General features: G+C 32.3%; 47 protein-coding genes and 5 tRNA genes (1 of these 52 running past the window's edge). 5 read left to right on the top strand and 47 right to left on the bottom strand.

Translation table 11 applies throughout. The features are described from left to right. Positions 1 to 270, bottom strand: partial view of a PorP/SprF family type IX secretion system membrane protein gene (locus Z053_RS0115710; RefSeq protein WP_025665951.1) — the start only. 687 nt of this gene lie to the left of the window's left edge; 270 of the gene's 957 nt are visible here — the first part of the coding sequence; it begins with the start codon at positions 268 to 270; the stop codon falls past the left edge of the window. Between the two features lie 52 nt (positions 271 to 322). After that, a complete protein-coding gene (locus tag Z053_RS0115705; RefSeq protein ID WP_025665950.1) occupies positions 323 to 2,212 on the bottom strand; it encodes a T9SS type B sorting domain-containing protein in 1,890 nt (629 codons plus the stop codon). Between the two features lie 724 nt (positions 2,213 to 2,936). On the opposite strand from Z053_RS0115705, the gene Z053_RS0115700 reads away from it, so the two are divergent. Then, on the top strand, positions 2,937 to 4,523 hold the full coding sequence (locus Z053_RS0115700; protein WP_025665949.1) for a peptide chain release factor 3: 1,587 nt from the start codon (positions 2,937 to 2,939) through the stop codon (positions 4,521 to 4,523). Positions 4,524 to 4,602: 79 nt separating this feature from the next. On the opposite strand, the gene Z053_RS0115695 is transcribed toward Z053_RS0115700, so the two are convergent. The 41 genes from Z053_RS0115695 to Z053_RS0115495 all read right to left on the bottom strand — a co-directional run bounded on the left by Z053_RS0115695 (position 4,603) and on the right by Z053_RS0115495 (position 47,829). Next, entirely contained in the window at positions 4,603 to 5,301 is a 699-nt protein-coding gene (locus tag Z053_RS0115695; protein ID WP_025665948.1) for a class I SAM-dependent methyltransferase, read from the bottom strand. Between the two features lie 343 nt (positions 5,302 to 5,644). Continuing rightward, on the bottom strand, positions 5,645 to 8,005 hold the full coding sequence (locus Z053_RS0115690) for a GumC family protein (RefSeq protein ID WP_025665947.1): 2,361 nt from the start codon (positions 8,003 to 8,005) through the stop codon (positions 5,645 to 5,647). A 142-nt stretch (positions 8,006 to 8,147) separates the two neighbouring features. Beyond that, positions 8,148 to 9,308: a sugar transferase gene (locus Z053_RS28720; RefSeq protein WP_025665946.1), complete on the bottom strand. Its 1,161-nt coding sequence runs from the start codon at positions 9,306 to 9,308 to the stop codon at positions 8,148 to 8,150. Between the two features lie 463 nt (positions 9,309 to 9,771). Next, positions 9,772 to 10,551: a polysaccharide deacetylase family protein gene (locus tag Z053_RS0115680; protein ID WP_035096293.1), complete on the bottom strand. Its 780-nt coding sequence runs from the start codon at positions 10,549 to 10,551 to the stop codon at positions 9,772 to 9,774. Beyond that, on the bottom strand, positions 10,548 to 11,615 hold the full coding sequence (locus Z053_RS0115675) for a DUF354 domain-containing protein (RefSeq protein ID WP_025665944.1): 1,068 nt from the start codon (positions 11,613 to 11,615) through the stop codon (positions 10,548 to 10,550). The genes Z053_RS0115680 and Z053_RS0115675 overlap by 4 nt, the downstream gene beginning before the upstream one ends. Before the next feature lie 21 nt (positions 11,616 to 11,636). After that, positions 11,637 to 12,638 carry a lipid II:glycine glycyltransferase FemX gene (locus Z053_RS0115670; RefSeq protein WP_025665943.1) on the bottom strand — a complete coding sequence of 334 codons (1,002 nt, stop codon included), beginning with the start codon at positions 12,636 to 12,638 and terminating at the stop codon, positions 11,637 to 11,639. Next, positions 12,638 to 13,561 carry a glycosyltransferase family 4 protein gene (locus tag Z053_RS0115665; RefSeq protein ID WP_051476073.1) on the bottom strand — a complete coding sequence of 308 codons (924 nt, stop codon included), beginning with the start codon at positions 13,559 to 13,561 and terminating at the stop codon, positions 12,638 to 12,640. Before Z053_RS0115665 ends, Z053_RS0115670 begins: the two co-directional genes overlap by 1 nt. Before the next feature lie 22 nt (positions 13,562 to 13,583). Further along, a complete protein-coding gene (locus Z053_RS0115660; protein ID WP_025665941.1) occupies positions 13,584 to 14,642 on the bottom strand; it encodes an ATP-grasp domain-containing protein in 1,059 nt (352 codons plus the stop codon). Then, positions 14,611 to 16,380, bottom strand: a complete 1,770-nt coding sequence (locus Z053_RS30240) for an asparagine synthetase B family protein (protein ID WP_025665940.1) — start codon at positions 16,378 to 16,380, stop codon at positions 14,611 to 14,613. The genes Z053_RS0115660 and Z053_RS30240 overlap by 32 nt, the downstream gene beginning before the upstream one ends. A gap of 12 nt (positions 16,381 to 16,392) precedes the next feature. After that, positions 16,393 to 17,802, bottom strand: coding sequence for a glycosyltransferase family 39 protein (locus Z053_RS0115650; protein WP_025665939.1), 1,410 nt, complete (start codon positions 17,800 to 17,802; stop codon positions 16,393 to 16,395). After that, positions 17,802 to 18,893, bottom strand: a complete 1,092-nt coding sequence (locus tag Z053_RS0115645) for a glycosyltransferase (protein WP_025665938.1) — start codon at positions 18,891 to 18,893, stop codon at positions 17,802 to 17,804. The genes Z053_RS0115650 and Z053_RS0115645 overlap by 1 nt, the downstream gene beginning before the upstream one ends. Then, the gene (locus Z053_RS0115640; protein ID WP_025665937.1) at positions 18,894 to 19,724 is read right to left on the bottom strand and encodes an FkbM family methyltransferase; all 831 of its coding nucleotides are present in this window, start codon (positions 19,722 to 19,724) and stop codon (positions 18,894 to 18,896) included. Between the two features lie 19 nt (positions 19,725 to 19,743). Further along, positions 19,744 to 21,186 carry a lipopolysaccharide biosynthesis protein gene (locus Z053_RS0115635; protein ID WP_025665936.1) on the bottom strand — a complete coding sequence of 481 codons (1,443 nt, stop codon included), beginning with the start codon at positions 21,184 to 21,186 and terminating at the stop codon, positions 19,744 to 19,746. Positions 21,187 to 21,244: 58 nt separating this feature from the next. Beyond that, complete coding sequence (locus tag Z053_RS0115630) at positions 21,245 to 22,210, bottom strand: Gfo/Idh/MocA family protein (protein WP_025665935.1); 966 nt, start codon at positions 22,208 to 22,210, stop codon at positions 21,245 to 21,247. 78 nt (positions 22,211 to 22,288) lie between these two features. Further along, positions 22,289 to 22,885, bottom strand: a complete 597-nt coding sequence (locus Z053_RS0115625; RefSeq protein WP_025665934.1) for an acyltransferase — start codon at positions 22,883 to 22,885, stop codon at positions 22,289 to 22,291. Positions 22,886 to 22,913: 28 nt separating this feature from the next. Beyond that, positions 22,914 to 23,486: a hypothetical protein gene (locus Z053_RS0115620; protein WP_025665933.1), complete on the bottom strand. Its 573-nt coding sequence runs from the start codon at positions 23,484 to 23,486 to the stop codon at positions 22,914 to 22,916. A gap of 567 nt (positions 23,487 to 24,053) precedes the next feature. Further along, complete coding sequence (locus Z053_RS0115615) at positions 24,054 to 24,368, bottom strand: DUF3467 domain-containing protein (protein ID WP_025665932.1); 315 nt, start codon at positions 24,366 to 24,368, stop codon at positions 24,054 to 24,056. Between the two features lie 65 nt (positions 24,369 to 24,433). Beyond that, positions 24,434 to 28,732 (bottom strand): DNA-directed RNA polymerase subunit beta', encoded by a 4,299-nt coding sequence (rpoC, locus tag Z053_RS0115610; RefSeq protein ID WP_025665931.1) that lies wholly within the window; start codon positions 28,730 to 28,732, stop codon positions 24,434 to 24,436. A 97-nt stretch (positions 28,733 to 28,829) separates the two neighbouring features. After that, complete coding sequence (gene rpoB, locus Z053_RS0115605; protein WP_025665930.1) at positions 28,830 to 32,639, bottom strand: DNA-directed RNA polymerase subunit beta; 3,810 nt, start codon at positions 32,637 to 32,639, stop codon at positions 28,830 to 28,832. Between the two features lie 136 nt (positions 32,640 to 32,775). After that, positions 32,776 to 33,153, bottom strand: coding sequence for a 50S ribosomal protein L7/L12 (rplL, locus tag Z053_RS0115600; RefSeq protein ID WP_025665929.1), 378 nt, complete (start codon positions 33,151 to 33,153; stop codon positions 32,776 to 32,778). Positions 33,154 to 33,221: 68 nt separating this feature from the next. After that, the gene (rplJ, locus tag Z053_RS0115595; protein WP_025665928.1) at positions 33,222 to 33,743 is read right to left on the bottom strand and encodes a 50S ribosomal protein L10; all 522 of its coding nucleotides are present in this window, start codon (positions 33,741 to 33,743) and stop codon (positions 33,222 to 33,224) included. A 15-nt stretch (positions 33,744 to 33,758) separates the two neighbouring features. Then, complete coding sequence (rplA, locus tag Z053_RS0115590) at positions 33,759 to 34,454, bottom strand: 50S ribosomal protein L1 (protein ID WP_025665927.1); 696 nt, start codon at positions 34,452 to 34,454, stop codon at positions 33,759 to 33,761. A gap of 18 nt (positions 34,455 to 34,472) precedes the next feature. Beyond that, complete coding sequence (rplK, locus tag Z053_RS0115585; RefSeq protein ID WP_024768886.1) at positions 34,473 to 34,910, bottom strand: 50S ribosomal protein L11; 438 nt, start codon at positions 34,908 to 34,910, stop codon at positions 34,473 to 34,475. A 75-nt stretch (positions 34,911 to 34,985) separates the two neighbouring features. Beyond that, on the bottom strand, positions 34,986 to 35,540 hold the full coding sequence (nusG, locus tag Z053_RS0115580) for a transcription termination/antitermination protein NusG (RefSeq protein WP_024768887.1): 555 nt from the start codon (positions 35,538 to 35,540) through the stop codon (positions 34,986 to 34,988). A 9-nt stretch (positions 35,541 to 35,549) separates the two neighbouring features. Further along, positions 35,550 to 35,747, bottom strand: coding sequence for a preprotein translocase subunit SecE (secE, locus tag Z053_RS0115575; RefSeq protein WP_025665926.1), 198 nt, complete (start codon positions 35,745 to 35,747; stop codon positions 35,550 to 35,552). A 103-nt stretch (positions 35,748 to 35,850) separates the two neighbouring features. Further along, a tRNA-Trp gene (locus Z053_RS0115570) sits at positions 35,851 to 35,923 on the bottom strand. Between the two features lie 58 nt (positions 35,924 to 35,981). Continuing rightward, positions 35,982 to 37,169, bottom strand: a complete 1,188-nt coding sequence (gene tuf / locus Z053_RS0115565; RefSeq protein WP_025665925.1) for an elongation factor Tu — start codon at positions 37,167 to 37,169, stop codon at positions 35,982 to 35,984. A gap of 58 nt (positions 37,170 to 37,227) precedes the next feature. Further along, positions 37,228 to 37,299, bottom strand: a tRNA-Thr gene (locus Z053_RS0115560). A 230-nt stretch (positions 37,300 to 37,529) separates the two neighbouring features. Beyond that, a tRNA-Gly gene (locus tag Z053_RS0115555) sits at positions 37,530 to 37,602 on the bottom strand. A 100-nt stretch (positions 37,603 to 37,702) separates the two neighbouring features. Next, positions 37,703 to 37,784 (bottom strand) — tRNA-Tyr (locus Z053_RS0115550). A gap of 127 nt (positions 37,785 to 37,911) precedes the next feature. Beyond that, positions 37,912 to 37,985, bottom strand: a tRNA-Thr gene (locus Z053_RS0115545). 101 nt (positions 37,986 to 38,086) lie between these two features. Next, the gene (gene hpf, locus Z053_RS0115540; protein ID WP_025665924.1) at positions 38,087 to 38,389 is read right to left on the bottom strand and encodes a ribosome hibernation-promoting factor, HPF/YfiA family; all 303 of its coding nucleotides are present in this window, start codon (positions 38,387 to 38,389) and stop codon (positions 38,087 to 38,089) included. A gap of 68 nt (positions 38,390 to 38,457) precedes the next feature. Further along, positions 38,458 to 39,348, bottom strand: a complete 891-nt coding sequence (locus tag Z053_RS0115535) for a tyrosine-type recombinase/integrase (RefSeq protein WP_025665923.1) — start codon at positions 39,346 to 39,348, stop codon at positions 38,458 to 38,460. Between the two features lie 124 nt (positions 39,349 to 39,472). Then, on the bottom strand, positions 39,473 to 39,667 hold the full coding sequence (rpsU, locus tag Z053_RS0115530) for a 30S ribosomal protein S21 (RefSeq protein ID WP_024768892.1): 195 nt from the start codon (positions 39,665 to 39,667) through the stop codon (positions 39,473 to 39,475). Between the two features lie 88 nt (positions 39,668 to 39,755). Beyond that, the gene (locus tag Z053_RS0115525) at positions 39,756 to 41,135 is read right to left on the bottom strand and encodes an alpha-amylase (RefSeq protein WP_025665922.1); all 1,380 of its coding nucleotides are present in this window, start codon (positions 41,133 to 41,135) and stop codon (positions 39,756 to 39,758) included. Positions 41,136 to 41,376: 241 nt separating this feature from the next. Further along, a complete protein-coding gene (locus Z053_RS0115520; RefSeq protein WP_025665921.1) occupies positions 41,377 to 42,543 on the bottom strand; it encodes an acyl-CoA dehydrogenase family protein in 1,167 nt (388 codons plus the stop codon). Between the two features lie 147 nt (positions 42,544 to 42,690). Then, positions 42,691 to 43,569, bottom strand: a complete 879-nt coding sequence (locus tag Z053_RS0115515) for a ComEA family DNA-binding protein (RefSeq protein ID WP_025665920.1) — start codon at positions 43,567 to 43,569, stop codon at positions 42,691 to 42,693. A gap of 14 nt (positions 43,570 to 43,583) precedes the next feature. Beyond that, a complete protein-coding gene (locus Z053_RS0115510; protein WP_025665919.1) occupies positions 43,584 to 45,185 on the bottom strand; it encodes an alanine/glycine:cation symporter family protein in 1,602 nt (533 codons plus the stop codon). Positions 45,186 to 45,284: 99 nt separating this feature from the next. Beyond that, positions 45,285 to 46,301, bottom strand: coding sequence for a potassium channel family protein (locus tag Z053_RS0115505; RefSeq protein ID WP_025665918.1), 1,017 nt, complete (start codon positions 46,299 to 46,301; stop codon positions 45,285 to 45,287). Then, on the bottom strand, positions 46,298 to 46,519 hold the full coding sequence (locus Z053_RS31955; RefSeq protein WP_024768898.1) for a PspC family transcriptional regulator: 222 nt from the start codon (positions 46,517 to 46,519) through the stop codon (positions 46,298 to 46,300). The genes Z053_RS0115505 and Z053_RS31955 overlap by 4 nt, the downstream gene beginning before the upstream one ends. A 29-nt stretch (positions 46,520 to 46,548) precedes the next feature. Continuing rightward, entirely contained in the window at positions 46,549 to 47,829 is a 1,281-nt protein-coding gene (locus tag Z053_RS0115495; RefSeq protein WP_025665917.1) for a DUF2851 family protein, read from the bottom strand. Between the two features lie 195 nt (positions 47,830 to 48,024). Here Z053_RS0115495 and Z053_RS0115490 point away from each other — a divergent pair, with 195 nt between their 5' ends. Further along, positions 48,025 to 48,879 (top strand): peroxiredoxin family protein, encoded by an 855-nt coding sequence (locus Z053_RS0115490; RefSeq protein WP_025665916.1) that lies wholly within the window; start codon positions 48,025 to 48,027, stop codon positions 48,877 to 48,879. A 375-nt stretch (positions 48,880 to 49,254) separates the two neighbouring features. Here the strand turns inward: Z053_RS0115490 and Z053_RS0115485 are convergent, their stop codons facing one another. From Z053_RS0115485 to Z053_RS0115475, 3 genes are all read right to left on the bottom strand, one after another. Beyond that, complete coding sequence (locus Z053_RS0115485) at positions 49,255 to 50,235, bottom strand: helix-turn-helix domain-containing protein (protein WP_025665915.1); 981 nt, start codon at positions 50,233 to 50,235, stop codon at positions 49,255 to 49,257. Positions 50,236 to 50,382: 147 nt separating this feature from the next. Then, on the bottom strand, positions 50,383 to 51,744 hold the full coding sequence (locus tag Z053_RS0115480; RefSeq protein WP_025665914.1) for a pyridoxal-phosphate dependent enzyme: 1,362 nt from the start codon (positions 51,742 to 51,744) through the stop codon (positions 50,383 to 50,385). A gap of 91 nt (positions 51,745 to 51,835) precedes the next feature. Continuing rightward, the gene (locus Z053_RS0115475) at positions 51,836 to 53,077 is read right to left on the bottom strand and encodes an ABC transporter permease (protein ID WP_025665913.1); all 1,242 of its coding nucleotides are present in this window, start codon (positions 53,075 to 53,077) and stop codon (positions 51,836 to 51,838) included. A gap of 8 nt (positions 53,078 to 53,085) precedes the next feature. Between Z053_RS0115475 and Z053_RS0115470 the strand changes: the two genes are divergently transcribed. The 3 genes from Z053_RS0115470 to Z053_RS0115460 all read left to right on the top strand — a co-directional run bounded on the left by Z053_RS0115470 (position 53,086) and on the right by Z053_RS0115460 (position 57,319). Further along, the gene (locus Z053_RS0115470; RefSeq protein ID WP_025665912.1) at positions 53,086 to 54,366 is read left to right on the top strand and encodes an exo-beta-N-acetylmuramidase NamZ family protein; all 1,281 of its coding nucleotides are present in this window, start codon (positions 53,086 to 53,088) and stop codon (positions 54,364 to 54,366) included. A 69-nt stretch (positions 54,367 to 54,435) separates the two neighbouring features. Further along, positions 54,436 to 56,586, top strand: coding sequence for a tetratricopeptide repeat-containing sensor histidine kinase (locus Z053_RS0115465; RefSeq protein ID WP_025665911.1), 2,151 nt, complete (start codon positions 54,436 to 54,438; stop codon positions 56,584 to 56,586). Positions 56,587 to 56,674: 88 nt separating this feature from the next. Then, the gene (locus tag Z053_RS0115460) at positions 56,675 to 57,319 is read left to right on the top strand and encodes a response regulator transcription factor (protein ID WP_025665910.1); all 645 of its coding nucleotides are present in this window, start codon (positions 56,675 to 56,677) and stop codon (positions 57,317 to 57,319) included. A 60-nt stretch (positions 57,320 to 57,379) separates the two neighbouring features. Here the strand turns inward: Z053_RS0115460 and Z053_RS28710 are convergent. Next, a partial coding sequence (locus Z053_RS28710) for a type IX secretion system membrane protein PorP/SprF (protein ID WP_035096290.1) occupies positions 57,380 to 57,671 on the bottom strand: 292 nt, incomplete at its 5' end.

Genomic DNA, 57,671 nt, shown 5'->3' with positions numbered 1-57,671 from the left:
AACAATAGATACACCTAAACCAAGGCGTTCATTACCTCCTATCGGAGTATTAACAGTAAGGGTTTGAGTACGAGGCGCACCATCTAAGCCAACCCATTGACTACGATGCAATCCCATAATACTTAATACTCCACGACTACCAGCATAGGCAGGATTAACACTTATCGTATTGTACATGTATTGGGTATATTGTGCATCTTGTTGTGCGCAAATAGAAGTTGTAGCAAAACCTAAAACTACAAGCATAAACATTATTGACGATGTATTCATAAGTATTTAATTCGATTTAGGGAATAACAAATATATGATATTCCAGATACATTTATCTATTTATATACAAGTAACCAGCTTTGGACATGTTGATTCCACTAGCGTTTTCATATTCTAAAACATAAAAATAAGTCCCTACTGGTAATTCTTTATTCTTACCCATTGTAGCTCTTCCTTCACTAATTCCTTCAAAGAATTTAGCTCCAGATTGTTCATATCCATCCTCTTCAAATATCTTAACTCCCCAACGATTGAATATCTGTAATGTGTTATTCGGAAAGTTATCTAATCCTACTATCCTAAACTGATCATTAATACCATCTCCATTCGGAGAGATCCCGGTATAAACAACGATTTCATCATCAACATCAGCAATTACAATAAACCCATTATTTTCTTCTACCGTTATTCCGGTTCCTATTACATTTACTGTTGTTGGATCGGTTCCTTCTGTTTGTATACTCCCTAACGGAAGTGTTGTATTATCAATATCAACTACGGTTGCTCCTACAGGAACATTTGCCATGAAGTCTCCGTTTACATCAGTAGTTACAGTTTGTTCTATCCCATTAATATCAATAATATTAACATCTACTCCTTCTAAGTCTGGTTCACCAATATCTTGTGTGCTATTATCGTTTAAGTCACTATACAAATGCCCTGTTATAGTACCATTTGGTGCAGGTACTACTGTAATTGTAATAATTGCATCATCACAAACTAATGGAGTAGCGATGCTACATAGCGTATAGGTTATGATATAATCACCTGGTGGAGTATTGGGTACAATTGTAACCTCGCCTGTACTTGAGTCGAAGCTAACACCATCTCCCGGATTGGGATCTGCGACTGTGGTTACCATAACATCAACTCCCAGTGCAACTCCATTTCCATTTAAAATATCATTATCGTTAACAACATTGATAGAATTACCACCTGTATTACTATTAATAGTAACTGTATCATCATTTGCTATTATATTATCTGCCACTACGATTGTTACTATGGCATCATCGCAAACCAATACGCCACTTTCATCATTACATACTTGATAAATAATTGTAACAGAACTTCCTGCTTCTCCTACTATTGGGGTATATGTCATCTCTCCTGTAGATGCATCAAACGCAACTACACCATTAGCAGAACCCCCTATTTGAGTAATACTGGTTGTACCTAAATTATTAGGATCATTATTATCCAAATAATCATCATTCGCTAAAATATCAATACTTACACTTCCTCCAACCATTGCAGCTACATTATCATCAACAGCTGTTGCTACCAAAGGATTAGGGTCACTTATATTTGGATTACCGTCACCATCGGTATCAGGGTCGGTAACTTCTAAAACCAAATCATCTACAAAATTCCATGTGTTTTGGCAAGTTCCTTTTGCTACAAATTCGAATGAAAACGAACCACTTGTTGGAGCAATAAATGTTACAACAGGTCTTTCCCAAACATTTTCTACACTTGATATTGGAACAGTAGCTACAACTGTACCATCTAATTTAATCTCTGTTTGAGGTGCACAAGGCGGTAAACCCGGCCGGCTTTCTATAAGATAATCAAACGAAAATGAATATTGCACCCCTCCTACCAAAGTAACATTTTGTTTTATCCCTTCTTGAGTAGCACCAAACATTCTAAACCCAAAATAACATCCCCCACTAGGAGAAGCTGGCCTTGGAGCATTAACAATATACCAGGTTCTTTGAGTCTCTGTAGATCTATCTGGAGTATATATTTTACCCCAACCATCAGGTGCCACATCAAATGCCCCGTTATCCATTGTACAATCAACTCCAGCAACATCCAGTCCTGGATTTGTTAATAAATTTTGAGAATAACCGTTACCAAAAGAGAATAAGATTATAAAAAATACAATTCTAATAAGTGAAGTAAACTTTCTTTGCGGAAATAGAGTAAAAATTAACATAAGCAATATACTAACTGATTAACATTGTGTGAATTATTTTTCAAAATATAGCGTAAAATCAAACCGTAATAATTTTGATTAATTAATTGATTAATGCAGCTGGATACTTTTCCTCCAATATCCAAAAAATCTAAGAGGGGAAGAACTTGTATACTTAATAGGATTGTATACATAACTTTTTAAAAAAAAGTAATACTCTGTTTTTTTCATTTTGACAATGTATTTGTATTTAAAGCAAAAACTATGGGGGTAATTAGTTTCTACAAATCCTTTAATTAAAAAAACCTCACACAAAGTAAGGTAAAACCGTATTTAGAAATCAACACAAATATGATAATAGATTTACGTTTTTCTTTATTTTTTTGCCAAAAAATAGTTTTTTTCGATAAAAAACGTAAAAAATCGATTAAGACAGGTGTAAAAACCTAAACAGAACAAATTTCCTACGCATATTCCATCAAAGTTTTATTTAGAATATTTACATACTAAAAATGAATCTATTTTAATCTAAAACAATATCCGTTTTACTTAATGATATCAATAAGTATTATTGTTCATTTTAGTACTATATTTGCATCCTCATTTAGATATAAGAGCAGATAATAAATATATCATCAAACTTATAGGGGTCATAAAATGAATAGGCAGTTAAGAGCTTATTTTGATAAGAAATTTGATGCTATTGAGAGTGTATCTAAATATTTAGAATAATAAACAAAATCAAATGAAATTTATAGACGAAATTGGGAGAAGAAGAACCTTTGGGATCATCTCTCACCCTGATGCAGGTAAGACCACATTGACCGAAAAATTATTACTTTTTGGAGGTGCTATTCAAGAAGCAGGGGCCGTAAAATCAAACAAAGTTAAAAAAGGAGCTACTAGTGATTTTATGGAAATTGAACGTCAAAGAGGTATATCTGTCGCTACCTCTGTATTAGCTTTTGAGTACAAAGACATTAAGATTAATATTCTGGATACTCCCGGTCATAAAGATTTTGCTGAAGATACATTTAGAACATTAACTGCTGTAGATAGTGTAATTGTTGTGATTGATGTTGCAAAAGGTGTTGAGGAACAGACCGAAAAATTAGTTTCTGTTTGTAGAATGAGAAATATCCCTATGATTGTTTTTATTAATAAACTGGATCGTGAAGGAAAAGATGCTTTTGAGCTTCTGGATGAAATAGAACAAAAACTTGGCCTTACCGTTACCCCACTAAGTTTTCCTATTGGAATGGGGTATGATTTTAAAGGAATTTATAATATTTGGGAGAAAAATATTAATCTTTTTAGTGGCGATAATAGAAAAAATATTGAAGAGACCATCGAAATATCTGATTTATCATCCCAGAGTCTTAACGATATAATTGGCGACACTGCTGCAGACACATTACGTGAAGAATTAGAGTTGGTAGAGGGGATATACCCAAAATTTGAAAAAGAACAGTATCAAAATGGTGATTTACAACCTGTATTTTTTGGGTCAGCATTAAACAACTTTGGTGTTAGAGAATTATTAGATTGTTTTGTTACTATTGCTCCTCCGCCAAAACCAAAGGAAAGTGATGTAAGATTGGTGCATCCTGAAGAAAAAGATTTTACCGGATTTGTATTTAAAATCCATGCCAATATGGATCCCAAACATAGAGATAGACTGGCATTTATAAAAATTGTATCAGGGACTTTCGAAAGAAACGTTCCGTATTTGCATACAAGACATAATAAAAAGCTTAAATTTTCTAGCCCTAATGCTTTTTTTGCTGAAAAAAAGGAGATTGTAGATATATCGTATCCTGGTGATATTGTTGGATTACATGATACCGGAAATTTTAAAATTGGGGATACTCTAACCAAAGGAGAAATTTTGCATTATAAAGGAGTACCTAGTTTTTCTCCAGAACATTTTAGGTATATCAACAATGCAGATCCTATGAAATCTAAGCAATTAGCAAAGGGGATAGATCAATTAATGGATGAAGGGGTTGCGCAGCTTTTTACATTAGAATTGAACGGAAGAAAAGTGATAGGAACCGTTGGCGCTTTACAATATGAAGTAATTCAATATAGGTTAGAGCATGAATATGGGGCAAAATGCACGTATGAAAATCTTAATGTTCATAAGGCTTGCTGGGTAGAAGCTAAAGATCAGGATAATGATGAGTTTAAAGATTTTAAACGTGTAAAAAGCAAATTTCTGGCAAAAGATAAACAGGGTCAACTCGTATTTTTGGCTGATTCTTCTTTCAGTTTACAAATGACACAACAAAAATATCCATCGATCGAGTTTCACTTTACTTCAGAATTTTAATTATCTCTATAAACTATATCTGAAATTTTATTAAAAACTAAAGGCATCTAAATACAAATTAGGAGGATTATAATTTACATTATTTTGTCATGACCAATAATGAGCATCCACCTAATAGCTTTACAGTTATATCTTTATTGGCTTTATACATTATTCTTTTGGGTAAGTATGTAATTTTTGAGCTTATTGTTTTTCTAGGAAAATCCAGAAAGCTTGTCGTATAAAAGAAATCAACAATCTCATATCCGCAATCTTTCAATGTAGCTATTGCTGTTTCTTTTGTAAAATGATGTAGATGTCCCACAGATTTTCGTAAAGACATAAGATCATTTTTCAATAGTCGGTTAACTGATATATCTAATGGGATATGAAATATCGTATTTTTTGCTTTATGCTTACATAGTTTTAAGAATCCAAGGTAATCATCAACATGTTCAAAAACATCTATCATGAGTAATAAATCGAATTTTGAGTCTATCTTTAGAAAATCTTCTGATTTAAATTCTAATCTAGATTTTTCTCTTTGTCTGGCAATATTAATAGCATCATTCGAAATATCATATCCTGTAAAATGCACATCATCGGGCATTGCCTTATGCAATTGATTTAATATCTCACCAGCACCACAGCCAACTTCTGCAATAGATTTTGGGTGTATTGGATTACGGTCTAACATTTTGATGATCTGTTTAGCTTTCCAAGGAGAGTCTTCGGCGTGCCAGGTAGGGTTTTTTTTTAAATACTCACTATTTTCTTCAGTGTAAATTTTTTCAGCCATTGTATTTATCATTTTTCACATAAAAGAACAAGTATTCTATTCTAAATGCTTTAAGTTGTTTTTTTGTTTTGTAATTCAAAATAATGATTACAAAATTTTATTATTAACTCAACTTATTTTTTCGAGAAGACATGAGCTTCTTTTAGGGTAACTTTTTGATTAATTAAGATTGTATGACAGGCTGTATTTACAATATGAATATAGTAAAAACTCAATTCTTATCCAATAAAGAAACTTATTTTATATCAATATACTTACGAATTCACACACATATAAAGTGGTCCTGAATACAACGATTTGGTCGATTAAAACAATCGCTCTTCTAATACTTATAGGATTTAGGTTATCTACTAATCATTAGGTTCAGCATTCTTTTAAAGAATCCTGCCTTTGATCTTTCTCCATAGCCATATCCGTAGCCATATCCATATCCATATCCAATTTTTCTAAAATCTACATCATTAAGCAAAACGGCAATAGAAGTAAATCGTTTTTCTTGATTTAGTGTTTTAGGAATATCCAAAAGTCTTTTATCTGAAAACTTTTGTCTTACAACGTAGACACACAAATCGGCATAAGAGCTTAATAATAACGTATCTGCTACCACAGTAATCGGAGGTGTATCTATAAGAATGTAATCATATTCTTTTTTTAGATACTCAAATAATTCTTCAATTCGTTTATGTTTTAACAATTCTGCAGGGTTTGGAGGTTTAGGTCCAGAGGTAAAAACGTCTAAGTTCTTAAAACCCTTCATATTAGACATTATATCTTCAATCTGTATAGATTCGTCTCTAATAAAGTTGGTAATTCCTTTTTTACCATCTACATCCATTCGCTCTTTTAACTCTGCAGATCTTAAATCCATTTCTAACAAAGCAACTTTATTTCCAGAACGACCAAGAGTTATCCCTAGATTACTAGCGGCAAAGGACTTTCCTTCTCCTTTAATACTAGACGTGATTAAAATGGTTTTTCCTTTTTCTTTAGAATGCGCCAAGAGAAAGTCTAGATTGGTTTCTAATAATCTAAATGCTTCTGCCAATATTGATCGATCGGCTTTAGGTGTTACCAGTTTTTTATCTTCTGGAGATGAAGGAATACTACCTAGTAACGGTAATTTTAATTTCTTTTTTAGTTCTTTAATATCATTGACCTTTGTATTCATTAAATCTTTAAAGAAAACGATAACAATAGGTACAATTAGTGCCGCAAGAAAACCTGTTAGAAATACAATATTCTTTTTTGGTCGAATGGGACTACGAGAAATATATGCTTTTTCGATAACTTTTACATTCGAAACGGTTGCGGCAAGAGAGATTGCTGTTTCTTCTCTTTTTTCTAATAAATACAAGAACAAAGTTTCTTTGATTTGTTGTTGTCGCTGTATATCTCTAAGTTTTCGTTCTTTTTCTGGTAATGATGAAATTTGAGCATTTACTATAGCATCACTGCTTTTAAGGTTATCTATTTTAAGTTGAAGCGTTTTTTTTAGATTGATGAGACTTTGTTGTATGCTTTTTCTTAAATCAAAAAGCTTATCGTTTAAGCTTATTAACAGTGGGTTTTCTACTCCAGAACTTTTAAGTATTCTATTTCGTTGCAATGCTATATCATTGTATCGAGAAATCAGGGTAACTGCCTTACGATCTTCAAACCCAAGATTTACAGGAAGAAGATCATTTTTAGAGTTTTCTAAATAATCCATTAAATAATCTGTTAATCCAATTTGTATTGTTGCAGCTAATTGTTCTTTTTCATTCACAAAAGACTTTTCTAGCATTATCGAAGCTTCTGAAGATAAATTTGTTAAATTATTTTCGGTTTTAAAGAATTCGACGTTTTTTTCTAAGTCATCTAATTCCTGATTAATAATATGTATTCGCTCTTTTATAAAATTGGCAGTATTAGCAGAGATTTGATTTTTATCTTTTATAACATCTTTGTTATATTCTTCAATAAGACTATTTAAAATTTCCTTGGCTCTATCTTGAGCTATTGTAGTTAGCGTTAATGTGACTACACTTGTATTTTGATCGGTAAGACCTATTTTTATCGTCGACTTATATCTTTCTACCATATCCAAAAGTGGAGTACTATTTACATAAATATTAGTCCCTATATACTCATGAAGAATTTTAAAATCTGGTTCAACCAAAATATCTCCAAAGGGAGAACCTATACATTTTCCGTATTCTCCTTTTAGAATGAAATTTTCGTGAGTATCTTTTATCGCAAACTGCCCACCAGGTAGGATTGTGATGATAAAATTTAATCCCTGATCATAATAAGAATCTTCCAGGAACTTAACTTTAACAGGTGAGTTTTTAGTAAGTTCTACAAATCGTTTAGAGTATTTGGTTTTGCTAAAATACTGAACATTTAAGTGTAGTTTTCTAACAACATTTTCGAGTAAGGGTCGTGATTTAAGTATTTCTATTTCGTTTTCTACTTCTCGTTTAGCGTTTTTAAAAATAGAGAGATCTTCAAAAGCAGAAAGTTCGGACATTGCTCCATTATTCTCTGATTTAATTAATATAGTAGATGTAGCTCGATACATCTTAGGAGTATATCTTAAATAGAAAAAACCTATCACAAAACAAATTACAAGAGAAACAATAAACAACCTCCAATGGGCTATATACCTTTCTAGTAATTCTTTGATGAATAGATTTTCAGAATCATCATCGATCTCATAATTCATTTTATGAATTCTTTCGGTTTAAAGAGAATTAACTATTGTAAATTTAACTATTATATGTGAACTATCACGAAAGAATTTCAAATTCTATGAGGTACTTGAAACTGAATATTCTATAAGGCCAAGAAAACTAAGGCCAATAATTTTAAAAACTTCTTTTTCCTTTTACCACGATGTTTTTAATGATTTTAAATAAATAATTAATATCTGTTAAAATTGGGTTTCTCTCATATGCTGTTAAATATTTCATTTCAGACGCTATAATTTCTTCTAGTGTCTCGGGCATATCCGCATAAAATGGAGGGATGAGTCCTGGTTTAAATTTAATTCTTTTCTCCTGTAGTTCTTTGGTATATAAACTAAAGTAATGACTGCTAAGAGGGCGCCCTCCTATAAGTTTCATATCTCCTTTTAAAAAATTAAGAACCATAGGTAGTTCGTCTATCCAATATTTCCTAAGTAATTTACCCGTATTGGATATTCTAAAATCGTTTTTTAATTTCCCTCCTTTTTTCAGATTGTTCTTTTGAAAAACATAATGTTGCAGATACTCAGAGTACGGATGCATGGTTCGCAACTTATATACATTAATTAGTTTTCCATTTTTGCCTACACGTTTCAAGCTAATTAAAGGGCCATATGTAGGGTTCATATCATACAGAGGAAGTTTTGTTTTTTTTGCTACAAAATATAATTTATTATCAATTACTTTTTCCTCTATTACATCAAAACCACAACTATATAATCTCCCTAATACTTCGGCCTTTGTTAGTACTCTACCGTAGCCTTTTGTAATATCAAAATATATTTTTTTGGACCACTTTAGTTTTGGACTAACTCTATGAAAGATAAAATCACCTAAATAGTATAGGTAATTTAAAGGTTTAGGAAATTTTTTAAGTATTTTTTCTTTACGGCTTTCATAAGTTTCTATCGTATTAATAAACAATCCTCCTTCTGGTAATTTATGATTTACCATTTCAAGAAATTTATTAATTCGCCTATAGTGATTAACTTCTTGTAGATTTACAATCGCCTGAAATGATTCTTTTTGATATGTTTCAATATTATTTTTATCTCTGGTATCACAAAGCAACACATCAAACAATCTAAATTCTTGCAGGTGATTACTTATAAAATCACAGGCATCATTACCCAATTTTCTGGTAATTATTTTTTCAATCGCAACCTTACTTTTACCCCTTAACGCATAAGGTTTAGTGCCAGAAGAAACAGAATCAGTAAGGTCTTTATTCTTCTTATCTAAAATAGTATAAGCTTCTGCACTAATAGTTCTAATAATCATACTTCAACACTAATTTTAGAGGATGAAGATGATGTAAAAAATAAACAACCTGATGAACCGAAAACAAGTGGTTTTGTTTTCGGAAAACTATGTTTTAGTAGCATAGATATTTAGATTTGGTTAACAGTTTAAAGATAATACAAGAAGAGTAAAATCAGTAACGGGTTTACCGCAAAATAGTTATGCTAAACTCCTGTTTTACAGGTTTTTACCTGTAAAAAATAAGAAAAAAAAGAGGTTTTAACAGGAAGAAAAGTTAATCTTAACAAAAAAACTTACATTTTTTGTTAAATAATTAACCAAAAATCGATAAAACAACAAAAATAAGAGGCAAAAGAATTTAAGAGAGTATTCTTGTTACTTATTTTTGAGTTAAAACATAACAATTCTACATCGTTAAAAATCTATTATAACACTGTATTTTTAAAAGAAAATGATATAAAATTAGATGTTTTTTAGTGCTCTACTGGGTTTTAATTTTTGAATCATTTTTTACATAAAAATGCTTCTTAACTACATTTTTTACATTTTGTAATACTAATTCCTTGCTCCATTTTATGATACTATCATTCCATCGCTGAGGGTGAAATGTAAACATAACCTGGTTAGGAAATGCTGCATTTTTTAATGCTTCAACAATTTCGGGAGTGCTATGAAAAGTTTTGGTAAATCTAGTATTTACTCTATCTCTTACACTTGTTTTATGCCCATCCCATTTTCTTCCTGTGTCTGTTAAATAATACACTTTATCATAATTTATATCAAAATAAGGTTCTCCAACAATACCAAAATCCTGATACCGGTATGTTTTCCACAGGTCTTTAGAATCATATTTAGACAATGGCGAACCATGCATACAAATAGTAGATACAGGCGTAAGTTCTCTTAGTGCAAAAAGATTATTTCTAAAATCCTGAATCCCAGCCTCTAAATCACCTTTTGTAGTTGTTAAGCATTCATAGTGATATCCTATTTCATGACCTAGTTCTGCGATTTTCAGGATTATTTTTTCATCCCAGCTTTCTGGAACGGCTCTAAAATAGTAAGTTCCCTTAATTCCTTTTAAAGCCTGAAGCTTTGCAAAAGCTAATGAATTCTTTGGTAATAAATCTACATCATGCCTTAGAACAATGCTTTTTTTTCCTGGTTTTGCTATGAATTCTGCAAAAGTTTGAAATTGATAGCCGTTGTTCATTAATGCTCTTAACAATTCTCTATATCGCTGTACGGTGAAATCTATCATTTATACTCAAGTTGTATTTTTGGATTGTCTATTATAGCTTTTTTGCTTTGAGGATAATTTTCTACAAACCATACCATAAATGAGGTAACATCAATTTTATCTTCTAATAATTTCTCTAGTCTTTTTTTAAAAACTTCTTTCAAATCAGGGGTTTCATCAAGTTCTTTAATTTTAGACAGTACACCTTCTCCATTTTTAAAACTAAATAGTAGCCCATATTTTTCTTGTTCCCTAATGGTTCCTGCCATGATACTATTTATATATAATGCAGGTGTACCTAGTACAGCACATTCTGAGGCCATTGTTGCTCCTTCTCCGATAAACATACAAGCATAGGCCAAAACATTATGCATTTCTTCTGGCGGTATCCTTATTTGATATTTTTTAAATTCATCTGGTAATTTTCCTTCAGAAGAGATAAAGACAGTATATTTCTTTTCTAAATAATCTATTAGTTCCCGTTTTTCTCGTATAGATAATCCAGATTGATTTACATCATGACTTGCATTCCATGATACAAATCTGAATATCACATATTTAGCATCAGGGTTGATTTTTAGAATATCATAAATATCTGGGTTTGCAACAAATCTATTAGGGTGCAGGTAGGCTAATTCATGGTATCCATTATACCATATTTGTCTATCTCCCAAATCTTTATGAAATGCATTAGATGTTAAAACACTATTTGTAAAAGGTAAATATAAACGCACTTGTTCCATATTTCCTGTATCCTCCATCGATATATGTGGCTTTCCTAATATAGCTGATGCATGAGCCGCATAAGGAGAGCCATGACTCATCAAAACATCAGGACGAAACCTCAACCCATGAAGAATTTCCATAATATCGAACTTTACTAAGCCAAATATTTTTCCAATAGTGGTATTATATTTTTTGCCGAATGAAATAAAGCGAAGCCCAGCAGCTTTCAATAGCTCGATCTCAAATTCTTTTTCACGGCATGTAAAAAGAAATTCATGTCCTTTTTTTTGCATCTCTAATGCAAAATTTTTAAACAAATGAACATGACCTGGATGCCCAATATCGATAAGGATCTTCATATATCTAGTTTTTATTTTTTATCAGCTGTTTTTCAATATTTTAACTGCTTTTTTACCCAGGCTATACAAAAATGGATTAGCTACATAAATAAACCTGCCATGCTCTACTAAATCTCCTCCAAATTTTGATTTAAATTCTCTTACTCCATAATCTTCTTCGGGTTTTCCTGCTCCCATAAAATCAAATCTCCTAATGTTATTTTTGCATGCATATAGCATAGCCGACCACGTAGCGAGAATACTGGGATATATATTCTTATATGCTCTATCCTTACCACATACATACCATTCATAAATTGCTTTATCTCTAAAAATTGGAAAAACAATGCCTCCAACAACTTCGTCTTTATAAAAAACCAAAAGAAATTTTGCTACTCTCTGGCTCCACAAAGTGATAAAGAAATATAATTTTGGAAGTGGTGTTTTTACTTTTGTTTTATATAGATCATTAAGAATTTCATAGTATGCCTCTATCTCTGATTGATGTTTGGCTTCTCGTACTACCGCACCTTCTTTTAAACTTTTTTTAACTTGCCTTAGTTTACTACTACTAATTCTTTGCTTTACTGTTTCTTCAGTATCGCATGCAACATGAAAATTTAAATGAGGATGATACTCAAAACCTATTGTATTAAGAGCATTTTTATATTGGTTATAATCATTAAGATTACGAGTTTCGATATAAATTACTTTATGTTTTAAATGTTTAATCACCGTTTTAAACAATTCTATAACATGATCTTCTTCTACTTCTTTAGAAAAAATGGGACCTCCAAAAATGATTGCTCTACGAGTAAAAGAGGATTTAATTCCATTTTCTTTTTGAACAATTCCGGAAACAAATGCAGTAATTTTTTTGTCATACTCTATGGCAAAAGCAAAAGTCTCATACCCAGCAGTGATAAAAAAGGAAAGTGCTTCTGGTGTTTGAAAAAAACTTGCAGAATCGTTTTCTAAAAGCACTTCTAATTCCTCTGGGTTTATCCCACTGGTACTTGTATGTATGGTGAGTGTTTTAGTCATTATAAAGTTTCTTTATAAATGGATATTAGTTTAGGAGCGATAACTTCAGAATCTAGGTGAGAAATATGAATTCTACCTTCTGTCTTTTTTGGATATTGTAATGCTTTATCAATTTTATTAGCTATATCGGTTTTATTAAAACCAGTAACAAAGCATCCTGGCGTATTTCTAATAGTCTCTTTTATATCTCCTACATTAACAGCTACAATTTTACAATTACAGGCCATAGCTTCTTTAATTACATTGGGAGATCCCTCCCAAAAACTGGTAAGAATAATTACATCTGCTGCATTAAAATAAGCAGGCATTTGTGTATTAGGAATATCGATAAGTGATTGCAATTCTATATCCTTATGATCAAGTAATTCAAAAGCGCTTTTTGCCAACTGATAATTTTTTACTTTTCTTTTGGGATTTGCTGCAAAAAGGATGTGTCGCTTATTAGAGTCCCATTGTGTAATTTCTAAGGCTTCCTTTCTAGAAAATGGTCTAAATTTTTTAAAATCTACCCCATTAGGTAAAACATTTACCGTTTTAATACCAGATGACGTTTTCATATCCAGAGATTTTACGATAATCTTATTCCAGAAAAAGAAATTAAATATTCTGATCAGATATTTTAGCAAAAAAGAAGCTTTTACATCACTCCCCATTAGAGAGACTATTAATGGTTTTCCTCCTGCCAAAGCTACAACTATGGCGCTAAGAGAATAGTGTGCATGAATAATGTCATAAGAATGGTGTTTCAGAAATTTTCTTAGTATAAAAATATGTTTTAGATATCCACTAAACCCTTTACCTTTGATTGTAAAGAAAGAAACATCATGCCCTAGCTTAATCAGAGAATTACCTTGATTAAAAACAATAGGAGATATTCCATTCTTTGTATTTCCGCTACTTACAAAAAGTACATCCATTTTCATTAAAAGGATTATTGTTTAATGATTAGCTGTGATATATCGGTTCTGTTTTTTTCACATTCTTTTTTTCTAAATATTGCACGATACTATCTGCATATACTTTCTCTACCTCTAGTTTTTTGGTTACAAATTCCCAGTCATCATTTTTATGAGTAAAATACCCTTCAGAATAAGGAATCCCAGCTGTGCCAAAATACAGGGATTGAAACTCAATCAGATAAAATTCGCTCCCATCAAATACGATATCAATTGAGATATGAGGGACATTCATTTTTATATAGATTTCTTGCGCAAAATCAAAAAGGCCATCGGGCGCTTCGGCTTCTAATCCGTAGAAATAATTATCATATCCACCACCACTGGCTTTAATACCACGCCCTTTCAATAATGGTCTTTTAAACACATATAGTTTTTCTCCAAAAATGTAAATCTTCCAATCATTCTGCAGATTTGGTATAAAATCTTGTAGTATAAATTTTTGCCTATATAGAGATTCTCTTATGTATCCTTTATGTTTGAGAGATCTTCCATAATCTCTTAAATCACTACGATAATTACGTTGATTTATTTGTTTGACTTTAGTGATTAATTCTTTTTCAGATTTTATTAAGCAAACTCCTGTTCCCGAAGCACCTTCAGATGTTTTAAAAACAACAGGATAGGTAATCTTATTCAAATGCATCAAAAGATCTTTCATAGAGCCATAGACTTGTGCATTAATATTATTTGTCAAGTCTTCGAATTGCCTCATAAGCTCCATAAAAACTTTATTATTATTAGCTCTTAAGTGTTTGTATGCAGGAATTACATTCGCACCAGATAACTCTAAGGCATATATCACATCTTCTATGTAAGACTTATACTTATACCCAATATCTTCTGAAGATGTATAAATCACATCTTTGCCTTTAAAAGTACCTTCACTTAGGTTAATTTCATTGAAATAGGTATACGCCAACCGAAATCCCATATCATTAAAATAGTCGGATAACTTATCTTTATCCATCCCACTACGATAAGGAGTATCAAAATGTTTAGATCCGAATTTTGTTTTATAATCCATTAATGCTATTATAGACTTCATAGGTATTTATTTTTGATGAAATAGAATGATTAGACATATTGTGTAGTATCGACAAGGACATTAATAATGTATCTCGATATTTTTCTGGTGTATATGGAGATAAATCGGTAAACATGGTATTTAATCGTTTACTATTAAAAAGTAATTGATCATTATTTATGGTCAAGCGTAATTCTTTCTCATTTGCTTTGACTCCAGAAATAATACCCAGATTGTCTAAATTGGTTTTTGTAACTTTTTTAAGTAATTTTTTCTTCAAAAACGGAAGAATAATATTATGAATATACTTAAGGTCTCTTACGTCTATAGGACGATACCCCTTTCCTGTTACCTGGGTATAAATCTGTTGATTAGTCTTCTTTATGATATCTGTATACAGGTATTGACCTTTCATCCTTTTTATAGGATTATCTGTAAAAAAGTCATTATTAGCTCCTCCATACTTTGTAGTAAGTAATGTTTTTACAAAATTATAATCAAGAAATGGTGTTCTAACCGAAATGTATTTTTGCTGTAGTGTAATCCACTGCCCAAAGAATTTTCTAAAGATCTCTTCGAATACAAAAATGTAAAATTGTTGATTCCTTGTTATATTTTGAGGAAGAGACTTTTTGTATTCTATAATTTCTTGAGTAAGTTCATCTAACTCTACAGTAAATGCAGATGTATTTAAAACGCGAAGAGGTTCTGCATTTTTTATAATTTCTACTAATTCTTCTTCGTTTTGTATTTTAAAGACATTTGTTAATATTTCTGAAGTGACGGCACCGGCCGAGTGTAATGCTCTAAACAATTCGCTTCCTCCTGCTCCAGACAATAAATATTTCGAGTTTTCTGAAATCTTTTTTGTACTATATAAAAAATGAGGATATAAAAGTCCATTTCCCAGATAACCCGATGTGGTATATTCTAGTGCATTTTGGTAATACTCTGATGATATATATTGAGTAGCCCCAAGGTCAAAATATTGATATGGTATTTTTAAAGTTTTAGCATTAGCCAAAGGGATACTTACATCATCATTTTCTGGCTTACCAAAAGAAAATGTATTAAATTTTTGCTGGTGATATGTGGCACAACTAACTAATGTTCTTCCATCAAAACCACTTGTAAATGCAATATCAAATTCTTCTTTCGGAAAATATTGTTTTGCGGTTTCTATGAATAGATTGCTTAACTGATCTACTGTTTTTTTGCCTCCTTTGGGATACGGAACAAACAAGCTGGAAATATCAAAATGTTTGGTAACAGTAATTTTATCATTCTTTAAAGTAATAAAAGAATGACAAGGAAGTAAATTGATGTTTTTATATAGCGTTCTGTTAAAAAAACCATAGTTAAACAAAAGGTTTTCGAGAATAAACTTTTTATCTATTTCTGGTTTTGTAGTAAGATATTCTTTAATTAACTGTAGTGATGATGATATTAGGCAATCACTCTCTGTATAATAAATTGGTAGCATGCTAAAAAAACTATTGTATACTTTTATAGAATTCTCTTTGGCTACAATGGCATAAAAATGTCCTTTAAGCTTAGCAATCTCATAATCATTAACACTAAAAACTTCTTCGACAGAACCTATATAATCACCAACAACTATTACTTTAAACTTTCCAATATTATATTCAAAATAGTTCGTACCAGTAAATGTCAAATACCAGTTAGAGGTTAATCTGAGTAATTTTTTTTTCTCTGATTTTGATATCAGCTTTTTATGAAATAATATAAAGTCACTCATAGCTTTTCCTGTTTATAATAGTCCGCGATTTGATAGTTTAAATAAATTCCACATCAATATTGCTGCAAAAATGAATGTTAAATAGCTTAACCAATGCTGATTACGTTTGGGGTATTTTGTAGCAATACCATCTGCCATAAAAATGATTAAAAATGGTAGTGATAGTATTTGAAATCGATCCTGAAATGATATTCCGGATATAGCAAGAATTACAATATATAATATAGCAAATCCACCGACAAAAATGACTCTTCTATTTTTGGTTTTATAAGCATTATACAATCCCAGAAACACAAAAAAGTATAGGCAGTTTCGTACAATTTCGTTTTGAAAATGGGAATAAATCCCTAATTGTGCTGCTTCAAAATCTAATAATGAAGGAAAAGGAGTAATAATCGCACCAGCAATTAAAAGTGGACTTACAAGAGCAGCTGTATAGCTTATTCCTCTCTGTTTAGAAGTATTACTTAACTCATTCCCAAATTGATCTTTACTTGCTTCTATTGCTATTTCTACATGCTTATCCATTCCTAATTTTTTCATTACAAAAAAACTTCCGGCAATAAATAATATTGAAATAAATACAGCCGACATTTTATAATTTTTATTAGACGTCTTATAAAACAAAATCTGTATTAGTACGCAAAAGATGAGTAACGGAGCTAATATTACTCTGAAATAAAAAAGTATCCCAAAATGAAGTAGAATAAGTAATGAATATAGGACTCTAAATTTTCGTTGTATGATGATTAATTGGGTTAGATAAGCAATATTTGCAATCAGGAATATCATAAGTGTTTCTTTTAACAAAAAACCTGTAAACCATAACAATGCTGGCATTAACATTGTAATAATTCCTGCCATACGAGCTCTTTTTTCATCATAAGAAATCCTGGTTATTTGATATATTCTTATAACCGTGATACTCCCCAGTAGTGCATTGAAAATTTTTATAATCAAAATGTTCTTTCCAAAAATGAAATAGAAAAAACCGATAACAATAGAGAATCCATAATCAGATTCATTTTTCCAAAAGCCCGATAAAACGCCAAATATGTGTCTTCCGTCTTCTATCGCATCTGCTACTATTGATCCAGAATAATGGTAGTTCCAGGAATCTGATGCTGCTATTTCCATTGGTAAGTTTGCTGGATCATAGAGCATTGTAAGGATATATAGAACTCCAATTGAAATGAGACGATAAATAAAGCTGTGAAGGAAAATTCTTTGTATAAAATTGTCTTTTTTTTCCCAGGATTGAGAATAATATTGTAATCCTGTAACAAAAAGGATAATGGTTCCGAAGCCTGCAAATAGTATGGGTAATGGCATAATGTAATCTGGAAATATCACTACATGAAGTAACAGTATTCCTACTGTAAAAAACATGATAACATTAGTATTTCTCTTTGTCCAGTACATTATGCTGATTTACTTTGATAGGATTGATTTACCTTTTGTATTTCATAGCAGTCCTCAAAACACGATTTAGCATTAGCTGCCATTATTTTTTTATTGGCTTGTGATAATTCAATAAATTTTAGAATCGCTGATGTTAGTGAGGGTACTTCAAAATCCTCGATAAGAAATCCATTATAACCATCGATAATAATATCTTTAATTCCTCCTGCTGGAGTACTAATTATTGGAACGCCCATTGATAAAGCTTCTAGAATTACAATAGGCATACCTTCCTGGGCAGAGCTTACAATCAAGGCATCTGCATCCAGTAAAAAGTCTGCTGCACTTTTTTTTGGCCCTGCTAAGAATACATTGGGGGTATTAATTCTCTTAAGTTCATCAACCAGAATCATATCTGTCTCACGCCCTATCTGAATACACATAGCACCAGGGTATTTAGTATACACTTCTCCAAAACTTAAGGATAATAGTTTATAATTTTTATGACGATTTATATTCCCTATTGCCAGAAAACGCTGTCCTTCTTTTGGTTGTATTGAAAAACTATTCCAAAATGTTTTTATTTCACTTGCTGCTCTTTCTGGGTTATGGCTTTTTATTCCGTTGGGTATAACTGTTGACTTTAGTTTTGGTAAATTTTTCTTGAGATCCTTATAAATAGTTGGGGCGACACATACATGTAAAATTCTATTGTTTAAAAAACGAAGTTTATTTAAATACCCAAGTACTAATTTCCAATTCTCGAAACTACTATGAATGGTATGTATATAAGATATTTTGGGTTTTAATATTGAGATCCCGTAGATATAGTATAACGGATTATGCAAGTGTACAAAAATGGTTTTAGGAGCTAATTTGCCAAGAAGAATATATAGGTTAATAAATTGTCTTATACTATACTTTTTGGTCCAGCTCAATTGGTATAGATGAATTTCTTTTTTTATTTTATCAATATAGTTTTTATTAGGATCTGTTATTTTTAGAGCAATGATGGATACATCATTTGATTTTGCTTGTTCGTTGGCAAGTTGAACAACAAAATTTTCTGCTCCTCCGATATCAAGGGATGATATGACATGTACAATTTTCATCTATAGTTGTTTTCCATATATCCAGCTATCTATTATCTGATGTCCCGTTTGATTATAGGAAACCTGAAAATTATTAGCTTCTAAGAATTTTGACATTTTAATCTTAATCTGTCGGTCATCATCAAAAAGAAAATCATGACAGGAGATAGCTACATTTTTAGTAATCTTGATTGCATTTTCCATTCCTTCTATCATTTGTAGTTCGGATCCTTCTATATTAACCTTCAGGAAATCAATGTTTGTTATATTCTTTTCTTCTACAAAATGATCTAAAGTGATCCCGTCTACTTCTACACCTTTGGATTCTTTATTTATGTAATCTACTTGGTAATTATTCGATTCTTCAATCCATAATTTTTGATTACTATCGGTAATAGCCAGGTTTAAATTTTCGGAAGTTTTAATTTGGTTTTTAGCACATAATTCTACAAGTTTTTGATGACTTGCTCTACTGGCTTCGATAGAATATATTCTACCTTCATTTTCTGTTTTTTCGTCAAAAAATAACGTTTCTGTCCCTATTCCGGCGCCAATATCAACAATTACATCTCCTTTTTTAGGTGTATAATATTGACAAGCTATCCGTTCGATACTTCGATAAAGCTTCTTCTTACTAAAATTGAAATATGGTCGCTGTACCAGATAAAGATATTGTTCTCTATTTTTTAACCAATACATATCATAATCTGCATCATATTCTACTTGATTATTAGAGTCTTCAAGTATCCTGCTAATCCATCCTAAAAAAGATGCTTTACGGGTTTTTCCCGGAATCAAAGCCATAATACCATTGAGTATTCCCGATATTATTTTTTTTATGATTTGTTTCATCTCTTTAGACTTTTAAATATTACTTTGTGGTTATCTTGCTAGTAATAAGGTTTTTAATTTCAATCAATTCTTTAAATTTTAACATATAGGATAGTACATAGTATATCCCTAAACTTATTCCTACCCCTATAATAAGTTGGATTAAATGGCTGCTAAATACTTCACTAATAAAAAAACCTATTCCTGTTGCTACTGTACTAACTAACAGGTATGGAAGAAGATCTACTAATTGATCAAAACCTGAGTAATCAATATATTTTTTGGTATAATATGAGTTAATAAAAAACCCTAAAAAAGAAACCAAAACATATCCAATACATAACGGAATCAATCCAAACTTATAGGTCACCAGAATTGCAACAATAGTGAGCACATTTTTTATGAGTTCTAATTTTAAGAATAAATCAGACCTTCCTTTGGCATTTAGAAAATTAAGATTGATATACTGTAATGGATGAAAAATAATTTCTAATGATAATATCTGAAGTAAAACAACAGTAGGTAACCATTTACTAGTGATTAAAACCAAAATAATTGGTTTGGCATAAAATATAAGTACAGTAATAATAGGAAATAATAGGAAGCCCGTAAGTTTAACACTTCGCTCTAAAAGGTTCTTAACTTTTGAGTCCTCATCAATAACTTTTACTAAAACAGGAAAAGTAACACTTTGAAGAATCGTGGTTACCAGAGTTTCTGGTATTTGTTTAAATAAAGTAGCTCTGGTAAAATATCCCAGTTCTTCTGCTTTATAGATTTTACCAATTATAATAAGGTAAATATTCTTAAAAAATATTTTAAGTAATCCAGAAATCATTAGTTTAGAGCCAAATCCAAAAAGGGTCTTAAAAGATTCTTTATCAAAAATCAAGCTAGGTTTCCATTGATTTAAGATCCAGAATAAAATCGCAATTGATAGACTTCTCACAATAGTTTGATACACTAAAGTCCAGACACCATATCCATTAACAGCCAGGTAAATACCAACAATTCCCCCTAGTAGTGCAGATACAATATTGATTATAGCCAGTGTTTTAAAATCAATTTTGGTGGTAAGAAATGCTCTGTGAACAATGGTTGTGGATACAATTATAATATTGATCCCAATAACTTTTATAATATCGACTAGTATTGGTGTTTCGTAGAAATCTCCTATAAAACCAGATCCAATAAATAAAATGCCATATAGTATAAAACCTACAATGATATTAAAGAAAAATATTGTAGAGTAGTCATTATTATTTACATTTTTTTTCTGTACCAATGCAGTAAAAAACCCACTATCTACTAAGGATTGAGATATTGCAAGAAAAATAGCTATCATTCCGATAAGGCCATAATCTTCTGGCATAAGTATTCTTGCTAATACAATACCTAAAATGAATTGTATCATTAGCGTCGAAAACTTATCAATACTACTCCACACTAATCCAATAGTTGTTTTTCTTTTCAAAATACTCACGAGTAGTTGTTTTTATTTAAAGTAACCAAATTTTAAAGCCAAATCCTGTACTAAAAAATTAGGTATACTGTACTTTTTTCGACCTGTTTAGAAAAGGATGATATTCTCCTCTTAACGGGCTTAATTCTGCGTTTCTAATATCATGTACTAATTGTATAGATGGTTTTGCATCAACCAATCCAAAACCATTATTTTTTAGAATTTCTATATAACTTTTGGTATGTAATTCTGTAAAACCAGAGCTAAATTCAATTTCTTTTCCATCAACGAGGATAGAACGATATGTTCTTTGGTTCTTCATTTTAACAGGTTCTGGTATATTTTCATAATCAATAGATAGAAACCATCTCACACGTGCTTTTTCTAGTTCTAAATATCCAGAAGCATTATAAAGATCATGTTTGTGAACAATGTTCTCTGTTGCTCCTCCAAATATCCAAAGTAGCATATCAAAAAAATGAACTCCTATATTAGTTGCTATTCCTCCGGATTTACCTATTTCTCCTTTCCAGGAGCTATTATACCAACTACCTCTAGAGGTAAGGTAGGTAAGGTCTATATCATATATTTTGTCTTTGGGTCCTTCATCAACCATTTTTTTAAGAGCTACTATACTATGATGTAATCGCAACTGCAAGATTGTATTTACTTTTCTCTCACATTCTTCCTCAATTTCAATAAGAGGCTCTATATTCCAGGGATTCAAAACGAGAGGTTTTTCGCAGATTGCATTGGCCCCTCTGCGAAGTGCCATTCTTATATGGGCATCATGTAAATAATTTGGAGTACAAATACTTACATAATCTAATATGATTCCTTTTCTTCTTTTTAGTTTTTCGAGGTGTCTGTCGAAACGTTCAAATTCTACAAAAAAATCGGTATCTGGGAAATAACTATCTAATATTCCTACACTATCAAATTTATCTAGCGCAGCCAGAAGATTATTATTTGTTTCTTTAATAGCTTTAAGGTGTTTTGGAGCCACATAACCTGCTGCGCCAATCAATGCAAAGTTTTTTTTCATCATCATGTCTTTTTTAATTACACTTTAAGATATTTAATCGTCTATCTGATAGTACAGAATAGGGGGTACAGTTAGGAATCAAAATTCCTTTTTGACAGGTTGTGTTTTAAAAACTTGTTGATTATCTAATTTATATATTTCATTGCTTTCGGGGCAAATAGCAATGCCTTCTTTATCGAACTCTAATCGGTGGCCATACTCGCTCATCCAACCAATTTGCTTAGCTGGATTTCCTACTACAAGTGCATATGGTTTTATATTCTTGGTTATAACAGCTCCGGCGCCGACAAAAGCATATGTGCCAATATCATGACCACAAACTACTGTCGCATTTGCACCGATCGTTGCTCCTTTACCTACGTTTGTTTTACTATATTGCCCTCTTCTATTTACTCCACTTCTTGGATTTACAACGTTAGTGAATACACAAGATGGTCCCAGAAACACATCATCTTCACAAATAACACCTGTATATACAGATACATTATTCTGTATTTTCACATTATCTCCTATAATAACTTGTGGAGAGATTACTACGTTTTGGCCAATATTACAATGTTCACCTATACGGCAATCAGTCATAATATGAGAAAAATGCCAAATTTTGGTATCCTTACCAATGTCACATCCATGATCTATTACAGCAGTTTCATGTACATAATAGTTTGGTTTCATATACTATATTTTAATTATATCAACTCATTTATAACCACATTACAACCGAAATAGAATGTTGTAAATGATTTGCATTTCCTGGGGAATTATTATCTATAGAGAATTTTCCTAATGTTTGAAAATTAAGCCATATATATGCTCCTAATCTTATGTTTAACCCCAGGCCAACATTTAGAGTATTATTAATAACTTCATTAAAAAAGTTTCCTCCCCATCCTCCTATCAAATACCCGGCATATTCTGCATGTCTAGGATCGTTCCAATAGTTAGAGGTATAATTTTTAGCCATCAGGTCAACTGCAAAATAATTGATAGTTTCTACACTAAAAACACTATTTATTTTTTTGCCTCTCTCAAATTTATTGATTGAAGTTGATAGCTCAATTCCATAATCATAATCAAATCTTTTTTCTACAGTAATTTTTAATAAACGTGATAGATTCCAATTATCTTTAATATTGAGTAATTCATCAAAACGACTTCCAGAATTGTCAACAACATTAAGTCCCAAGCCAATAACCCAAGGATCTTCTTCTTGTGCATAAGCAAAAGAAAAATTTATAATAAATAAGACTAGCAACAGAAGTCGTGTCAAAATCATATTTTATGATCACCATATATGTGTTTCTTTTATCATACTAATCAATTTTTGGGGTGATAAATTGATTAATATATTTGATCAGGGTAAATCAAATTAAGAATTCTTGTAAATTCTTCTAAAACACTTTTAATTACTCGTGAACTATATAAATTTATTTGACAAATGTGAGTAATGAGCTCTATAATAAACCTTGTAGCTTCTATTTTTAAGATTTATTTTAGATATCTCTTATGTAAATTTAACAGATTTTTCTTTAAGTCAATTACTGTTTTACCGCAAAAATATAACTGCCAATAGTTATTCGATACATTTTAGACTCATATAAGTTTATATATCAGCTCTTTAAAAACCTATCATCTATAGATATGATATTTAAAATGGAAATGATCTCTATTTTGCTAGAATATCAAAAACATAATCAGAACCTTACTAGCACTCAATACTTTATGTATGCGATGCATTTATTTTTATTTAAGTGAGGAAACCTAAAACAGGTATAATAAAAAAACCGACCTAAGTACTATATTTATGTAGTACTTAGGTCGGTTTTTTTATTATATTTCTTATCTAAGCCTCTCCTGTAGGACCAAAATTCATAGGGATTGGTGTTTGTTCATAATCTTTAATTTCTCCATGAGCAGCTTCAAATCGATTTACATTGTCACTAAGAGCTTTTAATAATCTTTTGGCATGCTGTGGAGTTAGAATAATTCTACTTTTCACCTTACTTTTTGGTCTACCGGGCATAATGTTTACAAAATCAACTACAAATTCTGAAACAGAATGATTAATAATTGCAAGATTACTATATGTACCATCTGCAACATCTTCATCTAGTTCTATATTCAATTGATTTTGTTTCTGATTTTTATTATCTGCCATATCTAATTTTATTTTAGAATCGTTTGATCAAAAAAAAGCCTGCCTAAAAAGGCAGGCTATTTATATTAGTTATAATTAACTTCTTGTCGCTGTTCCATTCGTTCTTCAAACTCTTCGTTTGAACCAACAATGATACTTTCATAGTCTCTCATTCCTGTTCCTGCTGGTATTCTATGTCCAACAATTACATTTTCTTTAAGACCTTCAAGGCTATCAATTTTACCGCTTACCGCAGCTTCGTTTAACACTTTTGTTGTTTCCTGGAATGACGCCGCAGAGATAAATGACTTGGTTTGTAGCGAAGCTCTTGTAATACCTTGCAGTATTGGAGTCGCTGTAGCAGGAGAAACATCTCTTGCAGTAACTAAGTTTTTATCATCTCTACGTAAAGCAGAATTTTCATCTCTTAAATCACGAGGAGAAATAATCTGTCCTTCTTTAAGGTTTTCACTATCTCCCGAATCTTCAACAACCTTCATTCCGAAGATCTGATCATTTTCTTCGATAAAATCAGATTTATGTACTAGCTGATTCTCAAGGAAAATGGTATCTCCTGGATCCTGGATTCTTACTTTACGCATCATTTGACGTACTACCACTTCAAAATGCTTATCATTAATTTTCACACCCTGTAATCGATATACTTCTTGTACTTCATTAACCAAATACTGCTGTACTGCAGAAGGGCCTTTGATTTTAAGAATATCTTCTGGTGTGGTAGATCCATCTGATAATGGCATTCCTGCACGAACATAATCATTTTCCTGAACAAGAATTTGATTAGAAAGTTTTACAAGATACTTTTTAATTTCTCCTATTCTAGATTCAACGATAATCTCTCGATTACCACGTTTGATTTTTCCAAATGATACTACACCATCAATTTCACTAACCACAGCAGGGTTAGAAGGATTACGTGCTTCGAATAATTCTGTTACTCTAGGAAGACCTCCTGTAATATCACCGGCTTTGGCAGATTTACGAGGGATCTTAACCAGAATTTTACCTACCTTAATCTTATCATTATCGTCTACCATAAGGTGGGCTCCAACAGGTAAGTTATAAGAACGTAACACTTCATCTCCTTTTCCTAATACATGTAGTGTTGGTATCTTTTTCTTATCACGAGATTCAGAAATTACTTTTTCCTGGAAACCAGTTTGCTCATCAATCTCTACTTGATAGGTAGTACCTTGTTCAATATTCTCATATCTTACTTTACCTGCAAATTCAGAGATAATTACTCCATTATATGGATCCCACTGACAGATTACATGATCTTTATCTATTTTATCTCCATCCTGGATAAATAATTGAGAACCATAAGGAATTAAGTTTGTACTTAAAACAATCTTAGTTTTTGGATCAATAATCTTAACTTCTGATGTACGAGAAATTACTACATCGATCTCATTACCTTCTCCATCTTCTCCTTTAACCGTTTTAAGCTCTTCAATTTCTGCTTTACCAGCAAACTTAGATCTTAATTGATTTTCTTCAGAAATGTTACCTGCAATACCTCCCACGTGGAATGTACGTAATGTAAGCTGCGTACCAGGCTCTCCAATAGATTGAGCTGCTACAACACCAACGGCTTCACCACGCTGTACTGTTTTACCAGTAGCTAGGTTACGACCATAACATTTTACACAGATTCCTTTCTTTGCTTCACAAGTAAGCGCAGAACGAACTTCTACAGATTCTACAGGTGAATTCTCAATAATCTTAGCAACTTCATCATTAATTTCTACACCAGCTTCTGCTAATACTTCTTGAGTTAATGGGTTAACAACATCTTGCAATGAAGTTCTACCCACTATTCTAGCTGCAAGTCCTTCTATAATTTCCTCATTCTTCTTTAACGGAGTTACCTCTACACCTCTAAGTGTACCACAATCTTCTATATTAACAATAACATCCTGAGCAACATCTACCAAACGACGTGTAAGGTATCCAGCATCCGCAGTTTTAAGAGCGGTATCTGCAAGACCTTTACGAGCACCGTGAGTAGAAATAAAGTACTCAAGAATAGAAAGTCCTTCTTTAAAGTTAGAAAGAATTGGGTTTTCGATAATTTCTCCACCAGCAGAACTCGCTTTCTTCGGTTTTGCCATCAATCCACGCATTCCGGTTAACTGACGAATCTGTTCTTTAGATCCCCTTGCTCCAGAGTCAAGCATCATATATACCGAATTGAATCCTTGTTGATCTTCACGAATACGCTTCATAGACAATTCTGTCAACTCAGCATTTGTAGATGTCCAAATATCAATTACCTGATTATAACGCTCATTATTGGTAATAAGACCCATATTATAGTTTGCTACAATATTGTCTACCTGAGCATTTGCATCTGCAATCATGGTATGTTTCTCTTTAGGGATAATAATATCTCCTAAACTAAATGATAATCCTCCCTGGAATGCAAAATTATATCCTAAGGTTTTGATTTCATCCAAGAACTCTGCTGTTTCAGGAACACTTGTTACTTTCAAAATACCTCCGATAATATCTCGAAGTGATTTTTTGGTCAATACCTCATTAATATATCCTGCTTGTTCTGGTACTTTCTCATTAAATAAAACTCTACCAGCAGTAGTTTCTATGATTTTAGTTACTATTTCTCCTTCTTCAATATCATTAGTACGAACTTTGATATTCGCATTAATATCTAATCTCTTTTCATTATAAGCAATAACTACTTCTTCTGGAGAGTAGAATGTTAAATCTTCTCCTTTTATTTCTAATTCTGGAGTAGATCTACGAGACTTGGTCATATAATAAAGCCCCAAGACCATATCCTGAGAAGGAACCGTTACAGGTGACCCGTTAGCAGGATTAAGAATATTGTGTGATGCTAGCATCAACAACTGGGCTTCTAAAATTGCTTCGGGTCCTAGTGGTAAGTGTACTGCCATTTGATCCCCATCAAAATCGGCATTAAATGCGGTACAAACCAAAGGGTGTAACTGTATCGCTTTACCTTCGATAAGTTTAGGCTGAAAAGCCTGAATACCTAAACGGTGAAGCGTAGGAGCACGGTTTAGTAATACCGGATGTCCTTTTAAGACATTCTCTAAGATATCCCAAACTACAGGCTCTTTTCTATCAATAATTTTCTTGGCAGATTTTACTGTCTTTACAATACCACGTTCAATCAATTTTCTGATGACAAATGGTTTATAAAGTTCTGCCGCCATATTTTTTGGAAGACCACATTCGAATAATTTCAATTCTGGTCCTACAACAATCACAGAACGTGCTGAGTAATCCACACGTTTACCAAGTAAGTTCTGACGGAAACGTCCTTGCTTACCTTTTAATGAATCGGATAATGATTTTAATGGTCTGTTAGAATCTGTTTTAACCGCAGAAGCCTTACGTGTATTATCAAATAATGAATCTACAGATTCCTGAAGCATACGTTTTTCATTACGTAAAATAACTTCTGGAGCTTTGATTTCCATCAAACGTTTTAAACGATTATTACGGATAATCACACGACGATACAGGTCATTTAAATCTGAAGTCGCAAAACGGCCTCCATCAAGTGGTACCAAAGGACGTAATTCTGGTGGAATTACCGGTACAACTTTAAGAACCATCCATTCTGGATTATTTTCTCTATTTTTATTTGCATCACGGAAAGACTCAACAACCTGAAGACGTTTTAATGCTTCAGTTTTACGTTGTTTAGACGTTTCGTTATTTGCTTTATGTCTTAGTTCATAAGATAGTGCATCAAGATCAATTCTTCTTAAAATCTCGATAAGGCACTCTGCTCCCATCTTTGCAATGAACTTATTAGGATCTGTATCATCAAGATATAGATTTTCCTGAGGAAGGCTATCTAAAATATTTAAATACTCTTCTTCTGTAAGGAAATCCATTTTCTGTACAGCTTCGCCTTCTTCATTTTTGGCAATACCAGGCTGAATTACTACGTAACGTTCGTAGTAAATAATCATATCTAATTTCTTAGATGGAAGTCCTAATAAATATCCTATTTTATTTGGTAAAGAGCGGAAATACCAGATGTGCGCCACAGGGACAACTAAGTTAATATGTCCTACGCGATCTCTTCGTACTTTCTTTTCGGTAACCTCTACTCCACATCGATCACAAACAATACCTTTGTAACGAATTCTTTTATATTTACCACAAGCACATTCGAAGTCCTTTACAGGTCCAAAAATACGCTCACAGAACAAACCATCACGCTCGGGTTTGTGAGTACGATAATTGATAGTTTCGGGTTTTAACACTTCTCCCTGAGATGCCGCTAAAATTGACTCAGGAGATGCTAAACCTATAGAGATTTTATTAAATCTCTTTACTGTATTCTTATCATTATTTCTTGCCATAATATATGGTTGCTAAAGAATTATTGTAATTTAATTTTGAATAGTTTATGGTTCATTCGTACCCTTCGACTTTGCTCAGGGTACGAATTAGCATTTACTATTCTTCTAATCTGATATCCAGACCCAGACCTTTTAATTCGTGCATTAATACATTAAAAGATTCTGGTAATCCTGGTTCTGGCATAGGTTCACCTTTAACAATACTTTCGTATGTCTTAGCTCTTCCTATAACGTCATCAGATTTTACCGTCAATATCTCACGTAAGGTTGCAGAAGCACCATAAGCTTCTAGCGCCCAAACTTCCATCTCTCCAAAACGCTGACCTCCAAATTGAGCCTTACCACCAAGTGGTTGTTGAGTAATCAACGAGTAAGGACCAATAGATCGTGCATGCATTTTATCATCTACCATGTGACCAAGCTTAAGCATGTAAATCACACCTACAGTAGCTGGCTGGTGGAAACGATCTCCCGTACCTCCATCATAAAGATAAGTATGTCCAAACCTTGGAATTCCTGCTTCATCTGTAAATCCATTAATCTGATCTAAAGAAGCACCATCAAAAATTGGAGTAGCAAATTTTCTATCCAGTTTTTGCCCAGCCCATCCTAATACTGTTTCATAGATCTGACCAATATTCATACGAGATGGTACCCCAAGTGGGTTCAACACAATATCAACTGGTGTTCCATCTTCTAAGAATGGCATATCTTCTTCTCTTACAATACGAGCAACAATACCTTTGTTACCGTGACGACCTGCCATTTTATCACCTACTTTTAGCTTACGTTTCTTAGCAATATAAACTTTAGCAAGTTTTATAATTCCTGAAGGTAACTCATCTCCTACAGAGATCGTAAATTTCTCTCTTCGAAGGTTACCTTGTAAATCATTTTCTTTAATCTTATAGTTATGGATAAGATCTGCAACCATACTATTTAAAGCATCGTCGGTAGTCCATGTTCCTTTGGTAAGGTGAGCATAATCATCTACGCTATTAAGCATTTTCTGAGTATACTTTTTACCTTTAGGAAGCACTTCTTCTCCAAGATCATTCATAACCCCTTGAGAAGTTTTACCACCAACAATAGCAAATAACTTATCTACTAATTCAGATTTTAGCAATTCGAATTTTGTATCGTATGATCTTTCTAAAATCTCAATATCTTCTTTATCCTGAGAACGTTTTCTCTTATCCTTTATAGCGCGGGCAAATAATTTTTTATCAATTACCACACCATGTAAAGAAGGCGAAGCTTTTAAAGAAGCATCTTTAACATCTCCTGCTTTATCTCCAAAGATTGCTCTTAATAGTTTCTCTTCTGGAGTAGGGTCGCTTTCTCCTTTTGGAGTAATTTTTCCGATAAGAATATCACCCGGTTTGATTTCTGCACCAACGCGGATCATTCCGTTTTCATCAAGATCTTTGGTAGCTTCTTCAGAAACGTTAGGAATATCATTAGTTAATTCTTCATTACCTAATTTGGTATCTCTAACCTCAAGAGAATATTCATCAATATGGATTGAAGTAAAGATATCTTCTCGTACTACTTTTTCAGAAATCACAATCGCATCCTCAAAGTTATACCCTTTCCAAGGCATAAAGGCTACTTTCATGTTTCTACCTAGTGCAAGTTCTCCTTTTTCTGTAGCATATCCTTGGCACAATACCTGACCTTTTTTAACACGATCCCCAACATTAACGATGGGTTTAAGGTTTATATTGGTACCTTGATTCGTTTTACGGAATTTTATTAATTCATAGGTTTTAGAATCGTCATCAAAGCTTACCATTCTTTGCTCTTCTGTTCTATCGTATTTAATGGTAATCTTTTGTGCATCTACATACTCAACAACTCCTTCTCCTTCTGCATTAATCAATACTCTGGAATCTGATGCTACCTGACGCTCTAATCCTGTTCCTACAATAGGAGCATCAACTCTTAATAATGGTACTGCCTGACGCATCATATTTGATCCCATCAATGCACGGTTTGCATCATCATGTTCTAAGAACGGAATTAAAGATGCAGAAATAGATGCTATCTGATTAGGAGCAACATCGGCATAATTAACATTGGTTGGGTCAATTACCGGGAAGTCACCTTCCATACGTGCAATTACCTTATCAGAATCTATAGCACCATCTTCTTTTAACGGAATATTAGCCTGAGCTATTAATTTTTCTTCTTCCTCTTCTGCACTTAGGTAAGTATATCCAGAAAGATCAACCTTTCCTTCTTCTACTTTTCTATATGGAGTTTCAAGGAATCCCATCGAATTCACTTTTGCAAATACAGAAAGTGAAGAGATAAGACCAATATTTGGTCCTTCAGGAGTTTCAATAGGACATAGACGACCGTAATGTGTATAGTGTACATCACGTACCTCAAAACCTGCACGTTCACGTGATAAACCTCCAGGTCCAAGAGCCGAAAGTCTACGCTTATGTGTAATCTCTGCTAGTGGATTGGTTTGATCCATGAACTGAGATAACTGGTTTGTACCAAAGAACGAATTAATTACAGATGATAACGTTTTAGCATTGATCAAATCAATCGGTGTAAAAACCTCATTATCTCTAACATTCATACGTTCACGAATGGTACGAGCCATACGTGCCAGACCAACTCCAAACTGTTGTGATAATTGCTCTCCTACAGTTCTAACACGACGGTTAGAAAGGTGATCGATATCATCAATTTCAGCTTTAGAATTAATTAATTCTATTAAGTACTTAATAATGGTAATAATATCTTCTTTGGTAAGCACTTGCTTATCCATTGCAATATCAAGTCCCAATTTCTTATTCATTCTATAACGACCTACTTCACCAAGGTTGTAACGTTGATCAGAAAAGAATAACTTGTCAATAATACCTCTTGCAGTTTCTTCATCGGGCGGTTCTGCATTACGTAATTGACGGTATATATGTTCTACCGCTTCTTTTTCAGAGTTGGTAGGATCTTTTTGTAAAGTATTGTGGATAATTGCATAATCTCCTTTTTGATTATCTTCTTTATGAAGCAAAATGGTTTTTGCTCCAGATTCGATAATCTCTTCAAGATGATCTTTATCTAAGATGGTATCACGATCTAAAACGATCTCGTTACGCTCAATAGACACTACTTCTCCTGTATCTTCATCCACAAAATCTTCATGCCATGTATTTAATACACGGGCTGCTAACTTGCGTCCTAATACTTTTTTCAATCCGGATTTAGAAACTTTTACTTCTTCTGCAAGATCAAATATTTCTAAAATATCTTTATCACGTTCAAAACCAATTGCACGGAAAAGTGTCGTTACCGGTAATTTTTTCTTTCTATCGATATAAGCGTACATTACACTATTGATATCGGTAGCAAATTCTATCCAAGAACCTTTAAAAGGAATTACTCTTGCAGAATATAATTTAGTTCCATTGGCATGGAATGATTGTCCAAAGAATACTCCCGGTGAACGGTGTAATTGAGATACGACTACTCGCTCTGCCCCATTAATACAAAAAGTACCACTGGGTGTCATATAAGGAATTGTACCTAAGTACACATCCTGAACAATAGTCTCAAAATCTTCGTGTTCTGGGTCTGTACAGAAAAGTTTTAGACGGGCTTTTAAAGGTACACTATAGGTAAGACCTCTTTCTATACACTCCTGCAGATCATATCTTGGAGGGTCTACAAAGTAATCTAAAAATTCTAGTACAAATTGATTACGAGTATCTGTAATCGGGAAGTTTTCCATGAAGGTATTGTATAAACCTTCGTTTCCTCTTTCTTCAGATTTTGTTTCTAGTTGAAAGAAATCCTGGAAGGATTTGATCTGAATATCCAGGAAGTCAGGATAATCAGGTCTATTCTTTACAGAAGAGAAATTCAATCTTTCAGTTTGCGTTGCTAACATCAATGGACGGAATTAAATTAAAATTTAAAAAAGGGTGCGTATTTATAACTTAATGTTTATATACGCAAAATGGTTTAGACCTCATCAGGCATCATTGCATGATGGGTCTAAACCTATATGTCAATATATGGTAAGCTTATTTAAGCTCAACCTCAGCTCCAGCCTCTTCTAATTGTGCTTTAAGAGCTTCTGCTTCATCTTTAGATATTCCTTCTTTGATTGCTTTAGGAGCTTCATCAACTAATCCTTTAGCATCTTTAAGACCAAGACCTGTAAGTTCTTTTACAAGTTTTACAACAGCTAGTTTAGCACCACCTGCAGCCTTAAGGATTACATCAAATTCTGTTTTTTCTTCAGCAGCATCTCCTCCACCAGCACCACCGCCAGCAGCTACAGCTACTGCAGCAGCAGCAGGTTCGATACCATATTCTTCTTTTAATATATCAGCTAACTCATTAACTTCTTTTACTGTTAAGTTAACTAATTGTTCTGCGAAATCTTTTAAATCTGCCATTTTCTATCGTTTTAAATAATTTTTTTAATTGAAATATAATTGTTAAAAAGTGCGTACACTACTATTAATTATCCTTCTTTTTCGGATAACGTTTTAAGAATACCGGCTATAGTACCACCACTTGATTTTAATGCTGAAATAACATTCTTAGCTGGTGATTGTAATAGACCAATAATGTCTCCGATAACTTCTTCCTTAGACTTAATATTAACTAAAGCGTCTAAGTTTTCGTCACCTACATATACTGCCTCTTCTATAAATGCTCCTTTTAACAAAGGTTTTTCAGATTTCTTACGAAACTCCTTAATCACCTTTGCTGGTGCATTTCCGGTTTCAGCAAACATAATGGAAGTATTACCTTTTAATGTAGTTGGTAATTCTCCAAAATCTTTATCTGAGTTCTCCATTGCTTTTGCAAGGAGTGTATTCTTAACTACTTTTAATGATACATTAGCTTTAAAACAAGCTCTACGTAAATTTGAAGTCGTTCCTGCATCCAATCCTGAAATATCTGCTAAATAGATATTAGTGTTATCAGCTAACTGAGCAGTTAAGTCTTCAATTACTAGTGATTTTTCTTCTCTTGTCATAATCGTTTATCTTAATTACCCAGCAAAGTTTTTAGTATCAATTTCTACACCAGGACTCATAGTAGAAGATATATATATTGATTTAATATATATTCCTTTTGCTGTCTGTGGCTTCAACTTTACCAATGTTGTTAATAATTCTTTAGCGTTTCCTGCTATTTTCTCGGCATCAAAAGAAGATTTACCTATTGCTGCATGAACAATACCAGTTTTATCTACTTTAAAATCAATCTTACCTGCCTTTACATCAGAAACTGCTTTTGAAACATCCATTGTTACTGTTCCAGTTTTTGGGTTAGGCATTAATCCACGAGGTCCTAATACTCTACCTAATGGTCCTAATTTACCCATAACGCTAGGCATGGTGATGATTACATCAACATCTGTCCATCCGCCTTTGATTTTATCAAGATATTCATCAAGGCCAACAAAATCAGCACCTGCTTCTTTTGCTTCGGCTTCTTTATCTGGTGTTACTAATGCTAATACTTTAACATCTTTTCCTGTTCCGTGAGGTAAAGTTACCACACCACGCACCATTTGATTTGCTTTACGTGGATCTACGTTCAGACGAACAGCAAGATCTACAGAAGCATCAAAATTTACGCTTGTTATTTCTTTTACTAAAGCAGAAGCTTCATCTAATGAATACGCTTTGTTTTTATCAACTTTAGCGTTTGCTTCCTTTTGCTTTTTAGTTACTTTTGCCATTTTGTAAACGTTTTTGGATTAAAAAGGAGCTTGTCCTTTTACAGTTACACCCATTGAGCGAGCAGTACCAGCAATCATTTTCATAGCAGATTCTACAGTAAATGCATTTAAATCCTGCATTTTATCTTCTGCGATTGTACGAACTTGATCCCAAGTAACACTAGCTACTTTTTTACGATTAGGCTCTCCAGAACCTTTTTTCTGTTTTGCTGCTTCCAGTATCTGAACAGCTGCTGGTGGAGTTTTGATAACAAAGTCAAAAGACTTGTCTGTGTACACATTAATTACCACTGGTAATACTTTACCAGCTTTATCTTGTGTTCTACCATTGAATTGCTTACAGAATTCCATGATATTTACTCCGGCAGCACCTAAAGCAGGTCCAACTGGTGGGGATGGGTTTGCCGCTCCTCCACGCACTTGTAATTTTACTACTTTACCTATCTCTTTAGCCATTTTTCTAATTTTAAATTAGAATTGTTCTATAAGTGGAAGCAAAAGAACAACTCTGGATCTATAATGTAACAATTATTATATTTTTTCTACTTGCATATAACTCAATTCTAATGGCGTTTTTCTTCCGAAAATCTTAACCATTACCTCGAGTTTACGCTTCTCTTCGTTTACTTTTTCAACAGTACCATTAAATCCGTTAAATGGTCCATCGATAACTTTTACTGTCTCTCCTACTGTGTAAGGAATTGCAACGTTATCAGTTTTAACTGCAAGTTCATCAACCTTACCTAGCATTCTATTAATTTCTGCTTTTCTTAGTGGCACAGGATCTCCTCCTTTTACTTCACCAAGAAAACCTATTACACCATTAATAGATTTAATGATATGTGGTATTTCTCCAGAAAGGTTAGCTTCTATCATAACATAACCAGGAAAATACACTCTTTCTTTATTTATTTTTTTTCCATTACGAATCTGCACTACTTTTTCTGTAGGTACAAGAATCTGAGAAACATAATCTTCAAGTCCCATATGAGCAATCTCTCGCTCGATATAGTCTTTAACTTTATTTTCCTGACCGCTTACCGCTCTTACCACGTACCATTTCTTCGTATTATCTACTTCAGCCATTTTAAAAATTTAAGATTTAACTAAAGTAAAATAATATTCTATCACATTACTAAATGCAGTATCTATACCCCAGATAACTAAGGAAAAAATAACCGAAAAAACGATTACAATCAAAGTAAGTCTTTGTGCTTCTGCCCAAGGGGTCCAAGTCACATGATTCTTTAGCTCATTATATGATTCTGCAATGTAATTTACTAGTCCAGCCATCTTGTTTATTTTTTAAACGAATCAAAAACAAATTTTAATTTCGTTATAAAACTCATTATTATAACAATCTATTACTGTATATATACAATATTGATTGACTTTGCACGGGTTGAGAGACTCGAACTCCCGACACCTGGTTTTGGAGACCAGTGCTCTACCAACTGAGCTAAACCCGTAACATAAGTCAAGGTATTCGTATCAACGAATACCTTAACTTTTATATACTATCTTGTATTAGTCTAAAATTTCAGTTACCTGACCGGCACCTACTGTTCTACCACCTTCACGGATCGCAAAACGAAGACCTACATTCATTGCAATTGTCTGAATAAGCTCAACAGTAATTGTTAAGTTATCTCCAGGCATTACCATTTCAACTCCATCAGGAAGAGCAATATTTCCTGTTACATCAGTTGTACGTACATAAAACTGAGGACGGTAGTTATTATGGAATGGAGTGTGACGTCCACCTTCTTCTTTCTTAAGGATATACACCTCAGCTTTGAATTTTTTATGTGGAGTTACAGAACCAGGTTTAGTGATTACCATACCACGAGAAATCTGAGTTTTCTCAATACCTCTTAATAGGATACCAGCATTATCTCCTGCCTCACCTCTATCAAGGATTTGACGGAACATCTCGATACCTGTTATAGTAGAAGTAAGCTTTTCAGCTCCCATACCAATAATCTCAACTGGATCTCCAGTATTAGCGATACCTGTTTCTATACGACCTGTAGCAACAGTACCACGACCTGTAATAGAAAATACATCTTCAATCGGCATTAAGAAATCTTTTTCTACATCACGCTTAGGTAATTCGATCCAAGCATCTACAGCTTTCATTAATTCTAAAACTGTATCAACCCATTTTTGCTCACCATTAAGAGCTCCAAGAGCTGAACCAGAAATTACAGGACCATTATCACCATCATATTCGTAGAAAGATAAAAGATCTCTAACTTCCATCTCAACAAGCTCTAATAATTCCTCATCATCAACCATATCCACTTTATTAAGGAATACAACGATTCTAGGAATACCTACCTGGCGACCTAAAAGTATATGTTCACGAGTTTGTGGCATAGGACCATCTGTAGCAGCAACTACTAAGATCGCTCCGTCCATTTGTGCAGCACCAGTAACCATGTTCTTTACATAATCGGCGTGACCTGGACAATCAACGTGCGCATAATGACGATTCTCAGTTTGGTACTCAACATGAGATGTATTAATAGTAATACCTCTTTCTTTTTCTTCTGGAGCATTATCGATTTGATCAAAATCTCTCGCTTCAGAAAGACCTGCATCTGCTAATACTTTAGTAATCGCAGCAGTTAAAGTCGTTTTACCGTGATCAACGTGTCCAATAGTACCAATATTTAAGTGCGGTTTGGAACGATCAAAAGTTTCCTTTGCCATAATTAATTTATTTAATCTAAGTTATATATTAGTGTTCAATTCAAAATTCTGAACCTAGAGCCAATGACGAGATTTGAACTCGTGACCTCTTCCTTACCAAGGAAACGCTCTACCCCTGAGCTACACCGGCTTTTTAATGAGTATAATGACAAATCAGAGCACTTTCAATACTATAAGAAAGAAATCCGATCAATCATTACATTTATGTTAAAAATCCAACCTTAATTATTTACAATTAAGATTTGCTCTATTTTAGAGCTAAAACCTCAAAAAAAACAGGCTCTACTCTCTACACAGGCTTTTCACCCTGTTTTCTTTTACTAATCAAATACATTATTTGAACGTAAAGAAAATTCTTAGAGCGGGAGACCAGGTTCGAACTGGCGACATTCAGCTTGGAAGGCTGACGCTCTACCAACTGAGCTACTCCCGCTTTTAGTTCTGAATTAAAAATATCAGAACAGAATTTTATTTTTAACTTCTTTTAAAAAAACATCTAGACAAATTAAGTTGATGCTTATTTCAAAATTATGTGGGGAGAGCAGGATTCGAACCTGCGAAGACATAGTCAGCAGATTTACAGTCTGCCCTCGTTGGCCGCTTGAGTATCTCCCCGATTAAAAAATTCAATATTTTAAAATGAACTTATGAATTTTGAGTGCGCAAAAATAGTCATTTATTTTACAATTCAAAATTCTATTTAAAAAGCTTTATTTTTTATTTAAAAAAAATGCTTTTTTAGAGCCGATGGAGGGACTCGAACCCACGACCTGCTGATTACAAATCAGCTGCTCTAGCCAGCTGAGCTACATCGGCTTTTCACCATGTTTTAGAACATAAAAAAGTCCGCTATTTCTAACGGACTGCAAATGTATAGAATTTATTTCTTTCACAAAACTATTTTTCAAAAAAAATAGTCAAACATGTGCATTTAATTTTTCTTTACGCTTTCTAAGTTGTCTTTCTAACGAACTAACACACTCATCTACACCTTCTTCAAAGGATTTGTTAATTTTTTTTATCATAAATTCGTCTCCCGGCACACTCAATAAAATCTCCGTAATTTTATTTTCTTTACTACTCGTATTCATAACTTTCAAAAATACATCTGCATGAATTATTCGATTAAAATGAGTTTCTAACTTATCCAATTTAGTTTGAGTAAAATTCACCAACTTTTGATCTACATTAAAATTTACGGACTGCAAGTTCACTTTCATAGGTTGTTAGTTTAATTAGATTGAACAAAATTTTAAGCCAAAAAGATTGATAAGCTAACAACTCATCTTTATTTTTTATTCCTTGGATGAGATTGTTTATACACTTCTGTTAACTGAGCTACACTATGATGAGTATATACCTGAGTAGCAGCTAAACTAGAATGGCCAAGCAATTCTTTTACAGCATTTAGATTTGCCCCTTCATTTAGTAAATGTGTCGCAAAAGAATGTCTTAAAATATGCGGACTCTTTTTCACTTTTGAAGATGCCTTACTAAAATAACCATTTATAATGCGATATACAAGTGTTTCATAGATTTTAACTCCTTTTTTTGTCAAAAGCAAAAAGGAGGGTTCTTGCTCCCTAATCAAATCAGATCTCACAGTCAAATACAGGCTCAATGTATCACAAACCGACGAAAGAAGAGGCAAATACCTTTCCTTATTACGTTTACCTAAAACTTTTATTTGCTTCTGATTTATATCTACATCTGATAACTTAAGATTCACCAATTCTATTCTTCTTATTCCTGTAGCATAAAAAAGTTCTACAATCAACCTATCTCTAACACTTTCGAAATCCTGATCATCTCTTAAACCTTTCAAAACATCTTCTACTTCTTGCGTAGAAAATGGTATTTGAAGCTTTTTAGGCGCTTTTAAAGCTTGGTGCTTCGCCAGGGGGTTCTTATCTATTTGTTCTGACTTAAGCAGAAATTTATAATATGTTTTGAGAGAAGAGACCTTTCTATTAATCGTTCGATTAGAAACACCATCATTAACAAGATTCACAATCCAGGAACGAATCTGAGCATAGTTTGCATTGGCTATCTCAGAAGTATCATATTCTGTTTGATAGAATTCTAAAAAAGATAGCAAATCTGCTTTATAGGCTGTTACCGTATGCTTAGAATAATTTTTTTCGTGAAGTAAGTACTCTATAAACTCAGAAATAAACATAAAAAAACCGTTAGAAAACAAAAGTATAAAACTTTTAGCATCCTAACGGTTAAAATTTATACTGAAAAACGGCAGTCTAGTTTCTTCACAAGAAGAAACATTATAAAGACAGCGTTATTTACCTTTAAATTTCTTCTTGATCTCTTAAGTGCTGAATATATTGCGCTTTTTGAATCTGCGCTCTTCTTTCAACAGAAGGTTTTGAAAACGCTTGACGTTTACGAAGCTGACGCATCGTTCCTGTTCGATCAAATTTTCTTTTAAAACGTTTTAACGCTCTATCTATATTTTCTCCGTCTTTAACTGGTATAATTAACATAGTGGCACCTCCTTTCTTTAGAAATAATTAGGGTGCAAAGATAATACAAAACTATTATCCACAAAGTTTTCTTCAATAATATTTAATATTATTTCAAAGACCAAACAGAATAGCCCTTTGGTGGTGCCTGAATTTTAACCCATTTACCTCCCTGAGTAGTCGGTTCCCATCCCGAATGACCAGTATAATCTTTAATTTTCTTGTTTGACCAATTGGTCTGGATCCATCTTTCTTGCCATGAATTTGAATTATTAATATACACCACTAAACCATTTTTACCACTTCCTCCATTTCTTCTAGCGATATATTCGTCATTATCTGTCCAAAGGTTTGTTGTATTTCCTCCTGCAAGATTGTTATGAATCCAAATTAGATTATTCATTTTATTTTTATCTAACCAATCCTCATAATCTCTATAAAAAATTGCAGGATATCCTTCATGAGTTAAAATATACGCATAGGCCAGTATTTTGTTATTGATAATTTCATCGGTATCATGATTAGCCACAAAAGTAACTGCTCTTGTTGGACTTCTTTTCCATAGCATATCTCCGCTAAGTGCATTTAAATTATTTCCTTGAAATGCATCTCTCATTTTGTAATAACATCCAAAATCAAATGCAGACATCTGCGCCTGATCCGTCCACCATTTTAAGGTGTTTACATTTCCATCCCAATACTCTCCTACAGCAAATCCTCCTACTGCATTTCTAAACTCTTTTGGAACCCAAGGTTCGAATCCTTTTACGTAATCAAATCTCCAACCATCAAATTTCATAGTATTTTTATAATACTTCGCTACAGAATTAGATTTTTTCCACAACCAATCCTGTACATAACTTTTGTGGTGACATATATCTGCAAAACCTCCAAAAACACCAGAATCATTAGCATGGTAATCATTTGGGTGAAAATCATACTGAGTTCTTTCAAATAATCCAGATAGAGGGTTATAATCTGTATATGTATTAGAATTAGTAAAAATATTAGCTTCAGAATCTCCTCCACTATTGTGATTAATCACTATATCTGCAATTACGCTTAGGCTATTATTATGTGCAGTTGTAATTAAACTGGTTAATTCTGAACGCGAACCAAATCTGGTTTCGGTACTCCCCATTTGGTTATACTCACCAAAATCATAATAATCAAAGGGGTCATATCCCATAGACAATCCTCCATTCATTGCTTTACTAACAGGTGGCAACCAAATAGCATCAATACCTGCATTGCTCCAACTGTTTACTTTTCCTTTTACAACATTCCACCAGGTACCGCCCGCAGGTACATCCCAATAAAAAGCTTGCATCATTACTCCCGAACCAATTTGTTTTAGCGCTTTTGAAGAAACCTCTTCCTGTAAATCCCCGGACTCAGGTGCTGCTTCGTCTAAAACCTCATCTTTACTACAACTAATAAACAAAAACGTTATAGTAAGAAGTCCATAAAAAAATGTTTTGATTTTCATAATTAACTAATGTTTGTGTTAAATTTTTATCAAATTAAGTATTTTACAAAAGCCGAAAACGTTTGAAATCTCACGCAAACGTTTGCGTGTTGATAAAACTTTAAATTTTATCGTTTTATACTAGTACAAAACGATAAGTAGCTATTTTTTAAACCTAAAAAAGTATAGAACAAAAAAAACCTCGAGGTTTCTCCCCGAGGTTTTTGGTATATAAAATTTTAGTTAAAAAATCTATACTATTTTACGTTGCCGCTTTATATTCTTTTTTATCAATTATAATCTTAGCAATTACTTCTCTTAATATTTCTGAAGTTCCGCCTCCTATTGGACCTAATCGGCTATCTCTAAATAGTCTTGCCATTGGATACTCTTCCATATATCCATAGCCCCCTAATAGTTGTAGACATTTATATATTGCTTCATCAGCAATTTTGGTAGAAATCAACTTCGACATGCTTGCTTCTTTAACCACATATTTCCCATCATTAAGTCGTTTAGCAACAGAGTAATTAAATTCTTTGCACATTTCTACTTCACTTGCAATATCTGCAACAGTATGTCTTAGCGCCTGAAATTTATCAATCGTCTTCCCGAAAGCTTCTCGCTCTGACATATATTGTATAACATATTCTAATGCATACTCTGTTCGTGCATGTGCATTAACTCCCATTATCAACCTTTCTAAAGCAAAATGCTGCATAATATATGAGAATCCTTTGTTTTCTTCTCCCATTAAGTTATTTGCGGGAATTTTCACATTATCAAAAGCAATTTCTCCTGTATCAGAAGCTTTCCATCCCAGTTTTTCTAATTTAGTAGCAGAAATCCCTGGAGTATCTCTATCAACAACAAAGATACTTATCCCTTTATTTCCTAATTCGGGATTTGTTTTTGCAGCTATAACGAGGTAATCACTATAAACACCATTAGTAATAAAGGTTTTAGATCCGTTAATTACGTAATGATCTCCTTCTTTTACTGCTGTAGTTCTCATTCCTGCAACATCAGAACCTCCAAAAGGTTCTGTAATACCTAAGCATCCTATTTTCTCACCAGATATACTGGGTTTTAAATACATTTCTTTAATTCTATGATCACCTTCTTTATTTAAATGTGTCATCGCCAAATATGCATGTGCCCATATAGCAGCAGCAAAACCACCAGAATTAATTTTTTGCAGTTCTTCTAAAAGTATCACAGTATAAAACAGATCGAGGTCTAGTCCACCGTATTCTTCTGGATACGCAATTCCAAAGTATCCCATTTCACCAAACTTCTCCCAAATAAACCGATCAATATCTCCAGTTTTTTCCCATTTGTCTATATGTGGTGTTACTTCTTTTTTCAGAAACTCCCTAAGACTTTGCCTAAATAATTCATGTTCTTCTGTAAAATACATACTATTCATATGACAACCTTCGTTTTTTTGTTAACATATTACTACATATAATGATTGCTTCTTCAATACAATAAAACCGAAATCCATAAAATGGGCTTATGAATCAATTATTATTTTAATGATTCATCAAAATTCGTAGCAATTTTTTAATGATTCTTAATTCAATGTCAAATATAACTTTATTCTATCTATTTTTTTGAGAGAAAAACCCTCAATTTTTCCTAATTCGTTAAAGTTTGATATATTCCCATTATCTTCAATAAATTCTTTAATATCCAACGCCATTTCAAAATCAAAATATGGTATTTCCACTAATTCATTGACTGACGCAGTATTTACATTTACTTTTTTTATCTTTTTAGGTGTCTTAACCGTAAACATGGATAAGATTTTATCTTTCTGATTATCATATAAACCATAAACATCCTCAAGTTGGATATCTAGAGTAAAACCTCCTATACTATTCCTATATTTGATTATTCTTTCTGCAATAAAATGAGGCAGGCCAATACTTTGCTCCAGTTCTTTACCAGAAACTGTGTTTAAATCTTTTTTTTGATCATACGATTTAATTGGAAATTTCTTCTTAGAATATTTCCTGCTCACCCCGGTATTACTCTTTTTTATCCATTCTGGGAATTTAAATAAAGGAGATATAGCCGAAAGAACCGAATCAGAAACCCGAGTTACTTTTTTAAAATCTGCAATAGAATTGATCCATTTATTATCATTTCTGTATGCATGAAGTCGATCTAGCTCACTTGTAGAAAGTCCTAACATATATCCCTTATGGTCTGAGATAAAATTTGGGTTAAAAGGTTGTAAATGATATTCTTTTTTTTGTTGTTCGGCTACACTCTTAAGCGAGTCTATTTGCTGCTGAAAAAAGGTCATTTCGACAAAACTATACTGTTCAGAAGAAGATTTTGGGTAAACATAATATCCTATAAGCACAACAAATAGGATAATTGATAAAAGAAAAATCCCATTTCGAAAACGTGAGTGTATTTCGAAATGGGACTTTTTATAATTCATAAAGAATAGTCTTTTTAACTTTTTGATGCTTTTATCGCATCAAAGTATCTTGTAAGTTGTTTTTTAACTACAGGAAATAAGAAAAATAAACCTATCATATTTGGAAATACCATTGCAAAAATCATTGCATCAGAGAATGCCCAAATAGAATTCATACTAGCTGCTGCTCCAATTATTACAAAAGTTAAAAACAATAGTTTATAGACTAAATCGGCAGCTTTACCTCTACCAAATAAGAATTTCCAGGATTGCAAACCATAGTATGACCAGGAAATCATAGTTGAAACCGCAAATAATACTACTGCAATGGTTAAAAACACATTAGAATAAGGTATATATTTTGCAAAGGCCATGGAAGTTATTCCTGCACCTTCATAAGATACTCCATCAATGAAAACTGCTCCAGAACCATCGCCTCCATACTCAAATGCTCCACCAAAATTGAAAATAATAATTACTAATGCGGTCATTGTACATATCACTACAGTATCAATAAAAGGCTCAAGTAAAGCAACAAGTCCTTCACTTGCAGAATATTTAGTTTTTACTGCAGAATGTGCAATAGACGCAGAACCTGCTCCTGCCTCATTAGAAAATGCAGCTCTCTTAAAACCTACTAAAAGAACTCCTATAATACTTCCAACTCCAATAGCTGTTGGATTAAAAGCTTCACTAATAATTAACCCTATAGCATCATCAACTAAAGAAAAATTACCAAAAATTATATATAAACAAGCTAATAAATATAAGATAGCCATAAAAGGAACTACCTTTTCTGTTACAGAAGCGATACGCTTAATTCCTCCAATAATAATGATCCCAACAAGAATTGCCAGAATTATTCCAATCCAAAAACCTGCACCTGTACTTTGAAGATCTAAAAGCTCTTTTAAAACAACAGTAGCCTGATTAGATTGTGCAGCATTACCACCACCAAAAGATCCTCCTATACAAAATATAGCAAATATAACTGCTGCAATTTTTCCTAGAACTTTAAATCCTCTTTCTTTTAATCCTTTACTTAAATAGTACATAGGGCCTCCATACACAGTACCATCTTCTCCTACATCTCTATACTGAACTCCAAGAGTACATTCTACAAACTTGGTAGACATTCCTAATAATCCACAAATAATCATCCAAAATGTAGCTCCTGGTCCTCCAAGTGCAATTGCCAGGGCTACCCCCGCAATATTACCATTACCCACAGTACCTGAAACTGCTGTTGCCAATGCTTGAAAATGACTAACTTCTCCTTCCTTAGATTCATCCCGTATGGTATCTCTTATATCACCATCTACCGCAGCCGATGGGTCTCCTAAGCTATGCCCTTCAACATCATCATATTTTCCTCGTACTACATTAATAGCTTTCCCAAAATACCTGAAGTTAGGAAAACCAAAATATAAAGTAAAAAACAATGCACTTAATACTAATAATATGATAACAAAAGGAGCACCTTCAAAAACTTCAAAGAAAATTACTGCAGAGAAAAAGTCGGATACAGGTTTAAAACCTTCGTCTATTTTCTGATCAAGTCCTTTTTCTGTGACCTCTTGTGCAAATGTTAAAAATGGAATGGTGAGTGCTAAAAGTGAAAGAAGAATTCTCTTCATGATTTTGTGAATTAATTGAATTTAATTGTTAAGAAGTGAGCAAGATGGTAAAAAAAACATTTGTTTACAATTTTTTTAGATGTTAAATGTTTCTAATTCTCAAATATCGAACTCCTTATTTAAAAGATTAATTTGTTCTGGGCGACCTAAAACTACAATCTTAGAACTTGGTTTTAATAAAGTATTAGCTTCTGGGTTTACAATATATTCTCCCTCTGGTGATTTGTAACCTATAATGGTACATCCCGTTCTGGATCTCATATCAATATCAAGAATAGTTCTTTCTATTTTATCATCAAACATGTCTTCAAAAGAAATTTCTTCGATGTTTATAGATTTTTTACCTACAATAGAAAGATTATCCAAAAACTCTATTAAATCGGGCACTACTACTAAAGACGCCATGTGATCTCCACCAATACGATCTGGCATAATAACATTATCTGCGCCGGCTAATCGTATTTTCTTATAAGAAGTATCTTGAGAAGCTCTACTAATTATTTTGAGCCCTTTATTAATTTGTCTTGCAGAAAGTACAATAAACAAGTTATCTGCATCTTCTGGCAATGTACATATTAAACAAGCAGCTCTCTTAATACCTGCTTCTATTAATACTTCGTCTTCTGTGGCATTACCTTTTAGAAAAAACAGGTTTTCATTTTGATATCTTTCTATTACTGCTTCGTCTTTTTCGATAATAATAAATGGTTTATTGTATGCTAACAATTTGGCGGCAGCTTGTTTACCATTACGGCCATAACCAATTATAATAATATGATTTTCAATATGATGTATCATTTTTTGTGTTTTTCGATATTGAAGTCTTTTAGGATCATTTTTACTTACAATATATTCTGTTATTACAGATACAGAATATGCAAATATGGCTACACTAGTCGAGATAAGGAATACAGTAAATAACTTTGCACTATCACCTAATGGTTGAACTTCTCCAAAACCTACAGTAGACAAAGTAATCACTGTCATATATAAGGCATCTACCCAGGAATAGTTAGAAAAAAACCGAAATCCCAGTACCCCGATAGCAATTACTATAATTAATAAAATTAATGCAATAAATATTTTTGGAATTCCCCATCTATAAATCTTTTTCATAGGTCAAATACTGAAGTTCGTTTAGTATAAACCAAATCTTTTAGTTTTAGCCAAAATGCCAGATTAAGGTATATTACAAAACCTAATCCCACAGTGGCAAAAGTTAAATAAATAAAGAACAAACGCACATTTTTTGCTCGCATCCCTAACCTATCGGCTAACCTAGAGGAAACATAAAATCCATTACGTTCTAAAAATTGTCTTAGATTATAAAGCATATCGCAAAATAATTATATTATCCTAAATTCTATTCACCATTTAATAAATAATTCCCGATTGCACATTTTAAACATGCTTTTTGGTCACAGTATGTATTTTTGAGTTGAATCATAGCTTGAGAATGCATTGCATTTTCAATTGGTACGTTTAAGTCCATAAAATTGCTAATAATGCTGTTTTTTTCAAAAGGTAATTTAGTAATTAACTCAAAAATATCTTCTTCGGGATTTTGTCCTACACTTCTGGCATATACAAATTTTATAGGGATAATTGTATTAATCAACAGCAAGTCTACAAATGGTTTTGTTAGTCTTTTCTTACTTGCTTTTGATTCTTTTTCAAAAGTATAATGATTTTGCCAAAATTTGCTGGTCTCTACCGCGAAAAGAGCATAAAAATCTTCAATCCTATTACTGCTAATTACTTTACTGAAGAGTTGGTGGTTTTTAAAATATAACATTGCCAACTGCGCCAATCGTATCGTTGGAAAATTAGGTGGTCGTAGTCTAAAAAAATGAAATGGCTCTACTCTACCGGTACTTAATTTATACTTATTTTTCAAAAACTGATATTCATTTTTCAAGGTATTGAAGTACTCTCCTTTTATATCAACCTCTAAGAGGCCTGCCTGACCAAAAAACAAAGCCTCTAATTCTTCTAGGTGACTTGTACATTTTCTAAGTACTGCAAAATCTATTGAATTTGCCAAGCTCAAAAAAGAAGTCCCATTTGTTTTCAAGCCAAAATTTTTGGACAGTAGCTTAAACAACACAGCTTCCCAATTGTTTGCAGAGTCTTTTAGAAGTTTCAAAATTAAAGTCGATTTTTTTTCCAGTCGTTCTAAATACAGTCTTTCTTGCCAATTCGACAACATAAAACGCGAAACTTCGGGGAGCTGCTTATCACAACTAATCCATTGTTGAGCATTTTTATCAAAGAGTTTTTTATAGCGAACTAATAGCTCTTCTCTTATGTATTCCCTAAGTTGTAATGTCGGTATAATCGAGTTATCTTTTCTGTATACTTCTACATCATCTTCCCAAACTACATGAAGAATCACATTATCATATGCAGGGTCATTCTCATGGTTATGAACATACCAGTCACTTGATCTGACATGCACCTCAACATTTCCTGCCCATTTTTGCCCTTGAATAATAAGTCTTGCATCAAAAAAATCAGGTCCAGAGTTTTCTATATTATGTGTCCCTATTTGCTGAAGTATAAGCTCCTCATGCCTTGTTGTTCTTAGATCTACAAACCCAAATTTTTTATATTTCCAAAGGTATTGTAAAAAATCCTCAGTCATATATTCTATATATTGTTTATAATTATCAGACCTACCTGTAAGCAAACAGGTGGTATTAGCTACTAAATATTTCGGGTAGGATAGAAAATAAGAAGAATAGCTTTTCTAAAATTTAGATGATGAAATTACTAAAATTTATTAAAATCCTGTAAGTTCTATTAAATAACATTGACTACTTTTTAAATCTATATATAAATGACTAATATTTTAAAGTCTATTTTTATTTCTGTTTTCCCAGTAATTGCTCTTTACTTTACTATTGACAGTGTTATACATCTTATTGATCATGGAGTATCTTATAGGTATATAGGAAGGTTAATTATTTCGCTTTCTATTGTGACACTCTTCATTTTGATTTTTATAAAACCCGTTGCTCGAACTGATGCTAATCTAAAAAAATACACGCTGCCTATTGCTATTGGTTTTTTAATTAGTCTATTATTTGGCGGTGTTATCGAACAAGATTTAAATGGATCTTTACCGGGAATTGGTTTATTTTTAGGGTGGATATTATACATAAGATGGTATTCTACGTTTAAGAATAGAGAAAAAAACACGGTTATTAAAGTAGGTGACCTGTTACCAGAACTCGAATTACAGGATCCAGAAAAAAACAGTATAAATACTTCCAAATTTATAGGAAACTCATCAATTTTTCTATTCTACCGAGGAAACTGGTGTCCATTATGTATGGCACAAATTAAAGAAATTGCTTCTCAATATAAGGAACTTGAAAAAAGAAAAATAAATATAGTTCTTATTAGTCCTCAACCTCATAGGCATACCAAATCTCTAGCAAAAAAATTTGGATTAAATTTCAATTATTTGGTAGATCAAGGAAATAAAGTTGCCAAGCAATTACAAATTTTTTCAAAAAATGGTCTTCCTATGGGTTTCCAAATACTAGGATATAACAGTGATACTGTAATGCCAACTGTAATCATAACGAATAAAGAAGGAAGAATAATCTTTGCAGACCTTACTAATAATTATAGAGTACGACCAGAACCAGAAATATTTTTAAAAATTATTGATCAACAAAGTCTTTAGTTGAAAATACTAACATTAGTTAGTACCCCCAAAAAAAAGAAGGTTAAAGTTGTTATAAACACAAAAAACACAGAACTAACTCCTTTTAAATAGTACGATTACTACTTAATATTCTTAAAATCAAGTTAATTCCTTACAAAAATGTACTATTGGTAAGATTTTATGTATTAATGGAAAACTTAACCACAAATTCATTTCTTTACTTTGTTATGAATTAAAGGGAAAATTAATTCATTCTAAAAATATTAAGATTACAAAACCCTAAGCTAAGTTGAGTTTGTGTTAGGTTATTGATGGTTGCCATTTTTGGCGACCATCTTTATTTTTATACATATCCAAAAAAACAAGAAAGCCAGCATCTGAGCTTTACATATTTTATGTATTCATATCTGGATAGATATCAAATTTATTAAAAAATGCTTTTTTAAATTTTGAAGAATTAGAATAATTAAGCGTATCCATTACCTCACGTATTGATAACCCTTCTCCGATAATCATATTGTATGAAATCTCTAGTCTTTTATTATTAAAAAACTCTAAAGGAGTTTGGTTATGAATTTCTTTAAACATATTAAAAAAATTAGTACGACTCATATGTGCCATCGCTGCTAATCGATCAACCCCAACAAAAGGTTCTTTAAGATTATTCTTGAGATAATCACTTACCTTATAAATATTACCCACTTGCCCGCAATTGATACTAAAAGGGTTGCTTTCTGTTTCCCATCTTAATACATCTTTCCAAAAAGTTTCTAATAGTCGAACACCTCTAGCAATAAAATAAAGGTAGTTCTCTACCCTATCTACATCAGGTTGTACAATCTGATCAAAAAGACTTGATTGTTTATAAGAAAGATAAAATTTATTAATATGTTGGTGAGAATAACGAATATAATTGTCAAGTTTTTCCGCCATATCGTTATTCTTTAAAAAAAAAGGTTTGGTATATGAACTTTTTAATACAATCATGGTAGATTTTACTTCAGCTCCTTTTGTAATAAAAACTTGTTCTCCTTGTCGAGCATCCATGCACCTCATATTACCAGGAGTATAACTATCAGAGTACTGGCTTATAATCTGATCTTCCTCTAATTGATGATCTAAAGCATATTTTCTAAAATGAAGTATAATATCTTTTTCATCGATGGGTCGTCTTATATATTCAATATCTGTATTAGCTTTATAATTGTTTATAATAAGAAAGACTTCTGGAGATATTTTATAATACAACAAATACCCTTCTCCAATCTCGGGAGGAAAATAAATTCGATCAGTAGAACTATTTGGACTTAGTTGTGATCTAAAATAGTCACTTAGTTTGTCTATATCAGAAAAATCAAACAAATATTTACACATACCACCATCATTTTACACTTATCTTATTCAGCCCATGTAGATGTATTCCTGGTAACTAAAAAAAATAAATAAACACAAAAACAACCCCTTTATTAGCTTACAAAAAAAGCTAATAGAGGGGGAGAATTATTATTTAAATATAAGAATTTATTTTATATGGCTAATAACATCATACTTTGTTATGATGTGGTGTTTTCCGTTTTCTAACTCAACTAAAACTGCAGAACTTCCGTTTTTAATAAGCTTAGATATCTCATCAAGTGAAGTTTTAGCGTTTACAATCGGGAATGAATCTTTCATAACATCTTTAATTGGTGTACTGCCCGTATTTTTATCATCTAAAAAAGCAGTAAAAAGTGCACTCTCATCTACAGAACCAACAAATCCATCACTATCAACTACTGGTATTTGCGAAATCTTAAATTTACGCATACGCTCAATAGCATGTGATACCAGTTCTTCTGTCTTAACAGTAACCAATGGTTTTTCTATATGATTTTTTACTAAATCATCGGCTGTATATACTTCTTCATCAAGAAAACCTCTTTCTCGCATCCAATCATCATTAAACATTTTCCCTACATATCTACTGCCATGATCATGAAATAAAATCACTACAACATCATCTTTGGTAAAATGTTTGTTTAATTGAAGTAATCCTTTTATAGCCGCTCCAGCACTATTACCTAAAAACATTCCTTCTTCTTTCGCAAGTTTTTGAGTATAAACCGCAGCATCTTTATCTGTCACTTTGGTAAATCCATCAATAACCGAAAAATCTACATTTTTTGGTAAGATATCTTCTCCAATACCTTCTGTGATATAAGAATAAATTTCGTTTTCATCAAAAATCCCTGTTTCATGGTATTTCTTAAAAACAGAACCATAGGTATCTATTCCCCAGATTTTAACATTTGGATTTTTTTCTTTTAGATATTTTCCTACGCCAGATATCGTACCTCCAGTACCTACTCCAACAATAAAATGTGTTATTTTACCGTCTGTTTGTTTCCAGATTTCGGGACCTGTGCTTTCATAGTGTGCTTGTGCATTCGAAGGATTATCATACTGGTTAACATACCATGAATTTGGAGTTTCTTCTGCTAATCTCTTAGAAACCGAATAATACGACCTTGGATCATCTGGTTCTACATTAGTTGGGCAAACCATTACCTTTGCTCCTACGGCTCTAAGGATATCCATTTTTTCCTTAGACTGCTTATCTGCCATTACACAAATCAGTTTATACCCTTTTATGATAGCTACTAAAGCTAATCCCATTCCTGTATTTCCCGATGTACCTTCTATAATAGTTCCTCCTGGCTGTAATCGACCATCTGCTTCTGCATCTTCTATCATTTTTAAAGCCATTCGATCCTTTACAGAATTCCCTGGGTTAAAAGTTTCATATTTAGCCAACACTAAAGCATCTACATCTTTCACTAGTGTATTCAATTGGACTAACGGTGTATTACCAATAGTCTCTAGTATGTTTTTTGCGTATTCCACTCGATATAATTTACAACCCTATAGGGTATTTTAACATGGCAAAGATACGACCTAGATTATCGATTGGCAATTTTTAAGAAAGAATAACAAATTATTGAAAACGGATTGACTTTGTCGGTGATATCTTTGCTATAATATATGAAGGGATAAGTAGCATTAACAAACACAATAACATTGTTCCTATATTAAGTAACACAATATATCCTATATCAATATACACTGGGGCAGTACTTACATAATACGTTTCTGGATTAAGCCCTACAACTCCATAATACTCTTGTATAAGAAGTAAACCTATACCGATAAGGTTACCCCAAAACAAACCTATTAAAATCAAATATGCAGCATTATAAAGAAATACTTTTCTTATACTCCAATCATTTGTTCCTAAGGCTTTCAAAATTCCAATCATAGGGGTTCTCTCAAGAATCAAAACCAATAAAGCAGTAATCATATTGATACCAGCAACCAAAATAATAATCCCAATAATCCCAATAATATTAAGATCGAATAGTTTTAACCATTCGAAGATTGTGGCATACTTTAATGAAATTGTCTGACTATCTAGGGTAGAAGGAATATTTTCATAGATTTCCTGTCCTTTTTTATCGATTTGATCAAAATCATCAATAAAAACTTCAAAATTTCCGATCTCATCTGGTTTCCATTTATTCATTTTTATCACATGTCTGATGTCTGCAAAAAGGAAGGTTTCATCAAACTCTAAAAATCCTGAATTATAAATCCCTACAATCTCAAAAGCTCTAATAAAAGTTTTTGAGTTTGAAGCAGTGTTCTTTTTTAGGAAATATGTAATTACTTTATCTCCAATACTAAACCCTAAACGATTTGCTATATGTGAAGACAACAAAATTTCTTCATTAAGTTCCCCTGTAAAATCGGGTATTCTTCCTTCTACAAGATATTCTTTAAAAGAATCCCAGTTATAATCTTTACCCACTCCTTTAACCACCACACCATCAAAATCAGATGCTGTGCGTATCAGTCCCATTTTTGTCGCCACACCTTGCATATGAACAATTCCTTCAACCTCAGAAAACTCTGGATAGAAGTTTTGATCAGTAGATATAGGCATAAGAGATTCTACACTACTGTTATTATCAAAACTAGAAATTAATATATGCCCATTAAATGCAGCAACTTTTTCCCTTATTTTGCGTTGTAGTCCTACGCCAGTAGCAACTGTAATTAGCATCATGATCATACCAACGGCAATAGCAAAGATTGCAATTTTTATAATTGGAGTCGAAATGCTACTTTTATGTTCCTTACCTTTGATGAGGCGTTTAGCAATAAAATACTCGAAATTCAAGCTTAACTATGGTTTTTGTTAGAAATGCATTCAAAAATACATTTTTATTCCTTTTCATAATTTTTATTTCTTGTGTAAGTGGAATAAAAACAACTTTACCCCCTTCTTCTGTAAAAATTGAAAACTCAATATCTGCAGCATATATTGCTCAAGATACTACAAAAATTCAAGAATCTATAGTAGTTGGGGCCAATCTTACTGATGATTATATTCCTATTTTAGAAAATAAGAAAGTAGCTATTGTAGGAAACCAAACTTCTGTTATTTTTAAAGATAGTATTACTAGTCAAAATTATGTACATCTTGTTGATTCTTTATTGTCTAGAAATATTAAAATTCAGAAAGTATTTGCTCCAGAACATGGTTTTAGAGGTAAGGCAGATGCAGGAGAATTAGTTGCTGACAGTAAAGATATCAAAACGGGGCTTCCTATTTTCTCTCTCCATGGAAAAAACAAAAAACCATCTAAAGAAGCTTTATCTAATATCGACATTGTTGTTTTTGACATCCAGGATGTAGGAGTTCGCTTTTATACCTATATTTCTACATTACATTACGTAATGCAAGCCTGTGCAGAAAACAACATTCCTGTCTTGATACTAGACCGTCCAAATCCAAATGCACATTATATTGATGGTCCAACCTTAGAATCTGAGCACTCAAGTTTTCTGGGAGTACACCCAATACCATTAGTTCATGGTATGACTATTGGTGAATATGCAAAAATGATCAATGGTGAAGGCTGGTTGGGAAAAAATTTGACCTGTGAGATCAATATTATTCCTGTTAAAAACTACACTCATACTGCTTCATATAGTTTACCAATACGACCATCACCAAATTTACCTAATGATAAAGCTATCAATTTATATCCTAGTCTTGGTTTTTTTGAAGGAACTACCATTAATGCAGGTCGTGGTACCGAAACACAGTTTCAAATTTTTGGTTCTCCTGACTTGAGTATAGAAAAATATGATTATGCTTATATCCCCAGGCCAAATTTTGGTTCTAAATATCCTAAACATAGAGGAGAAGTATGTTACGGAAAAGATTTAAGAAAAAACGAATCATTGGATTCTATAAACCTAGAGTGGTTAATTAATGCCTATAACCATACCAAAGTCAAAGAAAAGTTTTTTAATACCAAATCATTCACCATTCACGCAGGAACAAAAAAATTGCAGCAACAAATTGAACAAGGTCTTTCTTTTCGAGAAATTAAAAACACATGGACAGAAGATCTCGAAAAATTTAAAATTAAAAGAGCGCAATATCTAATCTATCAATAGCATTATTTAATTCTATAAAACCCCTATTTTCAGGGATGTTATTGACTCTGGGAATTAATACATTTGCTTATGTTAAAATTTGTACATCAAGCAATTGTATATAGTATATTTATTCTACCTTTTATCTTGGGAGCACAGATAGACAGGAGTAAAATTCCGTCTATTCATAAAGAAGAAAAAAAGATAGTTAAAGAAATTCAGCTTTTGGTTAACACTCAGGGCAAAGAAGAAGAGGGGTATAAAAAAACTCATCATCAAATCAAGACAAGAGCTTTAAAAAGTAATCAATTCAAAGCAGATTTAAATCTGGTACTTTCCTCCTATTTTAAAAAGAAAGCTATGATTGATTCATCATTGTACTATGCAAAAAAAATATTGACAATAAAGCATTTCAAAAACGATACTATAAAGAGTGAGATTTACGGCCTTGCATACAACATGTTAGGAATATTAAACTCTAAAATAGGCCTTGAAGAAAAATCAAAAAAATGGCACTTAAAAGGCATTAACATTTCACAAAAATACAATGATAGGCGTATTCACTATATTAATTCTTTTGGTCTGGCAAATGCATATCTATCAACAAAAGAGTATGAAAATTCATTACGTCTTTATAAACAATGCCTAGAATACACAGAACATCCAGAAATAGTTTATGGCAGCTATGTTAACATGGCTAATATATATGGTTATTTAGAGAATTATGAAACAACCATCCTATATCTAAAAAAGGCACGTGAGATGTGTAAAAAATCTCAAAGAAACCGTTGTATTGGGATCATTTCAAACAACATAGGAATTACATATCGAAAGCAAGGTGATATGGATCAAGCTTTGATAATGTTTGATGAGGCTCTAGAAATTGCAGCTACTTACCAATATCCTGAAATAGAAATTATCGGCTATCTAGAAAAAGGCCTTATACTAAATCATCAAAAAAAACATAAAGAAGCAGAGAAGATGATTCTTTTAGCTTTAAAGAAGTCAAAAGAACTTGGGTTTTTAAACAAACAAAAAAGCATTTATTATAGATTAAAAGAGGTATCTATTTCTCAAAATGATTATAAGAAAGCGCTTTCTTATGCCGAAAAATTCTATGAGGTTTCAGATTCTATTCGATTTTTAGAGAATGACAAAGAAATTAATGAATTAGAAGTAAGGTATCAAACTCTTCAAAAAGAAAAAGAAATAAAAGTTCTTCAGGTCCAAAATGCGAATCGAGAATTGGATTTAAAAAATCAGGAAGAAGCTATCAAAAATCTCAGATTACAACAAGAGATTGAAAAAAAAGACACTCAGAACAAGATTTTATCTTTTCAGAATGCTTCAGAAAAAAAACTTAACGAAATTACATTACTAAAAAAAGATCAGGAAATCCAAGAATCTAAATTAGCCAGGCAAAAAAGTATTAAAAATAGTATCTTGTACTCTTTTTTAATTCTTCTTATTCCGGTTATTGGTTTATTATTTACATACTATCAAAAACTTCAGACTCAGAGTGAATTAAATAAAAAACAGGAAGAAATAAGTGAGCAAAAAATTTCTTCTTTAATTAAAGAGCAAGAGTTAAAACTAATTAAAGCGTCTATCAAAGGCCAGGATAAAGAAAGAAAACGAATTGCGCTAGAGCTACACGATAGTATCGGTGGCAATCTTGCTGCTATAAAGCTACAACTAAATAACACTGTGCTTAATGGAAATAAAAAAACAATAACAACTATTAACAATCAATTAGATGATACTTATGAGCAGGTACGTAATTTATCGCATAATTTAATACCTAAAAAATTTAGTAAAAACAACTTTTGTGATGTGCTTGAAGAGTATTTTAATAATATTGGTGGTACAACTAGTCTAAGCACTTCTTTTGTAGCATACCCAAGAACAGAAATTGATCTTTTAGATGAAACGTTGCAAATCGAAATTTTTAAAATTATTCAGGAACTTATAACTAATACTATTAAACATGCCAAAGCTACTTCTGTAGAACTTCAATTAAATCTAGTAGAAAATATTATAAATGTACTATTCGAAGATAATGGTATAGGCTTTAACGCAAAAAACAAGGCTACCGGACTTGGATTTGAGAATATTAAAAATCGATTAAAAAAAGTATCAGGTACTTTTCATATCGATTCTAGAATTAATCGAGGTACTATTATAGATATAGAAGTTCCTGCATTAACATCAATTAATAATAAAGTGAGCTATAATCATTAAAGATCAATTCTAGTCTACTTGATGACAAACAAGATTAGAATTATACATAGCAAGTTTTATTTAAACCTAATTACAAAAAAATAAACCAATGAAATATAATTTAATCATAGCAGATGACCATAAAATGTTTTTGGATGGTTTACTAAGCATTCTTAACTCAGAAAAAGAATATAATATTTTATTAACTGCCAAAGATGGTAAACATATTGCAAAATACCTGGAAATTAATCCTGATGAAAAAATCGATCTTATTATCACCGATATTTCTATGCCAGAATTAGATGGTATTTCTCTAAACAAAATTATAAAAGAAAGAAAGAAAAGTATAAGAACTCTGGTAGTTAGTATGCATAATGATGCAGATATGATCGATAATCTTATAGAACATGATGTAGATGGGTATGTGCCAAAAAATGCTGAAAAAGAAGAGCTGTTAAAAGCTATAAAAACAATACTTAAAGGAGAAAAATATTTCTCAAAAGATATAAAAGATATTTATTTAGAAAATAAGTTTGCTAAAAAAAAGAAGGAAGATATTAAACTTACCCAAAGAGAAATTGATGTTATTACCCTTATCGCTCAAGAGCATACTACACAAGAAATTGCAGATCAATTGTTTTTGAGTAAACATACTATCGAAAGTTATAGAAAAAATCTTATCGCTAAACTTAATGTTAGAAACCTGGCTGGGTTAACCAAGTATGCCTTAAAAATGAAGTACATAAAACCTTGATAAGGTATAATTCTATTCTTATCAATACTAAAATTAGGTATTGAATCTTGATCTGGTTAATTATTTCTTATTACCAAATCCATAACCCAAACGGTAGCTTAGTATAATCCCGTGTGTATTATTAATGGGAGTATCCCTAAGGGTTTGATTATAATTATATAATAATCGTAAGTGATTCGAAATATAAAATCCTGCAAGAAAATTAATAGAAGAACTCGTTCTGTATCCAGCACCAATCTCAATTTTGTTTTTGTAGTTCACTGTAGTATTAACATCTACCTGAATCGGAGCTCCTGAAACATATTTAACCAAAACGCTGGGAGTGATTAATACTTCTTTAAAACGTGAAGCA

Origin of the sequence: Aquimarina megaterium XH134 (assembly GCF_000520975.1) — a bacterium.
GTDB lineage: Bacteria > Bacteroidota > Bacteroidia > Flavobacteriales > Flavobacteriaceae > Aquimarina > Aquimarina megaterium.
Note: the sequence above shows the minus strand (reverse complement) of the source record. Positions and strands in the feature narration are given on the sequence as shown.

Coding starts and splice junctions, on each gene's coding strand:
- Z053_RS0115490 (WP_025665916.1), top strand. CDS start 48,025: ATGACTAATATTTTAAAGTCTATTTTTATTTCTGTTTTCCCAGTAATT.
- Z053_RS0115515 (WP_025665920.1), bottom strand. CDS start 43,569: ATGAATTATAAAAAGTCCCATTTCGAAATACACTCACGTTTTCGAAAT.
- Z053_RS0115640 (WP_025665937.1), bottom strand. CDS start 19,724: ATGAAACAAATCATAAAAAAAATAATATCGGGAATACTCAATGGTATT.
- Z053_RS0115465 (WP_025665911.1), top strand. CDS start 54,436: ATGTTAAAATTTGTACATCAAGCAATTGTATATAGTATATTTATTCTA.
- rpoC (WP_025665931.1), bottom strand. CDS start 28,732: ATGGCAAGAAATAATGATAAGAATACAGTAAAGAGATTTAATAAAATC.
- Z053_RS0115690 (WP_025665947.1), bottom strand. CDS start 8,005: ATGAATTATGAGATCGATGATGATTCTGAAAATCTATTCATCAAAGAA.
- rpoB (WP_025665930.1), bottom strand. CDS start 32,639: ATGTTAGCAACGCAAACTGAAAGATTGAATTTCTCTTCTGTAAAGAAT.
- Z053_RS0115630 (WP_025665935.1), bottom strand. CDS start 22,210: ATGAAAAAAAACTTTGCATTGATTGGCGCAGCAGGTTATGTGGCTCCA.
- rpsU (WP_024768892.1), bottom strand. CDS start 39,667: ATGTTAATTATACCAGTTAAAGACGGAGAAAATATAGATAGAGCGTTA.
- nusG (WP_024768887.1), bottom strand. CDS start 35,540: ATGGCTGAAGTAGATAATACGAAGAAATGGTACGTGGTAAGAGCGGTA.
- Z053_RS0115495 (WP_025665917.1), bottom strand. CDS start 47,829: ATGACTGAGGATTTTTTACAATACCTTTGGAAATATAAAAAATTTGGG.
- rplK (WP_024768886.1), bottom strand. CDS start 34,910: ATGGCTAAAGAGATAGGTAAAGTAGTAAAATTACAAGTGCGTGGAGGA.
- Z053_RS0115625 (WP_025665934.1), bottom strand. CDS start 22,885: ATGAAACCAAACTATTATGTACATGAAACTGCTGTAATAGATCATGGA.
- Z053_RS0115460 (WP_025665910.1), top strand. CDS start 56,675: ATGAAATATAATTTAATCATAGCAGATGACCATAAAATGTTTTTGGAT.
- Z053_RS0115615 (WP_025665932.1), bottom strand. CDS start 24,368: ATGGCAGATAATAAAAATCAGAAACAAAATCAATTGAATATAGAACTA.
- rplJ (WP_025665928.1), bottom strand. CDS start 33,743: ATGACAAGAGAAGAAAAATCACTAGTAATTGAAGACTTAACTGCTCAG.
- secE (WP_025665926.1), bottom strand. CDS start 35,747: ATGGCTGGACTAGTAAATTACATTGCAGAATCATATAATGAGCTAAAG.
- Z053_RS0115525 (WP_025665922.1), bottom strand. CDS start 41,135: ATGAAAATCAAAACATTTTTTTATGGACTTCTTACTATAACGTTTTTG.
- Z053_RS0115505 (WP_025665918.1), bottom strand. CDS start 46,301: ATGAAAAAGATTTATAGATGGGGAATTCCAAAAATATTTATTGCATTA.
- Z053_RS28720 (WP_025665946.1), bottom strand. CDS start 9,308: ATGATTATTAGAACTATTAGTGCAGAAGCTTATACTATTTTAGATAAG.
- Z053_RS0115695 (WP_025665948.1), bottom strand. CDS start 5,301: ATGGCTGAAAAAATTTACACTGAAGAAAATAGTGAGTATTTAAAAAAA.
- Z053_RS0115665 (WP_051476073.1), bottom strand. CDS start 13,561: ATGAAAATGGATGTACTTTTTGTAAGTAGCGGAAATACAAAGAATGGA.
- Z053_RS0115650 (WP_025665939.1), bottom strand. CDS start 17,802: ATGTACTGGACAAAGAGAAATACTAATGTTATCATGTTTTTTACAGTA.
- Z053_RS0115620 (WP_025665933.1), bottom strand. CDS start 23,486: ATGATTTTGACACGACTTCTGTTGCTAGTCTTATTTATTATAAATTTT.
- rplA (WP_025665927.1), bottom strand. CDS start 34,454: ATGGCAAAAGTAACTAAAAAGCAAAAGGAAGCAAACGCTAAAGTTGAT.
- Z053_RS0115510 (WP_025665919.1), bottom strand. CDS start 45,185: ATGAAGAGAATTCTTCTTTCACTTTTAGCACTCACCATTCCATTTTTA.
- Z053_RS31955 (WP_024768898.1), bottom strand. CDS start 46,519: ATGCTTTATAATCTAAGACAATTTTTAGAACGTAATGGATTTTATGTT.
- Z053_RS0115670 (WP_025665943.1), bottom strand. CDS start 12,638: ATGACTAAAACACTCACCATACATACAAGTACCAGTGGGATAAACCCA.
- Z053_RS0115675 (WP_025665944.1), bottom strand. CDS start 11,615: ATGAAGATCCTTATCGATATTGGGCATCCAGGTCATGTTCATTTGTTT.
- rplL (WP_025665929.1), bottom strand. CDS start 33,153: ATGGCAGATTTAAAAGATTTCGCAGAACAATTAGTTAACTTAACAGTA.
- Z053_RS0115470 (WP_025665912.1), top strand. CDS start 53,086: ATGGTTTTTGTTAGAAATGCATTCAAAAATACATTTTTATTCCTTTTC.
- Z053_RS0115660 (WP_025665941.1), bottom strand. CDS start 14,642: ATGAAGTCTATAATAGCATTAATGGATTATAAAACAAAATTCGGATCT.
- Z053_RS0115680 (WP_035096293.1), bottom strand. CDS start 10,551: ATGATAGATTTCACCGTACAGCGATATAGAGAATTGTTAAGAGCATTA.
- tuf (WP_025665925.1), bottom strand. CDS start 37,169: ATGGCAAAGGAAACTTTTGATCGTTCCAAACCGCACTTAAATATTGGT.
- hpf (WP_025665924.1), bottom strand. CDS start 38,389: ATGAAAGTGAACTTGCAGTCCGTAAATTTTAATGTAGATCAAAAGTTG.
- Z053_RS0115705 (WP_025665950.1), bottom strand. CDS start 2,212: ATGTTAATTTTTACTCTATTTCCGCAAAGAAAGTTTACTTCACTTATT.
- Z053_RS0115520 (WP_025665921.1), bottom strand. CDS start 42,543: ATGAATAGTATGTATTTTACAGAAGAACATGAATTATTTAGGCAAAGT.
- Z053_RS30240 (WP_025665940.1), bottom strand. CDS start 16,380: ATGAGTGACTTTATATTATTTCATAAAAAGCTGATATCAAAATCAGAG.
- Z053_RS0115535 (WP_025665923.1), bottom strand. CDS start 39,348: ATGTTTATTTCTGAGTTTATAGAGTACTTACTTCACGAAAAAAATTAT.
- Z053_RS0115645 (WP_025665938.1), bottom strand. CDS start 18,893: ATGAAAATTGTACATGTCATATCATCCCTTGATATCGGAGGAGCAGAA.
- Z053_RS0115485 (WP_025665915.1), bottom strand. CDS start 50,235: ATGTGTAAATATTTGTTTGATTTTTCTGATATAGACAAACTAAGTGAC.
- Z053_RS0115700 (WP_025665949.1), top strand. CDS start 2,937: ATGAAATTTATAGACGAAATTGGGAGAAGAAGAACCTTTGGGATCATC.